This is a genomic window from Verrucomicrobium spinosum DSM 4136 = JCM 18804, assembly GCF_000172155.1.
GTDB lineage: Bacteria > Verrucomicrobiota > Verrucomicrobiia > Verrucomicrobiales > Verrucomicrobiaceae > Verrucomicrobium > Verrucomicrobium spinosum.
The window spans coordinates 1,902,796-1,960,466 of the sequence record NZ_ABIZ01000001.1; the positions used below are offsets into that span (position 1 = coordinate 1,902,796).

Below are 57,671 nucleotides of genomic sequence, written 5' to 3' on the forward strand. Positions count from 1 at the left end.
AGCAACTCTCCTGCCACCCCCTTCCACGGTACGACCCCGCCCGACAGGTGTTGGACGACCACTGTCACGACTACCAGACAGTACAGTGAGGGGATGATCTTGAACGAACGGCGGACCATGAAGCGCACGACCCTGACCGACCCTGTTTTGTGCCATTCTGCAAATATTAATCCAGACACTAGAAAACCACTCAGCACAAAGAAAAGATCCACCCCCACCCATCCGCCCGTGCGCAGCATCTGCGTCACGTGATGCACGGGGCGGCTCGTCTCCTCCGGACACACAGGGAAGTGGGAGCCCAGCACGAGCACCACGGCCAGGCAGCGCAAGATGTCCAGACCCGGCTGACGCTGCCCTTGCATTCGTCGTGGCGGCACCGGTCCAGTCTCTGGCGAGAAGGGAGCGCACGCGGCAGGTGCGGGGCTGACGGCTTCAGTCATGATCACCGCTGATAGCTGCTTTTTTGCAAGGGTGCAGCAGCAACCCTTCTCCCCGGTGCTTTTTTGACGCGGGGGGTTTAGTACGTGTACTTGGTCTTCAGGCCGGCCCTGCCAAGCATGCGGCTCATGACCTTGGCGATTCGAGACCGCAGATAGTAAAAATAAAGTCTCCAGTCAATGCGACCAAACACTCTGGGCCGGTTGCCCTGGTTGAGCTCTCGCGCCAGTCTGGGCAGATCATTGCGCCGGTCGTGGATGATCTTCACTTTGGAGAAGCCACCGATCGCGACGGGATGCCAGACGCGCAGGTTGTACTCCGGCGGGAGAATGAGCACCCGGGCGCTGCTCAGGTACACAGCTTCTCTCAGGGAAGGCTGATTCTGGCGTGTGCCGGAGGCAAACTTGTCTTTGTGGATACGGGGCCAGCTTTCCAGGAGAGCCCGTACGGAAGGAGTGATCCGGTAAGCAATCACGCCCCCATTGATGGTCGGCAGACTTTGCGGGAGGGTCTCGATGGCGAGATCACTGCGCCAGGGGTCGTGAACCACAGCAATCTCGAAGTGGTCGAGTGCCTCAAAAACCTCAAAGCACTCGTCGCAGACATAGGTGTCTGTGTCCAGGTGCAGCGTCTTCTCAAAGGGGCTGCGCAGCAGTGGTTCCACCACATCGTGGAAGGAGTGTTCTGCTTTTACCACCGGAAACACAAAATCAAACTCCTTGGTCAGGGGGTGATCCACCAGATCAGTGAAAACGGCCGCCAGCAGTGAAGGCATCTGTAGCTTGGCACTTCTCCTGGAGGCCACAGCTTCCTGTAGGTGTCGCAAGCCGGTCGCGACGTAGTGCAAACCTACCTCGCTCATATTTCAAAGGGGCCAGCGATAGCGTTTTGCATTCAATAGGAGTGGGGAAATCTCCCGAGACCGGGAATGATAGGCAATCAAGCTCCAGTCCGAGGGGGATATAGGGCGATACTTTAGAGCATAAGAACTCTATCATGATTGAAATGCAAGTATGAATTTTAATGGAGACGGCAAAAGTCGAAAAGCTACAGTGATATACCCCTATGGGTGTACGTAGCTCCCGTCTTCAGCTCCAGTTCACTGCCGGACTATTGCCGGGCCGTGCTTGTTTCCGTGCTGCTGGTATTCCATCCAGGGGGCTTCCGGCCGAAGACACGCTTGATGGTGCCGGCCAGTCCCAGGCTCAGGGCCCGCATTGCCAAGGTCTTGAGGCGAATACGGCACCAAGTGAGGAAAAACCTCAGGTGCACCGGGCCATAGTAGAGGGGAGGGTGGCTCGTGTCGTGACCTAGCAGTTGAGCCAGCTCTTCGAGGCAGGGGCTCCGGTCATGCAGAATTTTGACCGAGGCAAAACCTCCGAGTACGACCGGATAATTGGTCCGGAAATTGTACTCGTTGGGGAGGACGTAGAAGTTTACCTTGGAGTGAAACAAGGTGTGGCGGAACGCAGGTTGATCCGCCTTGCGCTTCTTTGAGAACACCTTTTCGTAGCTTTCCTCCCAGTCCGCGAGGAACTTAGACGCCAAAGGACTCTTGTTGAAGACCACGACACCGGTGTTGAAGGAGGGGAAAGTGCCCGGAAATTCTTCGAACTTGTACTCGTTCCGATACACCTCATGGGCCACTGCCAGATCGAACCGGTCCAGCACCCAGAAGATATCCTCACAGGGCTGGCAGATGTAGGTGTCGGTGTCCAGATAGAGGGTCTGCTCGTAGGGGCTCTCCATCATGGCCCGGATCTTTGCCCGCCGCCCCATCTCTCCCGTCGCAGCGGGAAAGACGTGATCAAACAATCCTGCGGGAACGCTCTGGTCGGTGAAGATCGAGAGCGAAAGGCCAGGCATCAACTTCGCCGCTTGTCGTGCCGAGATGAGCGCTTCTTGAAGGTGCTTCTCACCTGTAGCCACATAGATGATACCCCGGTGCAGTGAACGGTGTGGCATGGAGGCGGAGGGGGCGAGCATGAAGAAAAGCGCAACAAAGGAGCGCTTTGAAAGAATAGCAATGCTACAGCTAAAACAAGTGCAAAGCGAGAATGTTCTTGGTTTGTTGTCGCAATGTCAATTGTCAGAATTGAGACGAGTCGCCTCGATCTTCATCTTGATATGATCGGTTTGACCCTTCCTGAAGCACTCGCTTTCCGCAGCAGACACGACGGCCTCAAAACTGGCGCGGCATCCTGGGACCTTGCGATCGTGAAACTCGATGGCGAACTGGCGCACCTTTCTGATCCACGGTGCCGCAGCTGAGAAGATGGCTTTCTCGGCTCCTTCCACGTCCACTTTCAGGATGTCGATGTGTGGCATCTCATGTTGTTCCATCAACTCCGGTACGGTCACCGTCTGGACGGTGCCTGCACCGGTGGTTTCACTGCAGAAGAAGGAGACGCTGGCATCGGACGGGTTCGCGATGTTGACCCTCGTCTTGGTGGGCCAGAGGGCCGCGAGCGCAGGTTTGATCTTGGGATAGGCGCTGGCGTTGCGCTGGAGCAGGTCCCAGTTCTCGTCTGCTGGCTCGATGGCGATGATGGTGGCCTCGGGAAAGGTGATGGCGTAGAAGATGGCGGTGAGGCCGATGTTGGCTCCTGCATCGATGATGTACTCTGGGGCGGCGGCGGTGGGAGCCGCATACTCTCTGGAAATGAACACTTCATCCCACACTCCCACGTCCACGGTTCCTCTGCGGACGGTTGCTGGGTACCGTCCCCCAGGGGGCTTCACGCTCACGAGCCGGCCTTTCTGTCCTAGGCGTAGTCTGAAATAGGCCCAAAAGCCGTAAGGTCCGCCGTAGGCAGCAAGATAGCTCCTGAGATTCGCAAGCTGCCTGTGGAAGGGAAGGGGCATCAGTGTGTGGTGACTCCGCGAAAGTAAGAGGGCGGGATCTGGACAACGGGGCAGAGGTTGCTGCCAACATGTCCCCGAGCATTACGCATGAGACGAGCCCTTGCTACCGACAGTTTCCAGTTGAGCAAGCACTGCCTTCAGCACCACCTCAGGGGTGATATTGCGAAGGCATGCCCGGTCGTAAGGGCAGGCGGAGCACAGCCAGCAGGGTGAACAGGAGATGTCTGTGTGCAACTGGATGGCCCGTGGGTAAGGGTACACAGGCGCTTCGTATCCGCCGACGATGATAACAGACGGAACCCCATAGGCATGGGCAACATGCATGCCGCTTGAAGGAGGGCCCAAGAAGACCGTGGCATGGGATATGGCTGCGAGGTAGGCGGGCACGGACGTTGAGCCCGCGATGGAAACAAAGCGCGGATGCCGGGGTGGAGCGGGGAAGAAGGAGCTCTGCCCGAGTTCCACCACGGTGGCATCTGGAGGGAGGGATTCCACCAGCGTTGTCCAATACGCCAGGGGCCACTGTTTATTAGGTGTCCAGGCGCTCGCCACTGGTTGGATGACGATGATCCTGCCAGTACTTGGGTACTTGCCTCCGGGAGCGTCACGTGGGAAGCTGGGCAGGGGGATGGGGTACTCGTCGGGAACCAGCCCCAGTCGCGAGGCCATCTGTTCGTTGATGGACAACTGGGTCTTGCCAACGTAGCCAAGCCCCTTGGAATCCTTGGGGAGGCTTCCTGAGTCGTAGGGAATAACGTGAATGGTGCTGGGGACCTGCTTGAGCACTTCCGCGAACCGACTGTGGAAGGTGACTCTGGCAGAAGGCCTTTGGGCGGCGAAGCTCTGCAGCACCCCCCAGATCATGAGCTCGTCCCCCAATCCACCTGCCACGGAGTACGTGCTCAGGTTGCGAGGCAGGAAGCGGGCTCGCAATCGCATGCAGGCCAGGACGGTGCGAGGTATCGTCCGCATGCACCGCACGAAGAGATGCCGTTGCAGCTTCGCAACGACTCGAGGCGCTAATGTTGATAATTTGCCGGCCACTGATCCGGAGAGGGCATTTCTGATCTGGCGGGTTGGGCACCCGCCTGCTAGGGATCCATGAGGATGTTCGACAGCCGGTTGGCCGGGAACTTCAACTTCAAAGTCTCCGCCTTGTCCTTGTGGGCGGCGAAGAGGTTCACATGTTCACTGAACAGGTAGCGCTGGACGGTGCGGATCTGTACCAGAGCCAGGCGTTTCGTTTTTTCGACGCCTTGTCTGCCTGGTGCATGGAACTCCTGCGTGAGGTGGGTCATCCCCGGTTCACTGGAGTCAATCCATGCGGGGATGTAAAGCTGGTACCCAGCGTCTTCCAGCCAATGGAGGGGGGAAAGGGTGTTGGTCGGCTTCTCCCGCCAGTTCTCAAGGATGATCCAGGGTTTGGCTGCCGCAATGGTGGCAGCTGCCCCTTTCAGGACAGAGAGTTCGTGGCCTTCCACGTCCATCTTGATCAATGAAGGAGGGGGAAGAGGAAGGCTGTCGGCAGTGGCGCAGGCCATCCGGGCACCGCCGCTGGATTCATCCACCATGCCCAGTCCGCTGTGGAGGTTGTCGGCGAGTTTCATCCCCACCTGTCCAGACTTGTCAGACAGGGCAATTTCATGACAGGTGACCACCTTCTGGAGCCCTGCTTGTTCCACGGCACGGGCGAGATCCCGGTGCGACCGCGGAAAGGGTTCAAAGGCGTGAATCGCACCTGAAAATTCCGGATGGGCCGCGAGATGAAGGCTGAAGTAGCCCCAGTTGGCTCCAATATCCCAGAAGTGGGAGGTCTCGGAGGCAAAGGTGTCAATGAGCATGCCGGTCTCCACCTCATAGCCAGACCGGTACTTGGGCAGGTAGATCGCGTGAAACTGGGTGTTGTGAGCGTCAAAGGCGATGGATTTGCCCCCCTTGGGCAAAGCCAGCTCAAAGCGGCCTGTGGACGGGAGCCGGAGCCGTCGCGAGAACCGGTAGGCCCTGCGGGCCAGCGCCGCGGCCAGATTTCCGCTGCGGGTGCGACGTCCCCCATGGTAGGCAAAAGCGTAGAGCCGCGCCTGCCAGGGCAAAGATGCGATCTTGAAGGGATTCCTGGGCACGACCTGGCGGCTGGGATATTCCTGCTGATCGCTCAAAAATGATTTTACGGAGACTAACACAATGTTGGACGGCTGACTGATGGGGGTGCCTGCCCCAACGGGACATCGTGGCCCGCATGCACTTCTACGATACGCGGCGGCCATTCTGCATGAAAATCTTTCAGAAGTTCTGACACAATTGTTTCATAGTCCCTCCGCAGACCTGCTGGGAAGGCGAACAAGGAGGACACCCTTTCCCAGAACAGGGCGCGGTCCTGCTGCCAGGTGTTCATCAGCCGGCGTGGAAAGAGGTGGGCGTTTCTGCGCAGGTTCATGCGCAGGAGGCCGGAGTACTCCACGGCAGCCCATGACCTGGGGCCGAGCACGCGCTTGCGCCAGTCAGGCACCTGCTTCCAGTGGTCGGGCACGCCACTCTGGGGATCATCCAGCACTCTCTCCAGGGCCCTGCGAAAAATGAGAGACTGCCCCAGATCGAATTTCCTCGATGCCTGGCCAGGCCGGATGCGCCAGGTGGCGACCCGGTCTGGAAGGGCGATGATATCTGAGGCGAGCGCGGCCCTCAGGGCCCACTCTGCATCACCCAGATAGGAGAGATCTGTGGGGTAGAGGCCAGTCTTTTCCAGCAGTCGGCGGCGGATGAGCACGCCTGTGATGCTGCCGATTCCCAACGGAAAGCCTGCCAGGAGCAGGGCGAAGGTTTCGCGGGAGATTCTGCCCGGGCGACCTTGCAGGACCGCGCCCAGGTACTTCCAGATGCGGGGTTGCGGACGGGGCAGGATCTGGTCATGGACGTCAATTTCATCGACCTCCGTCACGACCATGTCCACGTCTGGGTTGGCCAGCAGAGGCGCGGCCAGAATCTCCAGGCAGCGTGGGTACATTGTATCGTCCGCCGTCGCCACATAGACAAATTCTCCTCGAACCCGCCGCAGGCACTCGTTCCAGCCGGCGTAGAGGCCCTCCTTGGGGACCCGGTAGAGACGCACTCTCGCATCCGTTGCCAGTTCAGAGAGGTGTTCCCAGGTGCCATCGTCCGAGTAGCTGTCACAAACGATCAATTCCCAGTCGCTCAGCGTCTGGGAAAGGATGGAATCTGTCCGCTGTCGCAGGAACTCAATGGCGTTCAGCGTGGGCAGGCAGATGGATACAAGGGGACGCTCTGAGGTGTTCAATGCTTGATTTGGCTGGTGGATGGGGCGTGTCAAAGTGGAACAAGACACCGTGGCGGCTGAGAAAGGAAGCAAGGAACGAGCCGGGTTCGAGACTATGCCTGCGGTGGCTGCTCCAGATGCTGGAGGGTGGCCGCCAGAACGTCACGAGGATGTATTTCCTGAAGACATTTTCTGCCGTAGCTGCACGCATCCCGCAGCCAGCACGGGGCGCAGGGCTCCGCCCGGTAGAACTGCTTCGAAAGAGGGTAGGGGTGAGGCAACTCGTATCCGCCGATGACGATGGATGACGGCACCCCGTAGCCGTGGGCGAGGTGCATTCCCGCCGAGACAGGGCCGATGAACACGTGGCTGGCCTGAATGGCGGCGGCGTACTGTGCGAGAGAGGTTCGCCCCAACAACTCCCGGTAGCCGGGATGGGCGGGCGGGGTGGTGAAGATGCTGCGGGCTCCCAGTTCCAGAATGGTGCAGGAGGCGGGCAGGCCCTCCAGCAGAGTCCTCCAGTGGGCCTCCGGCCACTGTTTGTTCGGCGTCCAGTTGCTGGCCGTGGTCTGGATGGTGATGAGGGGGCCGGGGTGGTGGCATTCGGCGGGCACTTCGGATGCGGGGCGCCGAGGCAGGTCGATGCGGAAGTCTGGGAGCGGCATTCCCAGGTACTGTGCCATCTGGGCCATCACAGGGGCATCCTGCCTGGCTGCGTAGGTCAGGCCCAGGGCGCTTTTCGGCGTGGTCCCCGGCACCATCCTTTGCACGTCGGAGAAGCCCGCCATGCCTTGAAACAGTTCTGGATGCCGGGTGTGAAAAATCAGCCGCAGCCCGGGGTTCGCCCGGGACGCTGCCTGGGCCACGCCTGCTGCCATCACCTCATCGCCCAGGCCACTGGGGATGGCGTACACCTCCAGCTTGCGCCTCTTCCAGGGGGCGCTGACGTTCGTCCGCCAGGTTCGCTGAAATGCGAGCTGCAGCATGGTTGCCCGGCGTTTCCACCCGGGACTGGCCAGATACTTCAGCATGGAGGGCTGGCTTGTGGCATATCGGTCATGATCGGCTGCCGGATCAGGCCACGGCGTTCACCGTGGTGCCGGGGGGGCTGGCCTTTTCCGCAGCGGCGGAGAGTCGCACATGTTCCCGCTCATACAAGAGGCGGAGCGGGATGGCTTTGAGCGCTTCTGACCAGGCCTTGCCACCCCGCAGGCGCATCAGGGCGGGGAGGTGGCCTATTTCCGCAAGCAGGAGCGTGAGCCACCTGGCCTCGGCCTCAGAGCGGGTTTTCTTGAGCAGCTGGGTAAAGGGCAGTTTCATCTCCCGCCGCACATGTCGATGCAGCATGCGGGTGAGGCGCAGCCGGCTCAGGCGGGCCAGGCGGTTTCCTTTCAAACCATCATTGCGCTCCTTGCGGGGCGTCTGATTTTTGCAGATGAAGCGGCTGAACACGGAGTGCGGATCCGGCTCATACCAGCAGGATTCGCGGAAACTGATGGCCCGGCAGCCCTCGGCGATGGCACCGTTGTGCAGCTCGTACTTGATGGACAGGTCCACTTTGCTGTTCAGGTCCCAGAAATAACTCATGGTCCCCAGTGTGTAGCTGAAGAAAGCCTCGATCACCCGGTCATCAAAGGTGATCTCGCGGGGGGAATCGCCCCAGATCTCGCGCATGGGCTGACGGTCGGTTTCCGTGATGGTGCCATCTTCGTGGATGTCCACCACGCCGTAGTTTCTCACCAGCACTGGCAGGCTGGTGGCCTGCTGCATGCTGGCGACATTGCGCTCAATCAGCTCCGGTCCAAACAAGTTGTCATCCTCCAGGACGCAGGCATAGCGGGATTCCGGGAAATACTTCACGGGAGCAAAGGCCTTGCTCAAGTTGCCCACCATGCCCAGGTTCTGCGGGTTCGGGCGGTATTCGATGCGCGGATCTGCCATGGACTCCACCACCTGGCGGCCCTCCTGGCCAGCGGAGTCGTCGAACACGGCTGCCTTCCAGTGGGTGTAGGTCTGGGTGAGCAGGCAGCGCAGCGCCCTGACCAGGAGTTCCGGGCGCTTGTAGGTGATGACGCGGACTTCGACGAGGGGGCTGGCGCTAGGGGACATCGGAGGGCAGGATGAAACAAAGATCAATCAGGGAGGTGTCGCAGTCAGGAAGGGCGCTCGGAGGAGATCGGGACGGGGGGCCAGTCACAAGGGAACGTGGCCAGCAAATGATTGGCATGCTCTTCCCATGAAGAGGTCGGCATGGGTGGGAAGGCAAACAGCCGGAAAAGCTGGCGAAAAAACATCCCGGGATCCTGCTTTCCGACTCTAAGACACTGGGTGAGAAACTTCCGGGGGTTCGCGCGGGCCACAAACCGGAAGAGTTCAGAGAGCTCCTCGTAGCTCCACTCGCGCTTGAGCATCAACTGCTCGCTCCACGCGGGGACTGTCTTCCATGCTTCTGGGAGCCCGGCCCGGGGATCGTTCAGCAGATCCCTCATGCTGTCCCGGCAGAGGCGGGCATCATCCATGCCCCAATTCCGGCTGGCCTGGGCCTCATGGAGTCGCCAGGTGGCCAGGCGTCCTGGAATGAATGCGACCAGCGGGCTGACCAGCAAGGTTCGGAGAGCCCACTCACAATCGGCATTCATCCCCATGTCCGTGCGAAAGAGGCCAGTCTTGTCCAGGAGGGCGCGTTGGAAGGCAAACCCCGTCACGCTCCCCCAATTGTGATCGAATGCGCAGGTGATGAGGAACAGGGCCCGTCCATCCACATCATGGCGTGCACTCATCCACGGTTCGATGAACTTCTGGAAGGTGGAGCGGCGCACGGTCAGTTCCTGCCCCCGGCCATCGATCTCCCGATACCCACAGTAGGCCACGGCGATATTCTCGTTCCCATCCATGGGTTCGGCCAGCCGTTCCAGCAGTTCAGGGGCACAAGTGTCGTCTGCCGTGGCGATGTACACATACTTCCCGGTGGCCCGCTTTAGGCACTCGTTCCAGCCGGCGTAGAGCCCCTCTTTGGGCACCTGATGCAGGTGCACGCGGGGGTCGTGAGCCCACTGGGAGAGGTATTCCCAGGTCCCGTCCGTGGAGTGGCTGTCGCAGACGATCAGTTCCCAGTCCGTCAGGGTTTGGGAGAGGATGGTCTCCAGCCGCTCCTCCAGGAATGCGCGGGCATTCAGCGTGGGGAGGCAGATGGAAAACTTGGGCGTTGATAGCTGGGGGGGGCAGGATGCCACGAACAAGGGATGAGCAGGAAAGGGGGTAGGCAGGTTTGAACCGGCGCACTCAGCGCGGCTCAGGACGCCTGCGTGTTTTTTGGGTATAGCACGAAGTTCTCCCGACCCTGAGAGGAAAGGTGTTCCAGATGCTCCGGGTGTTCAATGGCGGCCATGGTGGTCATGTCACAGAGGAAATAGCCGGTGGTCCGGGCAAAATCGAGGATCCAGCGCAGCGGGGTGCCGTAGGCCTGGAGATTGAGGGGGTTCCATTCCAGCACTACGGTGGGACGGCAGGTGGTGAGCAATTTCCTGGCTCCTTCAAGCACCTCTGTCTCCGCGCCCTCCACATCGATCTTGATCAGAGAAACCGGCGGGGAGCCGACGGATTCCCAGATGGCATCGAGCGGGGCGGTTTCCACCTGCACCTTGCGCTTCATGGAGACCCGTCCTGTGTCGCGCATCCCTTCGAAGGCGGCGTGTGATTCATCGGCCAGAACGAAGTCCACGGTGCCCGTGGTGCGGCTCACGGCCTTGCTCAGAGTCTGCCACCGGTCGGCATAGGGTGAATGGTCCCGTGTTTGCTTGAGATAGGGGTGGGAGTTGGGAGACGGTTCGATGGAAAGAACCTTCACGCCGGGCTTTTGGGCCAGGACCGGGGCCGACATCAGCCCCAAGTTGGCTCCTACATCCAGAAACCAGGTGCCCTCCCGGGCGGCCTTTACCAGATAGTGGCAGGTCTCCCTCTCGAACACACCCTCATGGCGCAGTCGGGTGTAGAGGACACATCCCTTGGGGGCGTACACCTGGGTGCCAAAGTAGGGAAAGTAGCCGCGGGAGTTGAACCGGAGGTGGCCAATTCGGTCGTTGATGTTTTTGGAGATATAGGACAGCATGACGGAGTCTCAGGAGATGGTGACGGGACGAGGTGGAGTTTATGCGGAGGCGGGCGAAGGGGCAGAGTCGGGCGTCTGCCAGCGGGTTTTAAAGTCGAGCAGGGCAAAGCCACGGTGTTCGGCCGGGTACGTGGGCACGCCCGGGGCGGAAGTCTCCAGGACAGTCATCTCCATGAGGTCTGTAAGATTGACGTTGGTCAGGCCGGAGTGAAAGTACAGGCCCAGGTTGTAAGTGCCGGGCACCAGATTGGCGGTGGCAATGTCAAACACCAGGTCGGTGCGGCCGGCTGCCAGCCTCATGGGGGCAAGACCTGTTTCCCGTCCATCTAAAATGGAGACTCGCGTGCCCTTGGCGTCATAGATGAGGATGCACGCATCTGTCATGCGGGTGGCGACGGAGGCCTCCAGGCTCACGGTAATCTCTGCGCGGGACCGGCTGGCCACCTGACCTGGTGAAACCCGCATCGTGTTCAGGGTGATCTCTGCGGAAAGACGTTTGGGAAAGTGGCTGTTGCCCCGTTGAGCGTTGCTCAGGTACAGATTGATTTCCGTCTGCGGGTCACGCGTGGCGGAGACCAGGGTGCCTTCCTGCATGCGGATCACCGAATTGCAGAGAGACTGCACGGCGCTGAGGTTGTGGCTTACAAAGATGACCGTTCGCCCGCTGGTGGCGGCCACATCCTTCATCTTGCCAATGCAGCGCTGCTGGAACTCTGCATCACCCACGGCGAGCACCTCGTCCACAATCAGGATGTCGGGATCGAGGTGGGCCGCGACGGCAAAGGCAAGCCGCACATACATGCCGGAGCTGTAGCGTTTCACCGGTGTGTCCACGTAGCGCTCACACCCGCTGAACTCGACGATTTCATCGAGCCGGCGCACGATCTCCGGCTTGCGCATGCCCAGGATGGCACCGTTCAGGAAGATGTTCTCCCTGCCGGTGAGCTCCGGATGGAAGCCCGTGCCAACCTCAAGCAGAGCCGCGATCCGGCCGCGGACTTTGATTTCTCCGCCGGTGGGGCTGGTGACCCGGGAGAGCAGCTTCAGCAGGGTGCTCTTCCCGGCACCGTTCTTTCCGATCACTCCGAGCACCTCACCGCGTCGCACGTCGAAGCTCGTGTCGCGAAGAGCCCACACGTAGTCGCTGTCGGCCTTGGAGGTGCGGTCGTTGACGGCACCCAGCCGGGTGTAGGGGTCCTCCTTGCCCCGGAACCGGTGCCACCAGCGGTTCAGATCGTGGGCCAGCACGCCGGTGCTGACCTCTCCCAGCCGGTAGAGTTTGGAGAGATTGCGGACGGAGATGACGGTGTCGCTCGGCATGGGTAGAAGGCTTCTCAAACGGTGTCCACGAAGGTCTTTTCCACCCGGTTGAAGATGATGATGCCTACCAGGAGGGTGGCAAGGGTGAACCCGGCACTGTAGGTGAGGGATCCCCAGTCAAAGGCCCCCACGCCCAGATAAACCGCACGATAGGCCTCAATGACCGGGGTCATGGGATTGAGTTCCATCCAGGTGCGGTAGCGCTCTGGCACGGAGGACAGGGGGTACACCACCGGCGTCGCATACATGGCGAGCTGGACGCCGAAGGTCACGAGGAAGGAGAGGTCGCGATACTTGGTGGTGAGGGCGGAGACAATGATGCCCACGCCGAGGCCCAGGGCAGCCATCATGGCAATGAGCAGCGGGCTCATCAGAGCGATGCCAGTCCAGTGTGGGGTGATGGGGGTGCCTTTCGCCAGATACCAGATCAACGTGCCCAGCAGGAGTGCGAACTGGATGGCAAACTGAATGAGGGTGGAGATGACAATGGAGATGGGCGTGACCAGCCGGGGGAAGTACACCTTTCCGAACAGGTTCGCGTTGGTCACGAAGGTGGTGGAGGTCTTGGTCACGCAGGTGGCGAAGTAGTTCCACGGAGCCGTCCCGGCAAGGTAGAAGAGCAGGGGTGGCAGGCCGTCTGTGGAGAGCTTCGCCACACCGCTGAAGATGATGGTGAACGTCAGCGTGGTGAGCAACGGCTGGATCAGAAACCAGAGGGGGCCTAGAATGGTCTGTTTGTATTGCGCCACGAAGTCGCGCCGGACGAACATCCAGAGCAGGTCGCGATAACGCCAGAGATCTTCCAGGTGCAGTTCCAGCCAGCCGGACTTGGGCCGGATGATGAGATCCCATGCATCGTCGTCGCCGGTTTCCAGCGGGGCGATGTCAGCCACAGGGGCTCGGGTTGGAGAGGGCGAATGTTCCATGATGACTGAAAGAGCTCGGGGCAGGGGGATCAGGACTGGGTGCTGGATTGCTGGGGAGCCCGGGTCAGGGTGCTGAGGGGCGGGAGGCCTGCCGCTCTGGCCACTTTCCGAAGGGCGAAGATCATGACGAGAAGGAGCGACTGGCCGGTGATGCCGGCGAGGACTCTCCCGAGCCGGACATTGTCCCGGCCCTCAGCATGGTCCCCGGCCCAGAAGCAATGATAGGCCAGTTTGTAGTGCAAGTTGCCTAAATAGAGCCGCACTCGCTGTCGGTCGGCTGGGGTCATCGCGGGCGCGTAGTGCTGCCAGGCATAGGTGACGTCGTGCACGCAGCGCCTGCCCGTTTCTTGGGACCAGAGGGACCGGTGGCTTCCGTCTTCATGTTTGGTCCATGAAGGGGTGGCGACGATGCCGGATTTGATTTCCGGGTCCATGAGCAGTCGGGCCATGAGGAGCCAGTCATCTGCCATCATGGCCTTTTCATACCAGCCCGGCCCCAGCTTATCTCGACGGTAGAGCAGGGCACTGTTGGAGAGGGGGGCCATCCTGCCCAGATAGAAGCGACATGCCTGATCGTAGGGCATGAGCCAGGATTTCTCTGTCTGGCGGGCAAAAAGTTTCCGCCGGGAGGGGCTGGTGGCGAGGCAGTCTGCCCGGTCGCGAATGCCAGAAATGCGGAAGTTCATCCAGATGGTGTCCGCGTGGTGATATTCAATCGCCTGGATGGCGCGTTCCAAGAAATCTGGGTCCCACTCATCATCGTGGTCCAGGGAGATGACATAGCGGCCTGTGCACAGGGCCAGACCGCGGTTGCGAGCGGCTCCCGGGCCCTGGCAGTTCTGGGGCGTGTAGCTGGTGACAGCGTATCGCGCCACCAGGGGTCTCAGGTCCTCGTTGCCAGAGTCATCCACCACATGCAGCTCAAAGTCCCGATACGACTGGTTGACCACGCTTTGGAGCGCCCGGGCCAGAGTCGCCGCTTTCCGATAAGCGGGAATGACAATCGAGACTGTAGGAGCAGCGGCGGGCACAATCAGATTTCGTCACGCTGCCGCCATTGGTCGCAGAGAGTTGCGGCCATGCCAGGAATGGGGTGGAGAGCAGTCCTCAGAGGGCTCCTGTTGCGGTGAGTTGAACGGGTCAGGAATCAAAGAAACCGGGCGAGCAGCTTGCTCCCCAGCACCTTGTCCAGACGTTGATGGAGCTGCTGCGCCGAACGCAGCCGCCGCCGAATTTCCGCCTGGTCGGCGGGGGGCATCTCTTCGTTTGCCGGTGTCGCTGGCGTTTTCTGGGTGGAGCTTTGCAGTGTCTTCTCGATCTGGGTGCCGGCCGTCTGTAGCTTCTTCCGGACTCCCGGCATCAGCCCTTCCTTCAAGATGACCGAAAAATCTGTCTCCGCCTCGTAGTAGTCCTTGCGATCCCCCGCCACCCAGATCTGGCGGACCGCCTGCCAGGAGGCGAGCTGGCGGAGCACGGTGCTCGCGCTGGCCTTGCTGACCCTGAGCGTCGCGGCAATTTCGTCCAGCGACATCGGGCTGGTCGCGAGGTAGAGCATGGCATAGGCTCTGCCGATCATCCGGCCCAATCCGAAGGCGTGGGAGGTGTTTCCTCCTGCTTCAATAAAACGATGTCGTTCTGCCGCCCATGATAGGCCCTGGTGGGACGAGGAGTTGGAGAACATTGTTCAGAAAATTTTGAACGTTCCCAACGAATTGCAACAGACATTTGTCCCCATTGCTTCGTTATTTGCCGGGCAGCTCGTGTCGCAGCCGCGCTATGACCCGGGTCTTGGTCACCCCCATTGCCCATTTTAAGAAGGGGAGCAGCCCCAGATGCCGGCGGATGAGGCGGCCGTGATCGCGGTTGAATGCCGGGTCTCCGTGAGAACTGAGTCCGCCCTGCTCGAAATCCGCCACCACGGTCTCGATGTAGCGCTTGGGGATGCGGGAGTCGCCGTAGCAGCGCATGTTGAACTCCCAGTCTGCGCATGCCGGGTAGGAAAGGGAGAAACGTCCCAATAGCTGGAAGATGTCCCGTCCATAAAAGGCGGCTTGGTGACAGATGTTCCGATGGCAGAGCCGCCAGGCGTCGAAAGGGCCATCATAGATCTGTGCCCCCCTCATGACATTCCCGTACACCAAGCTGGAGTCGTTTGTGGGCAGTTGATCCCGCACCGCCGCGAGCGCATGGGGGCGCAGGGTATCGCCGGCTCCGATGAAGTAGATGTACCTGCCTGACGCCAGATCGAGAGCCTCATTCATGGCATCGTAGATGCCCTGGTCGGGTTTTCCCACGTAGCGCAGGCCGCCTCCCTCGTTCAACGAGCTCCGCTGCACGAGCCGTTCTGTGGATGGAGAAGCGCCGCCGTCCATCACCAGGACCTCCAGATCCTCAAAGGCCTGGCTGGCCACGGAGTCGAGAGTCTCCCCCAGCTTGCCATCGGCATGCAGGACAGGGAGAATGACGGAGAAGAGCAGTGGCATTGAGCGGGGTGTGCATCCTTCTCACTTTCGGCAGGGGGTGCACACCGAAATCTTAAAACCTGCAATGCAGGTGCTCGTCAATCTGCGTGTCATGGTCGACAAGGATCCTCCATCTTGTTGCAGACACTGGCACCCTCTGGCATATCGTTCTTTGGAAAATCTGGACATCCCATGACCTCTGACACTCCCACTGCTCCAAGCGCCATCCTTCCCGGGGTGTCGATTGTGATACCAGTGTACAATTATGAGAGGTTTATTGGGCAGGCGATCCGCACCGCTCTGGCTCAGGCGTATGCCGGGGAGTTGGAGGTCCTGGTAGTGGATGATGGCTCTACCGATGGTACGCCTGGAATTGTGGAGGCTTTCTCGCCCAAGGTCAGTTACCACCGCAAGGTCAACGCCGGGTTGTCTGCGGCCAGAAACACCGGGATGGAACTCGCCCGGCACGAGTGGGTGTTGTTCCTGGATGCCGATGACGAACTGGAGCCGCAGGCGGTGGCGGAACTGGTGCGGGCACTGCTTAACAGCGGGCGAAAAGCTGTGGTGGTGGGCTCGCTGGGGCGCATGATTGACGCCAACGGCGACTGGCTGTCGCCCGCCTCCACACAGGCGGGCGGGGAGGTGGGAAGCTTCACGGCTCATGACTTTGTGTTGAGAAACCGCTTTGCGCCGATTGTCCTGGCGAATCGGAAGGTTTTGCTCTCGCTTGGAGGATTTGATCCCGCACTGAAGGCTTCCGAGGATCGCGACATGTGGATACGTGCCGCCACGGCAGGCCCCGTGCTCATGTTGAAGAGCGTGCTTCACCGAAAGCGTGACCATGGGACGAACATGTCCCGGCACGCGGTCCGCCAGACGGATTCCATTCTACAGGTGCTGGGCAAGGCTGCGGCCAATCCCGCAGTGGGACTGACCAGCGACTTGTGCCGGGAGGCAGAGGCCATCTGTCTCTATCAGTCTGCCCGCATGCATCTGGCAGCGGGGGATCGTGCTGCGGCCATGCGGCAGTGTTTCCGCTCGGTGGGCCGGCGTTTTTGGGTGCAGCACGCTGCCGCCTGCGGCTATCCCCGGGGCTTCCGCTTCCGCTTTCTGGCCCTCGGCCTTCTCTCGCCTTTTCGGGGATCGACGAATCCTCCTGGCCAGCCGGATGCTACTGCCTCATCAACTTTGGAAAAACGTCCTGCCGACTACACCACCACTTCATGAAAGACCTTGTACAGAATCGCCGGCGAATGACCCTGGGTCAGAAACTCAATCTGGCAGGCCTTGCCGTGCGTGAGAATGGATTTGCCTGGACCCTGCTTCTGGGCGTTTACGGAGCCGCCAGTGCGGTGGCCAACAAGGCATTTGGGGGCATGCAGGTCCTGCGGGAAAAGCGCGGTATTCCGGGTATGAACAGCCGGGCGATGAACCGGGCGATCTGGGAAAGCTGGAACTGGGACGGCGGTGGCGACGAGTGGACGCCCAATGAGGAGTGGAAGGCCAGCCTCATGAAGCACATCCTCACTCCTGCGGTGCCGGCTGGTGCCGTGGTGGTGGAGATCGGGCCCGGTGCCGGGCGGTGGACGGGGGAGCTGCTCAAGCATTGCTCCTCCTACCAAGGGTTGGACATCTCGGCCACCTGTGTGGAGGTCTGTCAGGAGAAGTTTGGCAAGGATCCAAAGTTCCGCATCGGGCTCACTGATGGAAACTCCCTACCTGGAGTCGCGGACCAGTCTGTGGATCTGGTCTGGTCTTTTGACGTTTTCGTTCACATCAATGATACGGATGTGGAGGCCTATCTTCGGGAGATTGCCCGGGTGCTCAAGCCGGGCGGGAGGACCGTCTTGCACCATGGGTCTGCTGGCGGGGCGCACGGCGGTTGGCGCAGCAACCTGACGACTGCCAAGATGAACGAGCTTGCCGCCAAACAGGGTCTGGTGGTGAAGAGCCAGATCGATGGCTGGCAGGATGGGGGTACCTTCCATGCCGCCGGCCTTTACGAGGACATCATCACAACTCTGGAGAAGCCCGGGCATGGCTGATCGACTGCGGATCCTTCAGGTGGTGGACAGTCTGGAGCCGGGGGGCATGGAAAATGTCCTCACCCAGATGGTCTCCCGCATGGATCCGGAAAAATTTGAGTTTGAGGTCTGCTGCCTGACAAGGGGCGGACCCTTCGAAGCGCGCCTGCCAGCAGGCATGCCGGTGCATGTGCTCGGCAAGTCACCAGGTTTCTCCTGGGGTACCGTCACGGCCCTGCGGCAACTGGTAAGAGCTCGGGGTTATGACGTCGTGCACACCCGTCACCTGGGGGGGCTTATTTACACTGCGCTCGCCTGTCCCCGGCGCGGTGTGCCGCATCTCGTGCACTCCGAGCACACCATCTGGGATGGGGCCGAGCTTTCGTCGAAACGCCGCTGGCAGCGTCGTTTCCTCTATCCGAGGGCATCGGCGGTCTTTTCGGTCTCACAGCAGCAGATGGATCAAATGATTGCCATCGGACCCGGGCATCGGCGGCTTTCCCGTATATTGAATGGCGTGGACTGCGTCCGTTTTGCTCCTGCGCCTGATAAAGAAGAGGTGCGTCGTCGCCTTGGCCTTGCTCCTTCGGGGAGATGGCTGGGGATTGTGGCGAGGTTTGGTGCCCAAAAGCGGCACATGGATCTCCTGGAGGCTTTTGACCTCATCGCGGCGGATCATCCGGATGTCCACCTGCTCATGGTGGGGGACGGGGGGCCAGAAAAGTCCCGGGTCTTGCAGCGGATGGAGCGCAGCCCCTTCAAAGACCGTGTGGTGTGGGCTGGGTTCCAACAGGATCCGGCATCCTGGTACCAGGCGCTGGATGTGCTGGTGGTGTCTTCTGCCAACGAAGGGCTGCCGAATGCAGTGCTGGAGGCGATGGCCACCGGGCTGCCGGTGGTGGCCAATGATGTCTGCGGGGTGCTTGAGATCGTTCGTACACCCGATCACGGGTGGGTTGGTGCCTATGGCACCATTCCTGCACTGGCTCAAGGATTGACGATTGCTGCCCAAGCCTCGCCCCTCGAGCTCCAGGAGCTTGGAAGGAACGCGCGGAAGCATGTGGAGAAATTTTTCTCGCTTGATGCCATGGTAAATGCTTATGATGCGCTTTATTCGTCGCTTTCTGGGTCAGGGGGATAACATTTCACCTGATGGGCTTTATTTTCGCTCGACAGAATGCCTATCTGCCGGACATGAGGTGACAACCACCTGATCTCTTCGGGTGCCAGCATTACCATTTTCGCCTTTATGACCAACCGATCTCATAGCAAGGACATATGGCTTGCAGTGAGGACGCATTTCATGTTGGACGGGCTCATCCTCATGCTGGGGGTGGCGTTGGGGTCGGCGCTGCGGTTCAATGACCCGCTGCCGGAGCGGCTTTCGGATTACCTGCCAGCCCTTTTGGCGGCAGGGTTTGCCCTCCCGTGCATGATCTATGGTGCCGGGCTGTACTCCAATCGTATTCACATCCGGCATCGTTACCGGCTGGTGGTGTTGGCTCTCTGTTATGGAGGGGCTCTGATCCTCATGCTCTCGCTGGGGTCACTCATTCTGGATGCCCGTCTGGGCCGTGGGGTGTTGTTGATCTCTATGCCTCTCACCTACCTGATGCTGGTGCTGCATCACGGGCTGCTGATTCGACGCAGCCTTGGCGTGCGTGACCGGGTGGTGATGCTGGTTTCCAGCGATGCGGACATGCTGGTCTGGCAGCGGCTCAAGAAAGTGGGGGCTCCCTTCTATCAGCTCACTGGTCTGGTGGACACCCGGCAGGAATTCACCGAGGGAGGTGCCTCCGTTGATCCGGGACACTCTGTCTTGGAAGATTTGCCCGAATTGGTGAACAACCTGCGTATTGACAGTGTGTTGTGCACCAAATCCCAGCTCCGGGATCCCCGGCTGGCAAATGTGCTTCGCAATGTTTCCTTTTCCGGGGTGCGTCTGGTGACCTTGGCCGACATCATGGAGGATGCCTACCGGTTGGTGCCGCTGTCTCTGGTGGACCTGGAGTGGCTGCTCCATGCCAGCACTCTGCCGCACCGCTCCTATGTGCGGAAGTGGAAGCGTCTGTTCGATGTGGTGATCTCCTTGGTGGTGGGATTGCTGTCCTTCCCCATCTTGCTGGCGGGCATGATTTGGGTGCGCCTTGCTTCGCCAGGCGGGCCGGTCTTCTTCAAACAGGTCCGCAGTGGCCGGCTGGGCAAAACCTTTCAGGTGTTGAAACTGCGGACCATGCGGGTGGATGCTGAGGCGAATGGCCCGCAGTGGGCGAAGAAGAACGACAACCGCACCTTCCCTGGGGGTGGACTGCTTCGGAAATTCCGCGTGGATGAGATCCCTCAACTGTTGAACATTCTCCGCGGGGAAATGAGCTTCGTGGGGCCACGTCCTGAACGTCCGGAATTTGAAGATCAGCTTGCTCTGGAGATTCCTTATTTTCGTGAGCGGCTCCTGGTGGCTCCGGGGCTCACGGGCTGGGCGCAGGTCAACTATCCCTATGGGGCGACGGTGGAAGATGCCCGCCGGAAGCTGGAGTATGACCTCTACTACATGAAGCACATGACGATCACGCTGGATCTCTTCATCCTGCTGGATACCGCCCGCATTGTGATCGGGGGCGGAGTCAATCAGCGCGCGGAACTTGAATCGGTCGTGCGGGATCTTGCTGGCGTGGCCTCCAGAGTGGATGCAACGGCCAACACTCTTGGTTGATCTGGACGATAAATGCTGCTGACTGTCTGCCTGTGGAACGTTCTCCTGAATCCCTACGTCATCATTTTGAAGTTGAACGCGAACTGGCCAACCGGCTGAGGGCGAGCACGCGGGAAGAGCGGCCTGTCTTGGTGCCCCGTTTGTATGCGGAGCTTTACAAGCGGGTGCCGGATCACCCTCGGACGGATCGTGCCAAAAGTCCCGAGGCTGCCGCTGCGGCGGTTCGCAGCCAGCTGCGTCTGCTGAGTTCCTTTTTGGGGGCCAGGTGCCAGTTTGTCGAATTTGGTGCGGGAAGCGGAGAGCTTTCTCGTGCCATCCGCGGCAAGGCGGGGCGTGTGGTGGCCGTGGAGGTCTGTGAGCAGGGGGAGCGTCAGCCCGCCAGTGAAGAGGGGGTGGAGTGGGTTTACCATGATGGCTTGTCTATCCCGTTGCCTGATCGCACCTTCGACCTGGCATTCAGCTACCAAGTCCTGGAGCATGTTCACCCTGATGATGTGCCGGTGCATCTGGCTGAGGCTGCCAGAATCCTCAAACCGGGCGGGACTTACGTGCTCAGCACCCCCCACGAGTTCTCCGGGCCGCATGACATCTCGCGGTACTTCACCTCCGGGTTGGAGACCTTTCATCTCAAAGAATGGACCTACGCGGGCCTTAGCGCAGAATTGCGCAAGGCCGGTTTTGACTGGGTGGGGGCATTTGTGCGGGGCCAGCACGAGGAGAAGCGGGGCCTTTGGCTCTGGCTGATCATAGAAACCACTCTGCGCTTTCTTCCTCAAAAGCTCCGCACGGTTGCAGCCCGCAAGATCCTCAATAATGTGGTGGTGAGTGCGACGCGTGGGGCGGAGCGCTGAGCGTGAAACCCCGTCCATGGATTTCGTTACCGTCGTTCTCGTCCTGCTGGTTTACTACATCCGTCCTCAGGACTGGGTGGCAGGACTCATCGGCGTCGGCATTGTCACCCCGATCATGGCGGTGGCGATATTTGCCATGGTCTCCCGGGCGAAGGAGGAGGGCAGGAAGCTGCAGCTCTTCCTCACCCCTTTGGATTGGTGGGTGCTGGCGCTCTACATCTTCATCGGCGTCACGCACCCCTATCCGTATGGGGCTTTTAAGGACTCGCTTCCACTCTTCGCCTTCTATTTTGTGACGGTGCAGGCTCTGCGCTCCGTGGAGCGGCTGCGCAAGTACCTGATCTACTGGCTGATTGCGCTCACGGTACTGGCGATGTTTGGCCTGCTCAGCAAGGTGGGGATCGACCCCACTGGTGCCCAGGCCCTTACCGCCTCCAACAAAGGCCGACTGGCTCTGGGGACCTGGATGCACAACAACCCCAACTCGCTGGCACACTCCGTCGTGGTCATCGTCCCGCTGGCGTATTTCCTGTTTTTCTGGAAGGGCGGGGTCATGAAGAAGACGGTGGCGATCATCCTTTGGGTCATCGCCTATGAGTGCGTGTATTTGACGGAGTCGAAAGGTGCCGTGCTCGCAGGATTCGCCACCCTCGTGCTGGCCTGGGTGTTCGGGAAGTCCAAGATCGTTCAAGTGCTGGCCATCACCGCAGCGCTCGCGGGGGGTGGGGCCGCCATCAGCGTCATGCCGCGCATGAGTGAAATGGGGAATCTGCGTGCGGACGAAGGGGTGCAAGGTCGCCTGCTGGCTTGGGAGCAGGCTCGAACTGCCAGTCGCAACCATTTCACGGGTCAGGGGTGGAAGACATTTCGTGCCACGATCCAATGGCAGAAGATGTGGCTTAACAAGGCTACCCACAGCGGCTACGTACAGGTGGGCGCGGAGCTGGGGCCCATGGGGCTCGCCTTGTATGTGGGCCTCTTCTGGCTCGGACTTCGTTCCCTCGTTTTGTGCAAGACCAAGAACCAGATGGAAGAGTCGTGTCGACGATGTCTTTTTGCCTTGCTCGTCGGTTTTGCCATCTCGAACTGGATGATTGACCGCGCCTATCACACGGAGCTATTCCTGTTCTTTGCCGGGATCTCGGCGTTTCACCGGATCATGCTCTTTGACAAGGCCAAGGAGACCGCAGCTGGCCTTAAGGCAGGGGGGGCGGCGTTGCCTGAACCGCTTTCGAACATTGTGCCATGGCCTCCTCAGCCAATGCCCGTGCTGGCCATGGCTGGCGGCGCTCCAGCCGGACCTGATTATTCAGGATCCCTGGCCATGAGTGGTTCTGGGCCAGTGGTTGATGCTGATGCTGATGCTGATGCTGAGACGAATGGCGGAGGTGCGTCTGGTCGGGCTGCAGGCATCTGGCAGGTCTCTGAGGAGGTGCTTAAGACCCTGCCAAGGTGGCTGGTAAGGCCGACCTTGATTGATATTGGTCTGGCGGCTCTCGGGGCCTGGTTGGTCTTCTTTCTCTGGGACTACATCCTCAAGAACCTCTAGACTCGGCAGGCTGGGAAGCTTGGCACATGAGCGGCTCGCACAACGTCTTGAACTTGTTGGAGGCGGCCTGCCAGGAAAAACTCTCCTCCACCAACTGACGTCCTGACAAGCCAAGTTTCCGGGCTCGTTGAGGCTCTCTAAGCAGGGACAGTGTGGCGTCCGCGAAATCGGGCAGGGTGTCGGCTATCAGGGCGTGTTCGTCATGCTTTACTGGCAAACCCTCGACTCCCACGGAGGTGGATACCACCGCAAGACCGGCTGCCAGAGCTTCGAACACCTTGATGCGAGTGCCGCCTCCCACTTGTAGCGGAAGGATCATGACTGAAGCCTGGGCGAGATAGGGGCGCACATCGGGTACTGTGCCGGTGACAACAATGCCAGGATCTTGCGCGGCGAGTTCTTTGAGATCAGCGGGGGGATTTCTCCCAATAATGAGAAACCTGGCGTCTGAAAATTCTGCGCGGATTACCGGGAAACACTCTCTGAGAAAGCTCCGGACGGCCTGGCGATTGGCCTCCCAATCCATTGAACCCAAGAACGCCACGGTATGCGGCTCAGGATTTGCAGAGGGGTTGAAATAGACCGCATCCACCCCTGTGGGGACGTCGCCCAGGACGTTGGGCATGCCGCGTTCCACCCTGAAGTAGTGGGATTCGTCAGGAGAGACAGTGATCTGGCCAGCGACTGAAGAAGCGCAGTCGGTTTCCATGGTGGCAGTGAGCTGCGCTTCCCGGTGGAAGATCCAGCGTTTGAGAGGGTTCTTGACCGAAGCGGCATGCCGACGCCAGATGAGGGACTCGACGTTGTGCTGAAAGGCCACCACTGGGGCCTGGGGAGGGGAGGGCAGATGCTTAAGATGCACCCACGATACCAAGTAGTCTGACACAATCAGGTCAAACGAATTGCCGCCAGCGTGTTGGTTAATCCAGGAAGAGATGCCAGGAGATGCATAGCGTCGGGCCATGTAGGGCAGTTTCCCCCAGAGGCTGTTATTGAGGGCACCCAAGACGAATTCCAAACTGCCCCGGCGGGAGAAGCGGTGGGGGAAGGCGATCAGGTGGTCGCAGTACTCGCCCGCCTTCATGGCGGCATCCGGGGCATCATCGGCCGTGGTTGGGCAAAGATAGGTGATCTCAAAATCCTGCTTCAGGAGCCGCAACATGTGATAGGTGCGGAGGCGGTCGCCGCCAATCAGGGGGTGCAGCAGACGGCAATTGATCCACAGGAGTTTCGGTCGGATGTGACCGGGAGTGGTTGGCGAGGCGGGGAAGGTCTTTTGGATGGGGCCCATCGGCGGGTGATATTGCGGATCCGCGATCAGCGTCCGGCCTTGCCGAATTCGGCGAAGAGGGCGCGGTGTTGCGAGGTTCGGCCTGGCTCGGCCTCATGACGCAGGGTTGTCCAGGCGCCCTTTGAGTGGAGGGCGTAGTCGATGCGCAGCCAGGGGCGAAAGAGTGCCAGAGGATTGTTGGTTTGCCCAGGGAAAGTGTAGCCGTAGCCATGACCAGCCTCGCTGTGGCCATCCACGAGGTGTTCACAAAGGGTGCGGTGGAACGGCCCGAAGGGCGGATTGTTCATATCTCCCACGAGGATGACGGGAATCGTCTCCTTGCCAACCAGGTCGGAAACTTGGCGGATCTGGCGGAGGGTGACCTCCCAGTAAGCTTCGCGGTTGTGGCGCTTCTGCGCCAGTGGGGTGCCGGGGATGCCGAGCACTCCGGAGAGAAACCCGCCGTTGCGTTCAGACTGGAGCATGCCCCGGTGAGTGGGGAAGTGCATGTTGTACACGGCAACCCGGGTGCCCGCCCAATCGATCTCAAACCGCGCCCCCAGCTCGGAGCGTTGTATCTGGCCCTGCTTGTTGGGTTGGTGGGTGAAAACTATCGGTTGGGTATTGAGGATGGGGAATTTACTGAGGAGCAGAAACTCACCGGAACTGGCACCGTGGGAGAACTCTTTATAGCCATCTGCCTCCAGGTAGGCTTGGGCCCGACCGCCAGAATCCTGTAGGGCGAGCAAGTCCGGTTGATTCCGGTTCTTGAACGGCTGTAGACTGGTGCCCTGGCTTTGACCCCGGTTGTAGGTCATGACTTTCAGGGTATGCGCACCTTGAGGTGAAGAGGTGCCAAAAGAGAACTCATAGCCCAATCCAGGCCCCAGGAAGCAGAGGGTGGCCAGAAACAGGGGTGCCCCCGACCGGAGGAAGTCAAAAAGCAGGGCAGGGGCGAGCATGGCGAGAGCCGGAGCACACCAGAGCCAGCCAGGGAGGAATAACAAAAAGGCGGGAGTGGGGTTGTGATGTCCCACCCCATGGATCGCCAACGCTGCGAGGAGCAGCCAAGCCAGGCTCAGCCATGAAAGAAAGCGGATGGCACCGCGGACCAGGCTGAGAAGCCATCGACACCCCTGCATGGGGGTGATGGATGCGTTTTCGACGGAGGGGGCGTCTGAGCCAGACATCGGGCACCAAGCTTAGAGAACCGCGTCGGTTGCCTATTGGCGGGAGGGTAGAGGTGTGTCCACGGGATCGCGCAAAGTGGGTGTCTCCGTGGGGGACAGATTCCTGGGACGGGTTGGCATCTCGACCGGCGTGGGTTCAGGGGTGGCCGGGGCGCTTGTGTGGTGCTTGTAGATGGAGGCCACCAACATGGTCAGGGTGAGCAACACCGCGAGGGCAACCAGCGTTTCAAGCAGGCTGAAGCCATGCGGGCACCGCCGGGGCGAGGCGGAAGGAGTGGCGGTGGAGGAGGAAGAGGGGAAATGCATAGAGTCGGGGCGGGCAGAGCTTCAAACCCAGCCGTCGGAGAAGGCGGGAACGTTGAAGCGCTTCAGGCATTTGAAGGACTAGAGGCCGCGGCTCACGCCAGATCCGCGTGGCGGCACGCTAGCATTGGTGCCGCCGCCGAAGTAGGGGTACTTGTAGTCCCTCCTAGAGACGCACCCGCTCAGCACACAGGCGATCAGAAGAAGAAGGACAATCCGTGGCTTGGTAATATTGCTCATGGCTGCTGGCGGATATAAACAGGGTCCCCTTACCGCTGGCTTGGCAAAAACCAAGAAGAGAAAATGAGAAAATACAGTTAAGGCAACTGGGAGGAGGGTGCAAGTGGCTTGGAAACTGCTTGCATACGATGTGCTGTTTATGCCTCAAATTGTCGTTTTGTTAGCAAAACTAAGGCTTGTCAGGTGTCAAAATCTGCTTTTTATCAATGGGTTGCCGTTTATTATTTGAAGTAACCCCATATGCGAGAAGCCGCTCTGAATTTTCTTCAGCTTAAGGTGCAGAACCTGATCGATCCCCTTTATTGGGCGATTGTCTTCGCCTGGCTGGGGTTGGTGGTGACCAGTTTGGCCAGCATTTGGGGGCGTGCTCAGAACAGCGCCCTGAAGCTGTTATGGTCCGCGATCATTTTGTTTCTTCCATTAGTAGGCCTTTACATTTATTTGTTCTATTGCTTATTTGCTGCCGATTATTCGGCCTTTGAACGGTTTGGGTTTTTCAGGAGGAAGCTTCAGGACTGACTGCGTTATGGGACCTATTCGCCCGCACTATTTTGCCCGCACTCAGCTGGCCATCCTGCTGTCCTCCACTGCTTTTGTTGCTGCACCGCTTAGCGCCCAGCAAGGTGGGAATACTGTGGCCGTGAACTTGCTCCTTCCCCCAGCTTTCCAGGCTGCGGAAGGGGCTCCTGCTATGGGGGACGCGCCTCCGAATCTGCGCCCGCCTGAGTTCGAGACCATCCAGCCTTTGTCGCCTGCGGCACAGCCTGCTGCGCCCGCACCTGCTCCGGTGTCGTCCGTACCTGTGACGCCGGTTCCTGCACCTGTGCAGGGGGTCCCGACTCAGACTCCAGCCCCCTTGGCCCCGCCGACTTTCACCCCGGCTCCGGCTCCCGAGGTGGTGCCCGCAGTACCTGCGACTTCCGTGGCTCCGTTGGATCCCCAAGTGCCGCCTGCGATGTCGGTGCAGAGTGCCACCAAGGATCCCGCTCCCTATCAAGCCAGAAAGGCTCCCCCAGAGGTTCCTGCTGAAGTCAACACCGCCCGTGAGACCATGGTCAACACGCAGGCGGATTCCTATTATGAGACGGCTCCGGCAGTGCAAGCCCGTCCAATGGGCCGCCGTTCCTCAGGAGCGGGCCGCGTGATCGGCCAGCGCTATGAAGTGCCTCAAGCCCTGAGCCAGTCCCGGGTGGACAGCCCGCTGCGGCCCATTCCCGAAAACTCTGCCCCGCCTTCGCAGGGTGGTTATTTCCCCACCCAGGCCGAGTCTCCGATTCTCGCTGGTGGGAATGCGGACTATCCCCGCGCCAAGGGTGACCGTGGCTACTGGGCCTATTCCGGCCTCTGGCCGGTGCGTTCGGCTCCAGACAACTATTATCAGCGCAACGGGGCGTTCTACGACCGTTTGGAGCGTGGTCTTCGCACGGTGATGCCCGGCAATAACGCGCTCTATCATTCACCGGATCCTGATTTCCTGACGGTGGATCTGGACTATGGCTTTGGGATCTTCTCCGAAGACATTGCTGCCGACCGGGTGATGTTGAAGCTTGGTCCCTTGTACCTCGATTTCTTGGGGGTGTCCGCGTCCATTTTGTACACAGACTACTCCGGTGATGTCGCGCTGCCGGCGGGAGTGGACGATGATGGCTGGATCAGCATCATCGGTATTCCCATTCGTGCTGCCCTGCGGATCACGGACCAGATTTACATCACTTCCTCCATGTTCTTCTACTTCCTGCCCGGGGAAGGGGAGGTTGGGTTTTCCACAGGGATCGGTTCTGGCTGGGCCCTGGGTACGAATGCCCGGCTTAACGTGGAGTGGGAAAATGGGCCTTGGATGTTCCGTTTGTATGACTACTTCGGTGTCTCCAACTCCCTTGCTGATTTCTATGAAGGTTGGGAAGTGGGCGAGGTGGATGCGGTTGGACGCTATCGCTTCGGCTCTGAGATCCTCGACAGCACGTCCCGAAGCGAATCCTTCTGGGATCCGCGGTTTGGCGGCTACCGCAACGACATTGGATTTGAGTTCCAGCGTCCCTTCCAGAACGAGTGGTGGCTCTTGGGCAACGTGATTCATTCGGACTACTGGGCGCAAGCCGATCTGGATGACCATAACGACGCAGATCAGTTCAGCCTCATGTACAGCTACATGGGTGACGACTGGATGTTCGCCCCGAGCTTTGGTTATCAAGGGGTGACCCCGGATCACTTTGACACCATGTCCCATCAGGTTTTTGCCCGTGTCACAGGACGCGTTACTGAGTACCTTTCCATGTACGGTCAGGTCGGTTACTTCTGGCAGAACGGGGAAAATGCCAGCGAGGATGGTTCCTTCACTTGGGATGTGGGGGTGAGCCACGACCTTACGCAATACACCCGCCACTCTCTGTCTGGTGGGCAGGTTTACACCCTTTCCGAGCAGCTCGACGAGTACCTTGGCCAATACGTCCGGTACACCATCAACCATTCGGTCAACGAACGCCTCCGTCTCGGAGCCTACGGCCAGTATCAAGACTCCCGTCGCCTTGGAGATGGAGCTGAATTCCAGGGTTGGACCCTCGGAGCTCAGGCTGGCTACAGCCTGGGTGATGACACGGGGATCACGGCCGGGATCACCTATCAAAACAACGAAGCTGCCAAGGAAGGCACTACGGATGAGGAAATCTGGATCTACTACGCTACAATCCAGCGTCCTCTACTGGCTCGCTTGAACGGTAATGTCACCTACCAGTATTTGGATCAGCGGGGTGCGAAGGGCAGTAATGTGAAAGAACATTTGTTAATCATGGGCGTGAACTACGTGTACTGATCCGGCTCCCACATCCTTGGATTCAATCCTCCTCCGAAGCTTAACCACCTCTGCCATGAAACTATCAACCAAGGCCATTTGCTCCTTCGCGGCCCTGACCGTCACGATCTCCACTCTGCTGAGTGGCGAGCCTCAAAGTGGTGGTGGGATCTCGAACCGGAACAAAGGAACGGAAACCAAGCAGGATCTTCCCGGCGACTTCCATTCCTACTACGGTCAGAAGCTCAACCGTTATCGTGACCTGAATCGCCGCATTGCCCGCATCGACCTCGACGCGGACCTCAATTACGATGGGTCCATCCGCCAGGGGGATCCTCAAGATTCGGGTGGTTTCGAACAGACACCTCCAGGGCTTATTCTCGGGGAAGGGGAGATGTCGAAGATCGTCATCGAAGTGAAACCCTATCGCATTGACTTTGAGGGTGATGTGGTGGTGGGCCTCGAAGTTTGCGGCATCAATCGTGCGGCTGAGTCGGGCGAGTTTGGTTCCTTCGAAGAAGAGCAGCAGTCTGTGGGTCGCATTCGCGTCTGGCGCGATGCTGCCCGCACGGAGCTTCTGCTGGACTCGGCCAATCCTCAAATGCGTCTCATCGAGTTTGCAATCAGCGCCGAGCGCTATCCTGCCAACCTGCCGAGCATCATTCCCCGGTATGTGTATGTAGAGGGTGTGAAGCCCTCCGGCGCTTATCTTGGTGACGTCCGGATTTTGGGAACGGTGGCCCACCGTGGAAAAGGAGATCCCACCCGTGGCGTGGATACTCCCAGCCCGCCGCTCAAACTCTTCCGCACTGCCTTCGATCACATCCTGATCACTGTGCAAGAAGAGCCGGTTCGCAAAGATTTCGTCAACAACAACGCCGAAGGGGTTTGGGTCAGCCCAGCCTCGCGTTCGACCAAGTAATCTTCGCACTGGAGTTAGAATTTCCAGATTTAATGCCCAACGGTTAGTTAGTGCAAGTGTTGCATTCTTGATCCGGAGGGCCACTTTTGCGACCGCCAGGTTATTGGCGGTCGCTTCAAATTTAGGCCATGTGATTGTTTTGACAGCCCTCCTATGACTGGCATCAAGATTTCACTCCAAGGTTCCCAGGCCCCAGAAATTCAATGTTGAAAACCGTTCTGATGCTCCGCCCCCAGTCCAACCTCTCTTCTGCCGGAAAGCCCGCTGATAGCAGAGCAACACGATGCACCGCCGGTCTGCTGGCGCTCCTGATCGCGGGCTTGGCCTCTTGCAAGACCAAGTCGGCTCTTGACACTCCTCCGTTTGATCCCTACTCGGCACCCAAAGCCCAAGCTCCTACCGATCCCAAGAAAATCCCGATCCGTCCTGGCGAGTCCTTGGACATCTATGTCTTGGAGGATGCGACGCTCAATGGTGGCTACACGGTGCGTGCCGAGGGGCACATCATCTTTCCCACGATGGGGAGAATTCAACTGGCTGGGTTGACGCCCTCCCAGGCAGAGGCGCGGATGAAGGAGCTTCTGGAGAGTCAGAAACTGCGGGTGGCCACCGTCATCCTTGACCGGACTTCCATGGTGGGTGGCAGCCAGTCCAGCTCGACGACGCAACAGATGCTGGTGTACATCACCGGCAAGGTGGCGCGTCCTGGCCAGCACAACCTCACGGTGGAAATCGGCAAAACCATGGGGGTCTATGAAGCCATCCTGATTTCCGGTGGGTTCGCCCGTTTCTCCAACGAGGCCAAGGCTTACGTTTTGCGCCAGGCGGCTCCGTCCCAGCCCAAGCAGAAGATGCCCATTGACCTGAAGGCCGTGGCAGATGGCAGGCTTCCAGACATTCCCATTCGGACCGGGGATATTGTAGTAGTGCCAGAAAAAGTATTCGGATTCTAGAGACCCAAGCCGCTTCTTGGATCTCCCTTTCCAAGTCGGCCAATCCATCCTTTCAGCGACGCGACATGCAGACCAGCAACCAGAAAGCCCTGCCGGTGGGGCTGAATATTCTCACTCAGGTTCTAGGCTATCTCAAATACGGCCGCCTGATGGTGTTGCTGATGATTTTGGGGTGCTTGCTTGGGGTCAGCTATTTCATGTTCACCCCCTCGGTTTACTACTCCCGGGGATTGATCGACATGAAGTTCTTCGCGCTGCCCATCACCTCGGACAGCATTGAGGCCATCAGCCAGGCCCGTGCGCAGCGCAATGTCGCGGGGCAGCTCAGCTCCCGCCAGATGCTGGCGTGGACGGCTCACCGTCTCGGCATCGGTGAGTCCACAGACAGCTATGAGAAGCTGCGTGATGGTCCGCTTCGCAAGGTGTCAGTGGGTATTCTCGACTTTGCCACTCTACAGGTGGATGTGTATTCGCCCCATCCTTGGGTGGTACGAGAGTTCCCTAAGGCGCTGGTGGACCAATATGAGTCCTACTACCGGGAGCAGCGTCTCGCATGGATGGATGTGGCGGTGAAGAAGTACCAAGATGAGCTGGTGCTGCTCAAACAGAAGATTGACGCCAAGCTCAAGGGTCAGGTGGACTTCGAGCGGACGAATGCCATCACGGAGTTGATGATCGAACAGAACGCCCTGGCCCAGGTGCCGGTGGACCTGCTTCGTGCTCAGCACAAGCTCCGCAAATATGATGATGTGCGAAGCGTCATCACGGCCCGCCGGTCGGTCGGGCTCGATCCTTTGGAAGAGCTTTCCATCCTTGAGAACTCCAAAAGCATCGCCACGGAAAAGAGCACGGTGGGCCAGGTGCTGCCCGCCACGGGCGATATGAAGGATGCCCTGACACATCCCGCGCTGGCATTTGGCCTGCCGCCGACGCAACAGGTGGTGGTGCAGCCCTCCATGATGGAAGGCCTCCGTCCCTGGCAGCAGCTTGAGCGCGACAAGCGCACGGTGGAAAAGGAAATCGAAGAGGCTTCCCGGACCTACCTGGACGATCACGATGTGATGAAGAAACTGCGGGAGAGGCTCCGTCTCATCAATGAGAGTCTCACTGCTGAACTGGACGTAGAGCGCAAGCGTTTCGACGTGGACTACCGCCGGGTACAGCAGGAGATTGTGCAACTGGAGACCAAGATCCCCGAGTACGCCAAGTCCACGGAGAAGCTGAACAAACTTCGTCAGGAGTACACGCTGGGTCAGGAAGGGGATCTCGCCTGGAACAAGGCCTATACCGACCTTTCCAAGCTGGTGACCACGATGGAGTTTGGTGTGGACAAGGAGCGCGTTGACATCCGGTTCAGAGAATTCACCACGCTGCGTGATGACAACCCGGTAAGTCCGACCAAGTCAAAGCTGGCCATGATGGCGCTGGTGCTTGCTGTGGGTCTGGGCCTGGGCGTACCCTTCGCCCTGGAGCAGTTGAACGACCAGTTCACAAGTCTTGAGGCCTTTGAAAAGGCGACAGGGATCAAAGGCATCGGCGTGGTGCCCAAATCCACCCGGGAAATCCTGGAGAACATCACCCGATCAGTGGAAGATGAATCCAAGAAGCCCAACAACGTTCTGGAGTGTTACCGCGTGATCCGGGCTCACCTCGCGTTGCAGGCGGGCGACAAAGAGGGGGCCAAGGTGATCATGCTCACCAGTTCCCGGCCGAGCGAGGGCAAGACCACGACGTGCGCCAACCTGGCCTGGGCCTTCCAGTCTTCTGGATCGCGGGTGCTCCTGGTGGACCTCGACTTCCGCCGGGGTCGTGTGCACCGTCTCTTCAGAGAAACGCGTGGCCCCGGACTTTGCCAGGCGCTGACGGGTGAGATGACGTTGGAAGAAGTGAAGCGTCGCACCCCGCTTCCTCTTCTGGACTACTATTCTCGTGGTGACACCGTGGCGGGCTCGTCGGAGTTGCTCTGTCGTCTTGGGCTTGAGCAGGCGATCGAGGAGTGGAAGCGTGACTATGACTGGATCTTGCTGGATACCCCTCCCGTCTTGGGGCTGAGCGAGACCACCTCCCTGCAACGAGTGGCTGATGGGGTCGTCCTGGTGGTGAAATCAGAGATCACCCATCGTCGCGACGTGATCGAGGCCATCGGTCACATCCAGAAAGCCGGTGCCAAGCTCTATGGCGTCGTGCTCAACAGTGTGGACCTTTCCAAGATCTCAAACTACTACAACTACTACTACTCGTCGGCGCACTACTACCAGATGTTCGATGACGAAGAAGAGGGGCTCTCGCAACCCCAGGCTCGCAACGCTGGCAAGCCCAAGGTGCGAATCTCCAGCACTTCGTTGAAGTAGAGTTTCCTGATTCACCTCCCCCTCCAGATGTGGAGGGGCGGATTGGGTGCAGATTCTTCCAGGCCCCTGTCACCTCACGGTGCAGGGGCTTTGTACAGGTAGCCGCGGTAGTGCTCAGGGTCTCCTTCGCACCCGTCCTCCGCAGCGTGCAGCATGTTGATCATCTCCCGGCTGGTCACATGGTGAAGCTGGACTTTGCTTCCGTTGGGCAACTGACGTTTGGAGGCAGAGTGGAAGGCTTCGGCAGGTGATCCCAGTAGCGTATGGTAGTTGCGGGGGATGCCGCCATGGGTGTGCAGCTTGACGAAGATCCAAGGGGCTCCTTCTGCGACGCTGGGGCATAGCTCCAGCCAGAGGGGCCAGCGACCTGCGGTCCAGGGGTTGGCACCGGAGATCTCCGCATTCTCCACGCGGGGGATGAGGTGCCACTTCCGTCGGTCCCAGTTGAGCCCCAGCGGCCCCTGCACCAGCAGCAGATGATCTTCCCGATCTCGCAGCGGTGCGGTGGTGCCTTTCTTCACCGGTGTGCCGGTGTCATGCGAGTTCGGTGCCGGGGTGTCTTGAGCGTAGTAGATGGAGTTGATGGTGCGCGTCTGCGTGAAGTGCGGCGCGGAAGGCATCGTGAAATCGGCGTAGCAGCCCTTGCGCCTGAGGATGCCCAGTTCGTCGGAAACGCCGCAGTTGCGTCCGTCTGCGTCGCCGCTGTTGTCGAGCGCCCAGTTGCCGTGGATGAATCCAAAGCGGACCCGACCGTCTCGATCTGTTCCCAAACAACCCATCCGGCGGAGGTCGGCGATGCCGGCATCGAGTTTTTCCTCGAGTCCTGCCGCCGTGTCGTGGTGATGGTGCAGGTGCACCTCCACTTCGCTCCCCGTGCGGCGACAAAGGGCGGCCAGGTTCCCGACAATCTCCTCGTGATGCTGCTCCACGGGGTAGAAGAAGGTGTGCTTGTAGCCGACTCCCGCAGCATCGCGGTAGCGCTCGGCCAGATCTGGCAGGCGGGTGTTCCATTCCTGCATGGCACGGCGGGCTCCTTCCAGATCGGTGTCATGAAACGGCTCAAAGTGATCGCAGACTGCAAGCATCACGTGCCACGTCTCATGCTCCGACCAGCGACGACGGGTGCGATTGAGATAGGGGATGAGCCAGCGGTCGAATGCTCTGAGCATGGAACAGGGTCAGGGGTTGGGTGGAGGGGAACGGCGGGCGGGAGGCTGCTGCCAGAGCCGATTGGGGTCCTTCAGGGAGGCAAGCCAGGCAAACAGGGCGCGAAGATTGGCGGTCTGGAGGAGGATGAAACCAGCGGGTATGGAGAACGCCTTGTGTTTGATGCCCGGGAAAAGCATGCCTGTAGCAGCGAGGGTATAACACGAGACCTGGGCAGCAAAGGCTGCGAGAAACAGCGGATGGTGAATGAGGATGGCCGTGACCACGAGCAGCAATCCCAGCATCCAGGGTACGGCGAGGCGGAGGTATTTGTGCGAGATGACCTGCCACCAGATGGGGCATCGTCCGGGGAGCATCCAAGCGGGGTGACGCACCAGCATCTGGTAGTTGCCCGCCAACGTGCGAAGCTTGCGGCGGCTCTCCACTTCAGGATCGAGGGTTTGCGGATCGAATGCCCGGGCGGCCGGATTGAACAACACCCTTTTGCCCTGCATCACGGCCTGCATGGGGAGCACCACATCATCGAGGAGCGTGTCCGCAGGCAGGGGGAGATAGAGCTCCCTGCGCAAAGCATAGATGGCTCCAGTGCAGCCCACCACGGAGCTGTACAGCCCCTCCCATTCGCGGAGCTTCTTCTCCAGTCTCCAATACAGATCCACGCCCTGGCCGCCTCCTGCCTCGGAGCCCGCGATTTGCAGGGAGCCTGACACTGCGCCGATTTCCGGATCTGAAAAAGGAGCGGCGAGATGTTGAATGGCATCGTGGGCAAAGGTCTGGCGGGCGTCGCAGAATACGAGAAGGTCGCCCGTGGCCACACTCACGGCAGCATTGAGCCCGGCCGGTTTTCCGGACTTCATCGGCTGCTCCAGCACTTTGACCAGAGGGCTGACTCTGCGGGCCACCTCCGCCGTCACGTCTGTGCAGCCGTCGCACACCACGATGAATTCCACCGGACCCGGCCAGGACAGGGTAGTGAGATTCTGCAGACGCGACTCGATGCGGGCAGCCTCATTGTGCACGCAGAGCAGCACGGAAAATGTGGGAGGCGATCCCGAGGGGGCCAATTTAGGAGGGCGGGGAAACTTCCGGCCCAAAATGGCCATGAGCACCGGATAGCCCACGTGGACATAGGCCAGCATGAGCACGAGTCCGGCAAAGACAACCATGGCCAGCAGTTCGCTCATGGACGGCAGGAGTTGGACTTAAGGCTTCTGAAACACCAGCAGATACTGGCCGCCCAGCGGCAGACCGGAGAGGGCGGGTTCGGTGGGGCGCAGGAAGGCCAGGGACGAGGGGTAGATGAAGTAGTAGGTCCGGTCGAGGAACGTGAGCCCGCCTGTGGAAACCAGCTTTTTGGCCTCCAGAGGCCACAGCATGATGGCATCCCGGTCAAAGGGGACCAGGTGCATTAGCAGGCGCACGATGGGGTTCCACGGGTTGTTTTCCCAAAACGCAAACACCCCGCCGGGCTTGAGAATGCGGACAATCTCCTGGACGCATCCGGCGCGTTCCGCGGGCGGAATGTGGTGAAACACCCCGTTGCAGAAGGCCATGTCCACGGAGCTGGACGGGATGCCAGCCAGATCGTGGGTGAAGGAGATGCGGGCAGAGTCCTTGCCTCCGTCCTGCCCGTGTGTACGGGTCGCCTCAGTGACCGACTCGGTGGAGGGGTCAAAGCCGAGGTACTCGTTGATCCCTAGAACTGAAGTGAGCTGGGGGGCGGAGGTGCCGGTGCCGCAGCCGTAGTCCAGGCAGATCTTGGGCAGACCGAGCTTGAGGTGGGCCAGACGCTGTTGCAGCCACCGAACGCGTCCTTCCGCATAGTACTCCTTTTTCTCACCGGTGAACTTCAGCCCCTTGTTGAGGGCGGCATCATAGTCACCGGCAAACTCGTCGAACTCCTCCTGGCGGGCTTTGGCTGGGGACGGTTCGGGAGGCATGGGGAAAGGGGACTCAGTTGGGTCGCGGGCTGGCCTAGCTGTACGGCGGAACGGACTGGTTCACAAGTTGTCCCAATACCACTCCAGCGCCTCTCCCAGACCGTCTGCGACGGAGTGGGTGGGCTCGTAGCCCAGCAGTCGCTGGGCCTTGGAGATGTCCGCCATGGAGTGCTGGATGTCGCCGGGGCGGAAGTCGCGATAAGTCGGGGTGAGGCCGGACAACTCCGGGGCGCGGTGGGCCACAGCGTCTCTCAGCGCGTTAAAGAGTTCGGTCAGGGTGGTGCGCCCGCCCAGTCCGACGTTGAAGGCTTCGCACCGCAGGTCGGGATGTTCTGCCGTCGCGGCCAGGATGTTGGCCTGCACCACGTTTGCCACATAACAAAAGTCGCGGGTGGTGCTGCCGTCGCCATTGATGAAGACCGGCTCCTGTTTGCGCAGCAGGGAAATCCAAAGGGGGATCACCGCCGCGTAGGCTCCGTGGGGATCCTGACGGGGGCCGAAGATATTGAAATAACGCAGCCCTACGCTTTCCAGGCCATGGCATTTTTGAAACGTCGCGGCGTACACTTCGTCCATGTACTTGCTCGCCGCATACGGGGAAAGAGGCGTGCCAATGCTGTCTTCCCGTTTGGGCAACACGGGGTCATCACCGTACACGGAGCTGCTGGAGGCATACACCACACGTTTCAGGCTGTGCTGGCGGGCGCTGATGAGCAGGTTCAGGAAACCAGTCACGTTGGCGTCATGAACCTCGCGCGGCTTTTCGATCGAGAGCGGCACCGAGCCGATGCCCGCCTGGTGCAGCACGTGATCGGCCCCTTCCAGGATGTGGAGGCAGTCATCCAGCAGCCGCACGTCGCGTTCGGCGAACGTGAAGCGGCTCCAGGCCCTCTCCCCCACCGCCTGCTGCACCTGTTCCAGGTTGTGAAGTTTGCCCGTGGCCAGATTGTCAACCCCCACGACAGTCTGGCCGGTGCGGAGGAGTTTTTCGACAAGATGCGAGCCGATGAATCCGGCGGCTCCGGTCACGACCCAGCGACGAGGCTTGGCTTCGAGGGATGAGAGAACGCTCTGATACCGGCTCATTTGCTTGATTGGACTAGGGGTTGCAGCGCGCCCTGCTTCGACTTTTGCCGAGTCGCTTGCAAGGATAAATTTGCACATTCGAAATTCTCGCGGCATGCATGGCGCGCTTCGCATCTGTTCGCACCATGAGTCATCCTGGACCTGAACCTGTTTCCTCGCTGCAGACTTTCCCTGAGCCGACCATCGGGCGGGGGTGGGGAGTCTGGGCCATGACTTGGGCTGCGCTCTTCTGCATGGCTCTGGGGCTCCAGTGGCGGGGCGGAGCGCAAGGCAGTGACCTGGGAGGGGATCCTGACGAGGCGGCTCATGCCGTCACCAGTCTCATGGTGCGGGACTATCTCTTTCAGGCACCTGGGCAGCATCCTCTCCGGTTCGCGGAGAAATATTACGACCGGTTGCCCCGGGTGGCTTTGGGGCACTATCCGCCGGGGTTCTACGGGCTGGCGGGGCTGTGGCTCGGGTTCAAGCCCACACAAGGAGCGTTGCTGATGTTGCAGGCGGTGCTTCTGGCGGCTCTGGGGACGGCAACCGCCCGTGTGGGGGCGAAGCTGGTGGTGCCGTGGGTGGCGGTGGGAGCTGGTTTGCTGGTGATTCTGGCTCCGCCCATCCAGCAGCTCGTGCTGCTGGTGATGTCAGATTTGTTTCTTGCACTGGCCTGTCTGGTGGCGACCTGGGCTATGGCAGCCTATTTGGAGCGTCCGTCAAAACGGCTCGCTCTCGGCTTCGGCTTTGTTGCGGCCCTGGCCATCTTGATCAAGGGTTCCGGTCTCATGCTCGCCTTGGTGCCTCCTCTGGCGATTGCCATTTCAGGCCAGTGGCGGTTGGTGCTCCGGCCCTCGCTGTGGCTGGCCCCATTGCCGGTCGTGGTTTTTGCGATGCCGTGGCAGCTCTTTTCTTACAAGTTCACGAAGGAAGGCATGAGTGGACTGCCTGTGACTGAGCACTTTCGGCGGGCATTCGGCTACTATGGCGATGCGGCCTCGCACTATCTCGGATACCCAGTACTCGTCCTGCTGGGCTTGGCCGCATTGGTCATGGTGATCGGTTGGGTGAGAGGCCGACGCCCCTCGGCCTATGAATCGGCGCTGTGGGCGTTGCTCTTTGCCGCATGGGTCCTGATCTTCACCGTGCCTGCGGGCATGTCGGCTCGCTATCTTGTGCCTCTCGTGGCTCCGGTATTCCTGCTGTTGGCGCACAGCTTGTGCGTGTGGAGCAGGGCGGCGGCAGGGCGGCCCGTTTGGATCGGCGGAGTGATCGGGCTTGGGGTCTTGCTCACTTCATTGGTGACGACAGGTCAATGGATGCCGAGGGACAAAAACGTGCACGGCTACAGTGCCGCAGTGAATGCCATGGTCGCCACACTGCCGGCGCAGCCGGACGTCGCAAATGACGCCTGGCTGGTCTGCTCGGACGCCAGAGGGGAAGGTGCACTCATTGCCGCCGCCGCGTTTGATGCCCAGGTGCGTCAGCGCCCCAGCTTGCGGGTGCTGCGTTCCACCAAGGAGCTTGCCAGCATGGACTGGCTGGGGCGTGACTACACGCCCGCGTTCGACACCGAGACCGCCTTGCTGGAGCATCTGACGAAGAAGTCCGTCAGCTATGTAGTGATTGATGAAGGTGTGCCCGAGGCGGGACGCATGCCGTACTATGCCCAGCTAAAACGGGCACTGGAACAATCTGGCTCCGGCTGGCTGCTCTCTCATTCTCTGCCCGTGGTTCGTGGTCGCGAGCAGGGCAAGCTTCTGGTATATCATCGTGAGCATTATCCTTAGTGGAGATGTGTCTAAAGTTTAGCCCTGTGTTGCATGCGTCCCCGGTTGCTTTTTGTCTCCAATCTTTTTCCCGATACGAAAGAGCCGTATCGTGGTCTGGACAATGTGACGCTGCTGCACCATCTGAAGGATCGCTGGGACATCCGGGTGGTGGCTCTGCGGCCCACGCTGGGTGCCTGGCGGGGGGCGGGATTGAAGTTGTTGCCACGATCCCAGGATGAGATCTTTCGGCCGCACTACGTTCCGGTGCCCTACATTCCCAGGGTGGGCGATGCATGGAACCCCGGGCTCATGCATCGGGCTCTGCAGCGGGAGCTGGTGAGGGTGAAGGCGGAGGGGGCCTGGGACGTGTTGCTGGCAAGTTGGTTGTATCCCGACGGTGGGGCCGCCACCCGGGCCGCAGCCGCAGCCGGTACGCCATCCGTGCTGATTGCCCAGGGTTCAGATGTGCACAAGTATTTGAGGGTGCCCCGGCGCAAGCAGGCCATTCTGGAAGCTGTGAAGGCGAGCCGCGGCGTCATCACCCGGAGCCGCTCCCTGGCGACACTGCTGGGAGAGGCAGGAGCGGAGAAGTCCAAACTTCATCCGGTGCACAATGGCGTGGATGTCTCGTTGTTTCATGGCGGTCCCCGGGAAGAAGAGCGGGGCAGGCTTGGGCTCAAGGACAAGGCCACGGTGATCCTCTATGTGGGGAATCTTCTGCCGGTGAAGAATCCCGAGCTGCTCCTGCGGGCGTTTGCCCGGTTGCGGGCAGGATGGCAGGGGGCACCACTCCAGCTCCGTATGGCGGGCAAGGGGCCCATGAGAGAGGGGCTGGAGAAGCTGGCGGGTGAGCTGGGAATTTCAGGCAGTGTTTATTTCCTTGGCCCCCAGGATGCCGGGCAGATCGCCTCCTGGATGCGGGCGGCGGATGTGCTCTGCATGAGCAGCCACAATGAAGGCCTGCCGAACGTGGTCCTGGAGGCCATGGCGAGCGGCCTGCCGGTGGTGGCGACCGATGTGGGCGGCATTCATGAAGTCGTGGACGCCCCGTGGAAGGGCGCGCTGGTGCCGCCAGCGAAGGAGGAGGAGCTGACCGCAGGGCTCCAGCGTGTGCTGGAGCAGGCCCCCGACCGGCAGCGCATCGCGACCTATGGCTCGGGATTGTCCTGGGATGCCACGGCGGATGCATGCGACCGAATTCTGAGAGATGCGTTGGAAAAGTGAAGGGGGCCGCAGCCGTGAACTGAGCTAAAGCTCCGCACTACTTTCAGCATCCAACGCGGGCGTAGTCCGGTTGTCCCAACCGGTTGGTGAGCGAAGTGATTGATAGGCAGCTTCTCTGCTTTCGCCAGCTTCAGTCGCTTGACGATGCTTCGCGAAACTCTCACAATCGGCCAATGTCTGAAAAGCTGGCACCCTTACCCGAAAATGGGCAGACCTCGATCGAAGCAGAAAGGAAACGTCTGCAGGAATTCTACTCGAACCACCCGGCCGTGATGTGGGCTGGAATGGCATCAATGCTCCTCTTGATCATCGCGTTTGGGGTGATGCTCTGGCACAATTTTGTGACCAGGATGCCCTTTGTGACCGTGCAGAGCTCGCTCGTAGCCTGCGGCATGGCGGGAGCATTCTTCGCCGCCCTTTCCCGCAAACTGTGCCCGATGGAGATGGAGCAGCATCGGCGAAGGGTGAAGAGGGACATGAACACCCACCTGCTTCTGGCGGGTCTGAATCTGGCGCTGTTGATTTGGGGGCTCTGGAAACGAGGGGCGCTGGGCTGAATCTGTTTAGAGGCGGCCATCGTGCCGGGGGCGCGACACAAAATGAATTTTTCCCGTATCTCTTTCTATCGGAATACGTTTAACCTCACGTATGCTCCGACTTCGAGTCACCGGCAACGGCTGTGCAAGCCGCCGGTGGAGCGTCCTCTGGTGGGGAATGGTGGCGGGGGGATTCCTTGCCTCATCCGCTTGGCTCCCGGCGCAGACGCTGGATTTGAAGCGGGTTTTTGACGAGCGGAATCTGCCTCCGGTGCGGGTGCTCATCCAGGAGGGCGAGTACCAGCAGGTCGCACGATTGAGCGAGCTGTATATCCAAAACGGCGCACCCTCCCCCGAGTGGTGGGTCCTGAGGCTGGAGGCGCTCAGAGCCTTGGGACGGAAGGACGATGTGCTGCGTGTCGCCAAGGAGGCGGCCCTTGCCCATGGCAATGACTTGAAGACGCTCATGGCCTGCCATGATGCCGTGTTGGCCTACGGGCAAAAGGATGCCGCTACAGGGTATCTCCAGCAGGTGAATGCCGCGGCTAAAAAGCAGACAGCCAGCCAGCGCACCGCCCTGGATCTGGTGGTGCTGGGGCGAGCGGCACTTGCGGCCGGGGCGGACCCGCAGAAGGTGGTGGCGCAGTTCTATGCGCCTGCCAAAAAGAAGGACCGTACGCTGTTGGAAGCCTATCTGGCGGGTGGGGAGCTGGCGCTCCAGAAATCCGACTTTGCCAAGGCCGCCGATGAATTTCGGGCAGGGCTCAAAGAGCACAGCCAGAACAATGACCTTCGCTACGGTCTGGCGCGCGCCTTCCAGTCCTCCGACCGGAAGCAGAGTCTGACGCTGGCCCAGCAGGTGGTGGAGAGCAATCCCTCTCACGCTGGGGCGCTCTTGCTGCTGGCGGAGCACTCCATCGGAGCCGAGCAGTTCGCGGAGGCGGACAAGGCTCTGGACGCTGTGACATCGGTGAATGAAGATCACCCCGAGGCGTGGGCGATGCGATCCGTGCTGGCCACTCTGGTATCGAACCGGGAGAAGGAAGCCGCGAGCGCGAGGAAGCAGGCACTGGAAGCCTGGGCGCAAAACCCGGAGGTGGATTATGTCATCGGTCGCTGCCTGTCTCGTGCCTATCGGTTTCAGGAGGCCAGCGATCATTTGCGCGAGGCGGTGAAGATGGACCCCGGTCATCTGGAGGCCAAGCTGCAGCTCTGCCACGCTCTCTTCCGCCTCGGTCGTGAGGATGAGGCCTGGAAGCTGGGAGAGGAGATCCGCAAGGCGGATGCCTACAACGTGCAGGCCTACAACATCGGCCTGCTGGAGGCGGAGATGAAAGGGTTCGCGGTAAGGACAGAGCCGGACTTTGTGCTCAAGATGCCGACGCGCGATTCAGCTATCTACGGCGACCGGGCCCTGCAACTGCTGCGTGAGGCGAAGGAAGTGCTATGTGCCCGCTATGGACTCGTGCTGGACCATCCGGTGCTGGTGGAGTTCTTCCCCTCCCAGCAGGATTTCGCCATTCGCACCTTTGGCAATCTGGGTGGGCAGGGCATCCTGGGGGCGTGTTTCGGCACGGTGGTGACGATGAACAGCCCGGGCAGTGTGGCCGCCAACCGCAGCAACTGGGAGAGCACGCTGTGGCATGAGTTCTGCCATGTGGTGACCCTCACGGTGACGCGGAATCGCATGCCCCGCTGGCTCAGTGAAGGCATTTCTGTGTACGAAGAGCAGCGGCGGGATCCTGCCTGGGGCATGCGGATGTCGGGAACCTACCGGAAGATGGTGCTGGATGACAAAACCTTTACGCCGCTGAGCAAGATGAGCGGCGCTTTCCTGAACCCGGAGAGCAGTGACCACCTCATGTTTGCCTACTTTGAGGCGGCGCAGGCGGTGGACTGGATGATCGCCACGTATGGCGAGACCAAGTTCCAGGGGGTACTGAAGGATCTGGCTGAGGGGCGGCGGATCAACGAAGCGCTGGATCGCAATATGGCGTCTGTCCAAAAGCTGGACGCCACCTTTGCCGTTCACCTCAAAGGAAAGGCCCAGCAGTTGGCACCCAGGGCTGACTGGACGGAGCCGGAGAAGGATGCGCTGGATGTGCGGGATGCCTCGGCCGTGGGGGCATGGCTCAAAGATCGGCCCAACAACCTGTGGGGACTGCGCCAGGCCACGCGAAGGTTGCTCGCTGGTGAGCGCTGGACCGAGGCGCTGGAGGTTGCGAGAAAGTTGATCACCCTGTTCCCCGAAGATCCAGAGCCTACGAACGGCTATCAATTGGCTGCCCAGGCCTACCGGGGGCTCAAGCAGCCCCAAGAAGAGGCCGCCATGCTGCGGGAGTGGATGGGGCGCACGGCGGATGCCTCGCAGGCGAGCCTTCGCCTGATCGAGCTGGAGACCGAGGCCCGCCAGTGGCCCGGGGTGCTCTTGGCCGTGAAGCGGTTGCTCGCCATCGATCCCTTCCTGAAACGTCCGCACGAGGCGATGGCGGCGGCTTGTGAAGCGCAGGGGGATCGCGAAGGCGCGGTGGTGGCGCTGAAGCATCTCATGACCTTGGGGCCGGACAATCCTGTGCAGGTGAACTTCGCGCTGGCACGGCTCTTGCAGCCCACGGATGCCAGGGCCGCGCGTCTGCACGTGCTGGATGCTCTGGCGGAGGCACCGCGTTTCCGCGCCGGTCATGAGCTGCTTCTGAAACTCCAGTCTCCCGCGCCTGTTTCTACACCTGTTCCCACCCCGCCTCCAGCCGGGGCCGGAACCCCGCCCCCCGCGCCATGACGAAACGACGTTGTTTCATCTATCTCTGTGCCGGCCTTCTGGCCGGGCTGGGGGTGTTCTATGCCCAGGAGCCAGGCAAGCCCAAGAACTTCGGCATCACCGATGGCTCCGTGCCGGAAGATCCGCGGGATGCCATGCGGGGTGACTTTCCCATGTGGCCGGTGAGCAAGGAACTGCCCAACGACACCTTCACCTTCGCCCGGGTGCGGTACAATTCCTACAGCCACTGGGGCCGTCATGACAAGTGGACCACGGACTATCCCGATGCGGACCTCAACTTTGGCTACCGTTTGCAACAGCTCACCGCCTTGCAGGTGGATCCGAAGGGGGCGATCGTGGATATCAAGGCGGAGCAGTTGCGCCATTACCCCTTCATCTACATGGTGGAGCCCGGGGATATTTCCCTCACGGCGGATGAGGCGCGTACCCTGCGGGAGTACCTGCTCAATGGGGGATTCCTCATGGTGGACGACTTCTGGGGCACCCAAGAGTGGGACACTTTCTATACGGCCTTCAAGCAGATCTTTCCCGAGCGGGAGCCGGTGGAACTGCCGGTCACCCATGAGGTCTTCCACATCGTGTTTGACCTGAAAGTGAAGCCGCAGATCCCCTCGGTAGGGGCGGCGATCGCTGGGCGCCGACGCGGCATCACCTATGAGTGGAACAAGCCCGGCTCGGAGGAGGTGCACTATCGCGGCGTGTTCGATGACAAGGGCCGCATGATGATGATCATCTGTCACAACACGGATCTCGGTGACGGCTGGGAGGAGGAGGGGACGGATCCCTGGTACTTCCGCGAGTTCTCCGAGAAGTACGCCTACCCGCTGGGCATCAACATTCTCTTTTACGTCCTCACCCATTGATATCCTCATGTCTGCTCTGCCGCCTCCCATTCCCGCTCCGGTAGCCGTCCCGGTCCCAGTCAATGAACAGGATCTGGAACGCAAGACCGTGGAACTGCTGCACAGCGCGCATGACCGCATCCTCAAGGAGGTGTCCAAGGTCATCGTGGGTCAGAAGGAGGTGATCGAGCAGATGCTCATCGCCCTGCTGGCGGGCGGGCATGGCCTGATCACCGGAGCCCCGGGTCTGGCCAAGACCCTGCTCATCAACTCGCTCGCCCAGGTTTTCAGCCTCAGCTTCCGCCGCATCCAGTTCACCCCGGATCTCATGCCTTCCGATATCACAGGCACGGAGATCCTTGAGGAAACAACCGAGGGTCGCGACCTCGTGTTCCACAAGGGCCCCATCTTTGCCAATATGATCCTGGCGGATGAGATCAACCGCACGCCGCCCAAGACGCAAGCCGCCTTGCTGGAGGCCATGCAGGAGCATCAGGTGACGGTGGCAGGGCAGACCTTCGTGCTGGAGGAGCCGTTCTTCGTGCTGGCGACGCAGAACCCGATCGAGATGGAGGGCACCTATCCTCTGCCGGAGGCGCAGCTGGATCGCTTCATGCTCAATGTCGTGATCGACTACCTGGCTGAAGACGAAGAAGTGGCGGTGGTGACCCAGACGACCTCCCGCAAGGCTGAGCCCATCCAGCCCATTTTCTCCGGCGAGGATCTTCTGCGTTGTCATGAGCTGGTGAAGAAGGTGCCGATCGCGGAGGAAGTGGTGCGCTACGCCGTGCGCCTGGCCTCTGCCACCCGTCCGCACCGGGAGCATGCGCCGGACTTTGTGAACGAATGGGTGAACTGGGGCGCAGGCACCCGGGCCAGTCAGTATTTGGTGCTGGGCGGCAAGACGCGCGCCGTGCTCCAGGGACGGGCTCATGTGAACTTCGATGACATCAAGGCGCTGGCGCGGCCCGTTCTGCGTCACCGCCTGCAGCTCAACTACCGCGCCGAGGCCGAAGGCGTGACGGTGGACAGTTTGATTGCCAAACTCATCCAGACCGTGCCGCTGCACCCTGTCGCGAAGTGATTCCGTTTTCATCTGTTGCTCTGACTCATGGCCTCCGCTCCTTCCAATGTTGATCTCGCCGCGCTCATGCGTGTCCGCTCCCTGGAACTGCGGGCGCGTCTGGTCATGGAGGGCTTCTGGAAGGGGATGCACCGGAGCCCGCTGCATGGATTCTCCGCGGAGTTCAGCGAGTATCGCCAGTACGTGGTGGGGGATGATCCCCGTTTCATTGACTGGAAGGTGATGGCGCGCAGCGACCGCTCCTATGTAAAGAAGTTCGAGGAGGAAACCAACCTGCGCTGCCAGCTCCTCCTGGATGCCAGCTCCTCCATGGCGTATGGCTCGGCCGGCTTCTCCAAGCTGGACTACGCCGCCACTCTGGGCGCGACGCTGGGACTCTTCCTCAAGGAGCAGGGCGATGCGGCGGGGCTGACAGTGTTTGATGAAAAGATCCGGGACCACCTGCCTGCCCAGGCTCGGTCTGGCCAGTGGCATGCCCTGCTGGTGAATCTGCAAAAGGCCGTCTCCTCCCCGGTGGCGGGTGGCCCCCGGCTGCCCCTGCGACCTCTCGGAGAAATGATCCGCCGTCGCGCGCTGCTGGTGCTGATGTCGGACTTTCTCATGCCGCTCAATGGGCTGGACCAGGACCTCGGCCTCCTGGGCGCCATGCAGCACGATGTGGTGGTGTTTCACCTCATGGATCCGGCTGAGCTGGACTTCCCCTTCACGGAGGGGGCGCAGTTCACGGATGCGGAGACGGGGCGGCAGTTGCTCCTCGAACCCATGACCGCACGGGCCTCGTACTTGAAGCGGCTCAACGCGCATCTGGAGCAGTTGCGGGGCATCTGTGCCCGGCAGGGGGCGGAGTACCGGCTGATTCGCACGGACACCCCGCTGGAGAAGGACCTCTTTGACTTCCTGCATGCCCGTCGCCATCTGGCGGCGCGCCACCGGGCCGCACCCCGAAGGGCCGCATGAACCTGTTGTTTCCATTCTTCCTGATCGGGATGGCAGCGGTGGCGGTGCCCATCCTGCTCCACTTTCGTCGGCAGCCTCCGCAGAAGTCGGTGCCCTTCAGCTCGCTGATGTTTCTGGAGCAGACGCCTGTGCCGCCGCGCACCCGGCGCAAGCTGGAGGACTGGCTCCTGCTCCTGCTGCGCTGTCTGGCATTGCTGCTGTTGGCGCTGATGTTCGCCCGGCCTTACTTCCGCACCCGGGGGGACATGGTGGCCACGACGGGCACCACCTGGTGTCTGCTGGTGGACACGAGTGCTTCCATGAACCGCCCGGGGGCGGTGGAGGAGATGAAGAAGCGTCTCAGCGAGGCGACGGCCATCCTGCGGGAGCAGGACCACGTCATGCTGGCCACCTTTGACAAGGAGCCCCGGGAGTTGCTGGGGTTTGAGACCTGGCAGAGTCTTCCGGAAGGCGGGCGCAAGGCTGAGCTGCAACGGCTGTTGGATGGCGTGAAGCCGGGCTGGCAGAGCACGGATCTGGGGCGGGCGCTGCGCTATGCCGCAGGCAGGTTCCAGGGGCAGGCGGTGGAGGGTTCCCGTAAACAACGGATCGTACTGGTGTCTGACCTTCAGGAGGGCTCGGCGCTGGAGGCACTCCATGCTGACAGCTGGCCGGATAAAGTCACCGTCACCCCGCTGGTGGTGAATGCACCTTGGAAAGACAACTTCGCCCTCTCCACCGCCTCGGTGATGATTGAGGAGGAAGCGGCTGCGGTGCCTGGGAAAGGGGCCGCTCCCACGGGTGGCGAGGGCGCGATTCGCGTACGGGTGACGAGTGGTCGCGAGGCCGCGCATGAAAAATTCACCCTGAAATGGGCAGAAGGAAGAGAGCTCGTTGAAGCGTCTGTGCCACCTGGGGGCTCCCGCATTGTCCGTGCGCCAGGCAGGCCCGATTCTACGGCGGCCGCAGATGGGGAGTTGCATCTGTCGGGGGATGCGGTGGATTTCGACAACCAACTGTATGTGGCCAAGACACGCGCCCGGGAGTTGCGGATTGTCTGTGTGGGAGATCGGCTGTCCCGTACGGATACGGCCTCCCCCTTGTTTTACCTGGTGCGGGCCTTCCAGCCAACGGCGACGCTGAAACCGGTGTTGGTGGAGAAGACCCACCAGGACCTGGGTCGCGTGGATCTGCCTGGTACGGCGGTGGTCTTTGCGTTCGGGGAGGGGACGGAGGGTTCTGCCGCCATGTTGAAGGACTGGGTACAGGCCGGTGGCGCGCTGGTGTATGTGGCTCAGGAGGGGGACAAGGGCGGTCTGCTGCGGGCGATCACGGGCGAGGTCGGATGGGGGTTCAAGGAATCAGCCTCCGGCGAGGCTTTGCTCCAGGATCTGGCGTTTGATCACATCACTCTGCGGGCGTTTGCAGAAGCAGGCGTGCGTGACTTCAACAAGGTCCGGTTTTGGAAACATCGCCAGTTGGTGCGTGGAGAGTCTGCCGATGCACCTGCAGGCAAAGGGCAGGTGCTGGCACGCTTTGATGACCGGGTGCCCGCTTGGATGGAGTGGACGGCTGCAAGCGGGCGCCTGCTCTACGTTGGAGCCAGCTGGACTGGGGCGGAGAGCCAGTTCGCCGTCTCCTCCAAGTTTGTGCCCTGGCTGTATGGCTTGCTGGACTGGGCATCGGGAGGCACTGCGCTGGGCACGGTGTACACCGTAGGGGATAGCATTCCCGCTGCCGCAGGCAACTGGCAGGGCACCGTGTCTGTGACCGGGCCGGACGGGAAAACCGCGCTGTGGGATGCAGCCGAGGAACCCACCTTCAGCAGGACCAGTGTGCCAGGGATCTATCGCTTCGGCACGGGGGAGGCGGCCCAGTCTATCGCGGTGAATCTGGCAGCCGCGGAAGGGCGTCTGGCCCCCCTGCCAGTGGAGCGCCTGACGGAGCTGGGCGTGACTTTGGAGCCCTCCCTAAGTGGTCGCGTGAGTGCCGATGCGGCCGCCGCGCTGGTGCGCCGGGAGGATGCGCTGGAGGAGCAGCGCCAAAAGCTCTGGAAGGCCGCCCTGCTGGCGGCCCTCATCGTATTGTTGATGGAGACCTGGCTGGCGGGCCGGCGTGAAGGGAAAGCCCGCAACCCTGAAATACAACCCGCATGATGCCCACGCCATGAAAACGCCCTCTGTCCCCCACTTGCTCGCCAGGCGGTTCGAACCTCTCATCGAGGCGGAGCGCACGGTTCGTGGGTACAAGTTTCTGGCTGCGATGTGTGCTGTCGCGGTGGCGGCCCTGGCGCTTTTCTGGCTGGGGTTGCTGCCCCTGCCGGAGCTGCGCGGCTCCAGCCGCGTGATGGTGCCGCTCGCCGTGTACGCGGGGTTTGTGCTCTGCGCCGCCGGCGGTTGGTGGTGGATTTCCCGCCGCCCCGTGGACTTGCTGGAACTGGCGCGGGGGATCGAGGAAGAACATCCCGAGCTGCAGGCCGCGCTGCTCACGGCGCTGGAGAAGCCGGACGATGTGGCGCTTTCCCGCTATCTGCATGAGAAGGTGGTGAAGGATGCAGTGCGGCATGGGATCGCGCACGACTGGATGGGCAAACGCCGCCGCCAGCAGGTGCTGTGGTGGAAGAGTCTGGGCATGATCTCCCTGCTGGTGCTGGTAGGGATGCAGGCATTGATGCTGCTGCCCGGACTGCGCCCCACCCCTGTGGTGGCGCTGGCGCCGCCTGAAGTTCCCGCCGGGACCCCGGCGGCCAAGTTCGAGGTGGAGGTGCGCCCGGGCGATGTGGAGGTGGAGCGTGGGACGCGCCTGGTGGTGGAAGCCCGCTTCAAGGGCGGCGTGCCTTTAAATGCGGCCGTCGTGGTGAGCACGGATGCCGCTGGCGAACAGGAACTCCAGCGTGTGCCGATGAAGGCGGGAGTTGAAGCCTCGGCCTTCGGTGGAGTGATCACCAAGGTGGAGAAGGACTGCTTCTACCGGGTGGCCTATGGAGAGCAGTCGTCCCCCGCGTTTCGCATCACCACCTATGTTCACCCCGAGCTGGTGCAGTCGGATGCGGTCATCACGCCGCCAGCCTACTCGGGCCAGCCGGTGAAGGATGTGAAAAAGACGCAAAACGTCACCGCACTGGAAGGCTCCCAGGTGAAGTTTCGCATCAAGGTGAACAAGCCTGTGGCCCAGGCAGAGCTCTATGGCGAAGACAAGAAGAGTGTGCCCTTGGTGCCTGCGAAGGATGATCCCCTGGTGCTGGAAGGCACGATGACGCCCGAAGCGACCCAGAAGTACCGGTTGCATCTGGTGGATGCTCAGGAACGCTCCAACAAGCAGCCGCCATGGTTCAAGGTAAATATTCTGTCCGACCAGCCGCCGAAGGTGGAGATCGTCTTCCCGAAGCGGGATCTGGCGGTTTCACCCATTCAGGAAATGCCGCTTGAGGTGAAGGTGTGGGACGATCTGGGCGTGCGTCGTGCCGGGGCAGTTTTCATGCTCGGGGACCAGGAGCGCGAGGTGCTGCTGGCGGGTGACAAGCTGGAGGGCAAGAAGCACCACGAGCTCAAGACCTTGATGGAGATGGAGGCGTTAAAGGCCGAGCCGCGGCAGTTGCTCTCCTACTATGTGTGGGCAGAAGACGCGGCCCCAGGCGGCCAGATACGGCGCACGCAGAGTGACATGTTCTTTGCCGAGGTACGGCACTTTGAAGACATCTTCCGTGAAGGGGAGCCTCCCCCAGGAGGAGAGGGGGGCGAAGGCGGCGGCTCGCCCGCCACCAAGCTGGGCAAGCTGCAGAAGGAGGTGCTCAATGCCACCTGGAAGGTGGTCCGGACCGCAGGCACGGGGAAGAAATTTGACCAGCTGGAGAAGGACATGGGCGTGCTCCATGAATCCCAGGATATTGCGCGTCAGCAGGCGGAGGAGGCCATTGGCGAGGCGGAGGACGAGGAAGTGAAGGCGGCTCTGACGGATGCCCACAAGGCCATGCAGGAGGCGGTGAAGACGCTGCACCAGGGCATTGAGAAGAAGGATCTCCAGGCCAATACGACGGCCCTGACTCCGGAGCGTCGGGCTCTGGAGGCTTTGAATCGCGCGCAGAGCCGGGAGCATCGCGTGATGCGCAATCAACAGCAGCAGTCCTCGGGTGCCTCCAGCCAGTCGGAGGAGCGCCAGTTGATGCAGCTTGAACTCAAGCAGCAGGAGAAGCGGTACGAGGAAGAAAAAGCAGCGGGTGAGGAGAAGACCGCAGCGCAGCAGGAAAATCTGCAAGTGCTGGCCCGTCTGAAGGAACTGGCCCGGCGGCAGGAGGCGCTGGCGGAGAAAATCAAGGAGGTGGAGAATCAACTCCAGCAGGCCAAGACCGAGGGGCAGAAGCAGGAACTGGAACAGCAGCTCAAGCGGTTGCAGGAAGAACAAGAACAGCTCCTCAAGGATCTGGATGACCTGAAGGAACGCATGGACCGCCCTGAGAACCAGGCCAACATGGCCCAGGAGCGGGAGCAACTGGACCAGGCCCGCGAACAGGTGCGGGAGGCGGCTGATCAACTGGCGCAACAACAGACTGGCAGTGCCGCCAGTGCGGCCACCAAGGCCCAGGAAAATCTTGAGAAGGTGCGCGATGAATTTCGTGAGCGCACGGCCCGCCGGTTCGCGGAGGAGATGAAACAACTCAAGCAGGAAACGGCGGACCTCGCCAGCCAGCAGGAAAAACTGGCGGAGCAGATTGCCGGGCAGGCTGCTCCCCAGGACCAGAACAAGGGGAAAGGCAGGGAGTCCAAAGATCAGGTGGATGAGCTCAAGGAACGTCTCCAGGCCAACCAGGTGTCGAGGCAGGCCGAGACCCAGCGGGAATCTCTGGAGAAGCTGATGGAGCAGATGCGCCAGTTGAGCGAGCAGGCGGAGCCTTCCGAGCCTCTCCTTTCCACCGCGTTACATGATGCCATGCGCAAGGCCCACTCAGCGGGCATTGAGGACGCCCTGGGCGAGGCCCGTGACCAGGTGCAGTATGGGCGCATGGCCGATGCTCAGGCTCAAGAGCGCAAGGCCGCCAAAGGCATCGAGGACCTGAAACAAAGCGTGGACAAGGCCGCTGAAAGCGTGCTGGGCAGTGAGACCGAATCCCTGAGGATGGCCCGCGCAGAACTGGACAAGCTGCTGGAAGAAGCCTCCCGTGATGCCAACCGGGGCGAACCGGCGCCACAGAAGGAAGGCCTGGCTCAGGGCGAAGCGAAGCAGGCGGAAGGAAATAACTCGAAGACAGCCCAGGCGGGGAAGGCCGGGGAGCAAGCCGGCCAGAAAGAAGGGGATGGCACCTCTACCGGCAAGGAGCAGGAGAAAGGTCAGCCCGGCCAGGGGAAGGGCCAGGAAGAATCCAAGGAGCCCTCGAAAGAAGGTGGCACGGCGCAGGCCCAGCCCGGTGAGCAGGGCAAGCAGCCAGGGGCTGGCCAACAACCTGGAGATCAGCCAGGGCAGGGGCAAGAGAAAGGTGGCCAGCCAGGGCAGGGGCAGCCGCAGGGTGAGGGTCAGGGCAAGGGGCAGCAAATGACGGCTAATGAGCAAGGAGAGGGGCAGGGCCAGGGCCAGCAGCCCGGCCAACGACCAAGTCAAACTCCCGGTCAAGGGCAACAACCAGGTCAGGGCAAGGGGCAGCAAGGTCAACAGGGGCAGAATCCCGGACAGGGACAAATGGCCGGAACTGAAGGCAGCCAGGGTCAAGGACAAGGGCAGGGCCAAGGCCAAGGTCAGCGTGCCGGTCAGCCCGGGCAGGTGGCGGAGGGATCGCCACGCGGTGGCAACCGCCGGGGAGGCGGTGCTGCGGGTGGCGGGGGAGGTGAGTCCACGGCTGGCGATTCCGGCGGTGGTGGTGACGAGTGGTTTTTTGACCAGCCGGAAGAACTGGCCAACGACAGCGCGATCACGGGTGCCAACTACGAAGGCTGGGCCGATCGTTTGCGCCGTGTCGAGGAGGCTCTTTCCTCCCAGGAGCTGCGCGAGCAGGCGGCCCGGGTGCAGGACAATGCCCGCAATTTGAGAGTGGACTCCCGCCGCAACGATCTGCCTCCGCAGAGCGATCAGGTGCGCATGCAGATTGTTCAGCCGCTGGCCGAGCTGCGGGACCGGGTGATGGAGGAGCTGGCCCGCAAGGAGTCCGCCAATCCGCTGGCTCCGCTGGACCGGGATCCGGTGCCGCACCGCTTTCGCGAGCAGGTGCGCCGTTATTACACTGAACTCGGGGGAGGCAATTGATTCACACGAGCATGGAGCACAAGGGCTGGGTCTGGCAGGGTTGGGAAGGCGTCTGGCCGTGGGTGGCCGGGGGCGTTGCGTTGGCGGCACTCGTGGCGCTGGTGTACAGCTACCGGCAGGCCACGACGCATCCGTCGCGGAAGCTGGCCGGCTGGATGTGCAAGCTCGCCGTCTTCGCTCTCCTGCTTCTGGCATTGCTGGAGCCCATGTCCGTGACCCAGACGGCCAAGAAGGGCGAGAACGATGTCCTGATTCTGGCGGACGACAGCGCGAGTCTGGCCTTGAAAGACCCGGCTACGGGGAGGCCCGTCGGCATGATTCCGGGAGTGGAGGCAGGGGCGGTCCCTCCTGCGGGATGGTGGAAACAACTTGAAGTTGTCTTTCGCGTGCAGGCGTTTTCATTCGACGACCGGCTGCATGACCGGGCAGATCTCTCGACCCGGAGCTTCGGAGCCACCCGATCTGCCCTGGTGACGAGTCTGGAGGCGCTGCTCAAGCGGTTTGAAAAACAACCCGTGGCCGCCGTCGTGGTCTTCACCGATGGCAATGCGACGGACGCAGCGAAGCTGGAGACGCTGCTGGCCTCCAAACCGGGAGTGCCGGTCTTTCCGGTGATGCAGGGCTTTAAAGAAGCCCCCCGTGATCTGGCCCTGCAGAGCGTGGATGTCACCCAGACGCCATTTGAAGACTCTCCGGTGGCCGTGAGCGCCCGTGTCTCGGCCCAGGGTTTCGACAAGGAGGAGCTCAGTCTGGTGATCCGTGATGAGGCGGGAAAGGTCGTGGTGACGGAAAAACACCAGCTTCCTGCCGGGGCGGTGGATCATGTCTTTCAGGCCCGGTTCCGTCCGGCTAAGACTGGGCTTTCCTTTTATACCGTGACCGTGGTTCGCTTGGCAGCGGCGGGTTCGCTGGATGACGAGGGCAAGCTTGCCACCGCGTCAGGGGAGACCACGCTGGAGAACAACCGTCGCACCATCGCCGTGGACCGGAAGACTGGCCCCTACCGGGTGCTCTATGTGGGCGGGCGCCCGAACTGGGAATACAAGTTCATGCGCCGGGCGCTGGAGCTGGACAATGAGGTGAAACTGGTGAGCCTCATTCGCATGGCCCGCCGGGAGCCCAAGTTCCAGTGGCGCGGCCGGGAGGGGGAGACGTCGAACCCGCTCTTCCGCGGCTTCAGTGGCGAGGGCCAGGAGGAGGCCCAGCGGTATGACCAGCCTGTGCTGGTCCGGCTGGGCATCAGCGACAAAAAGGAGCTGGCTGACGGGTTTCCGCGAACCCCGGAGGAGCTGTTCGGTTCTTTCCGTGCCGTCATCCTGGACGACGTGGAGGCAGATTTCTTCACCCAGGAGCAGATGGATCTGCTGGAGAAGTTTGTGAGTGTGCGCGGCGGCAGCCTGCTCATGCTCGGTGGGCAGGAAAGCTTCCGCCTGGGCAAGTATGATCACACCCCGGTGGGGCGGATGTTGCCGGTCTATCTGGATGCGGCGGGTGCCGGGCCGGCTGGACTGGTGCAGGATGCCGCGTTCAACCTCACCCGGGAAGGCTGGCTGGAGCCGTGGATGCGCCTGCGCAGTGTGGAGGGGGATGAGGAGAGCCGACTGGCCAACATGCCCGGCTTCTTCTCCGTGAACCAGACGACGGCGATCAAGCCTGGGGCCAGTGTGCTGGCGACGGTCACGGACGGTTCAAGGAAAACTCATCCCGCCTGGGTGGTGCAGCGCTACGGCAACGGCCGGGTGGCCGCGGTGATGGTGGGGGATGTGTGGCGGTGGGGCATGCGCGACCCCGAGTCTCACGCGGATATGGACAAGGCCTGGCGCCAGATGATGCGCTGGCTGGTGGTGGATGTGACGGACCGGGTGGATCTGGCAGTGCCAGTGACGGCGGGGGGCTCCCATGAACTGGTGACGCCTCAAGTGCGGGTGCGGGACAAGGCCTTCCGACCCCAGGATGATGCGAGCGTGAAGGTGGAGATCGTTGAACCGGACGGCACCAAACTCAATCTTGCGGCCGACCCTTCGAGCGCAGAGGCGGGGATGTTTGAAGCTGCCTCCCATGCCAGCCGGGCCGGGGCCTACCGGGTGAAGACGACCGTGCAGGACAGCACCGGTGCCGTGGTGGGCGAAACCACGACGGGATGGGCGCTCAATCCGGCGGCCGCAGAATTTGCCTCGCTCACCCCCAACCGTCCACTGCTGGAAAAAATCGCCCAATGGTCGGGCGGTCGCGTTTTGCAACCTGACGAACTCGCGGCGTGGGCTGCGGAACTGCCCCAGTCGGCCATGCCGATGATGGAGATTCGCAGTGAGCCCCTCTGGAATCAATGGTGGCTGCTCCTGCTGGTTGTGGCCCTGCTGGGCACCGAATGGTGGCTGCGCCGCCGCCAGGGCTGGAGATAACGATAGAGGTTTCTGAAAAGATCGATGAAACGACTTTTGCCATTTCTGATGACTGCTGCTGTGGGAACCCTCGTGGCTGCCGAACCTGTGCCTCCGCCGAGAGATCTGCGGGTGCTGGTGGTGATGGGGTCGGAAGGCGCGGCGGAATACAAGCCGAGATTTGAAAAAGAAGCCGAGTCCTGGCAGAAGGCCTGCGAGAAGGCCCGCGTGGCTTGTGAGGTGGTTGGCACAGCCTCAGAGAGCAAGGACAAGCCGGACTTGAGTTTGATGAAACAATGGGTGGAGGCCGCCGCCCAGCAACCGGAGCAGCCGGTCTGGGTGGTGCTGATCGGACACGGCACCTTTGACGGTCGCGAGGCGAAGTTCAACCTGCGGGGACCCGATCTCACCCCGCAGGAGCTGGCGACCTGGATGAAGCCGCTTGTGGGTGAGGTGGCCGTGATCCAGACCGCCTCCTCCAGCGCCCCCTTCTTGAAGTCCCTGGCGGGACCCAAGCGGGTGTTGATCAGCGCCACCAAGAGCGCGGACGAGGTGTTCTACACCCGCTTTGGCCAGTTCTTTGCCGAGGCTGTGAGTGGCTCTCGCGAGCCGGATCTTGACCAAGACGGGCAGGTGTCTCTGCTGGAGGCGTTCTTATGGGCTTCCAAGCAGGTGGACCGCTTCTTTGCGACTGAGGGAAGACTGGCCACAGAGCATGCGTTGCTGGAGGACAACGGTGACGGAGTCGGCAGCCGTGCCGATTCGTTTGACGGCCTGCGTGCCGCCAAGGCTCCACCGGAAGGCAAGACGGCTGATGGACAGGTGGCGAAGCAATGGAGCCTCCTCCTGAGTCCCGATGATGCGTTGATGACCGAGGAAGTGCGGAAACACCGGGACGAACTGGAGCGCAGCGTTGAAGCGTTGAGAGCAAAGAAAGGGACGATGGCCGCGGATGCTTATTATGCGGAATTGGAGAAGCTGCTGCTGGAGATCGCGAAGATCTATGAGACGGCGGGGGATAGTTGATGGGGGCGGACGTCGATGCTGCGGGATTTGATCGTTCAAACTTTATATTGCTCAGGCCGCGTTACGCCAGATCGACTGAGCAAACTAAAGTTTGTACTACGAACAGCTTCGCGCCAGCACACAGGCTGACGGCGGCAACAATGGCAGGATGAGTTATTTCATCTGCCGGTGCGGAGGGAGAGGCGGTTGTAGTTGTCGACGTAAGGAGAACAGACCAAATGGCGCGCATTTTGGGGGGGCACCAAGGAACCACCTTGAGGCGGCCGCCCCAGATCGAAGCTGATCCCCAGCGGGGATCTCTAACACAGCCCAACGTTGGACGAGCCCTAAGCGAGTCAACGTTGGGTACCCCCGCGGAGGACGATCAGGTGGGAAGGCCGACCGCATCTGCTTTCTCCCCACCGCCGTCAACACCCCCACGTCAGTCGGACCTGATGTCATGCGCTGACTGACGTTCGCGGCAAGATGCCGCAAACAGCACGCAGGATGCGTGCGCTCCCCGAGCTTCCCTGGCACAGGCCATCTGAAGCCTGTCAGTCTATGCTTCACCACCCCAGGTTCCTTGGCAGGCACTAACTGAAGCATCTGCCGTATAATCCCCTGATAAGTCGTCCGTCCGCCCAACATCCCGCTTCCAATCGTTCCAGCGAATGACCAATGGTTCTAGCCGTCACAAGGGGTGCCAAAGCGGCGGTTCCCGCGCACTCCAAAGATGCTTCGCATCCAGGTGGAAGGGTGCTTTTCGTCATGAGATGGCGGTTCAGCGTCTGATGTCGGAGGCCTGCCGGTATGGAAAAATTCCCAGAACTCTCAACGTCGGGCTTGTAGCCGCATCCTCTTCGAGGAAGAGCTTCACTCCGGCGTCGGTTCATTGTCGGTACTTAAATTCCCCAACAGCTCCCCGCACAACCACAGCATCCGCGGCAGATGAAACGGCCCTTTCCACAAATTCCCCTTCAGCCGCACTGACGGCGTGCCATCCCGGTGCAGGTAGCCATACCACTCACCATGCTCAGCATCGGGAAAGTTGGCGAAGCTCCAGTCATGCACCTTCTGGTGCCAGCGGGCGTATCTGGGCTCTCCTGTTGCCTGCCATGCCATCAGGGTGGCGATCATCGCCTCGCAATGGGGCCACCAGAATTTCATGTCGTGCCAGTACTCCTGCACCGGCAGTCTGCGCAGATCGCGGAAATAGAAGAGGCCGCCGTGTTCCTCGTCCCAACCGCGTTCCCACATGCAGTCCAAAATCTGGAGCCCCAGTTGCACGCGCGTTTGGTGATTTCGCAGGCGGCCTTCATGCAGGATAAACCAGGCGCACTCGATGGCATGACCGGGGTTCAGCGTGCGGCCGTCAAAGTGATCGATGATGCTGCCATCCGGAGCGACCGTTTCCATCAATACCGCAAGATCCGGCTTGAAGAACAGACTCTCAATCGTGCCAATGAAGTGATCGATCCATTCTGAAAGCGTACGGCCGGAGATTGACTGATCCCCCAGATTCGCCCGCAACTCCTGCGCGGTGGCGATGCCGATCATGAGCGGGCCGATGCCGATCATGGGACGAGTCTCGGGATTGACCTTGGGCGTGACCGCGCCGGGCTCAAAAGCATGGTGCAGGTAGCTGGCGAAGTCACTCTTTGCGGCGGAGGCCGAGGCGTCGCTGCCGGTGGCGCGGGCCAGAGCGGCGTGGGCGATGGCGGCGAACGACTCGCTGAAGGCGTAGCGGCGCATGCGGAGCGGTTGGCCATCCCGCGTGGTCGTGAAGTACATCTTGCCCCGGTCGCTGGCGCTGTAGCCGTAACGGTCCAGAAAGCCCACGCAGGAGATCGCCGCATCGAGCCATTCCTGACGAGGTTCGAGGGAATGATACAACGTCGCGAACATCCAGGCGGCCCGGCCCTGGAACCAGATGCTCTTGTCCGTGTCCAGGATGCTGCCGTCTCGATCCAGGGAGGTGATGATGCCTCCATGTTCATGATCGAGACCGTGGTTCAGCCAGAAAGGCAGAACATCTTGAGTCAAGGTCCGTCGATAGAGCTCGCGGAGGTGCACCCGATGAGCCGGGTCAGCCAGGGTGGGGGTGCTCATGGCGCGGGGGCTGCGGTGATCCAGCCCAACTCAAATCTCGCGAGCCGGATGAC

Annotated in this window: 48 protein-coding genes (2 of these 48 only partly in view); 22 read left to right on the forward strand and 26 right to left on the reverse strand. The window is 61.0% G+C overall.

Annotation, left to right across the window (positions count from 1 at the left end):
- The 16 genes from VSP_RS07410 to VSP_RS34365 form a co-directional block, all read right to left on the reverse strand.
- On the reverse strand, positions 1-440 hold the start of the coding sequence (locus VSP_RS07410) for an acyltransferase family protein (RefSeq protein WP_081452441.1). Its footprint begins 736 nt before the window's first position; the window shows 440 of its 1,176 coding nt (coding positions 1-440); it begins with the start codon at positions 438-440; its stop codon lies off the left edge, out of view.
- Positions 441-517: 77 nt separating this feature from the next.
- Positions 518-1,300, reverse strand: coding sequence for a hypothetical protein (locus VSP_RS07415; protein ID WP_157210779.1), 783 nt, complete (start codon positions 1,298-1,300; stop codon positions 518-520).
- A 248-nt stretch (positions 1,301-1,548) separates the two neighbouring features.
- Positions 1,549-2,403 (reverse strand): glycosyltransferase family protein, encoded by an 855-nt coding sequence (locus VSP_RS07420; RefSeq protein ID WP_157210780.1) that lies wholly within the window; start codon positions 2,401-2,403, stop codon positions 1,549-1,551.
- Between the two features lie 117 nt (positions 2,404-2,520).
- On the reverse strand, positions 2,521-3,303 hold the full coding sequence (locus VSP_RS07425; RefSeq protein ID WP_009959752.1) for an FkbM family methyltransferase: 783 nt from the start codon (positions 3,301-3,303) through the stop codon (positions 2,521-2,523).
- An 81-nt stretch (positions 3,304-3,384) separates the two neighbouring features.
- A complete protein-coding gene (locus VSP_RS07430) occupies positions 3,385-4,275 on the reverse strand; it encodes an ADP-heptose--LPS heptosyltransferase (protein WP_009959753.1) in 891 nt (296 codons plus the stop codon).
- Positions 4,276-4,394: 119 nt separating this feature from the next.
- The gene (locus VSP_RS07435; RefSeq protein WP_198141341.1) at positions 4,395-5,483 is read right to left on the reverse strand and encodes an FkbM family methyltransferase; all 1,089 of its coding nucleotides are present in this window, start codon (positions 5,481-5,483) and stop codon (positions 4,395-4,397) included.
- Positions 5,477-6,628 (reverse strand): glycosyltransferase, encoded by a 1,152-nt coding sequence (locus VSP_RS39035; RefSeq protein WP_157210782.1) that lies wholly within the window; start codon positions 6,626-6,628, stop codon positions 5,477-5,479. The genes VSP_RS07435 and VSP_RS39035 overlap by 7 nt, the downstream gene beginning before the upstream one ends.
- A gap of 59 nt (positions 6,629-6,687) precedes the next feature.
- Complete coding sequence (locus VSP_RS07445) at positions 6,688-7,605, reverse strand: ADP-heptose--LPS heptosyltransferase (protein ID WP_009959756.1); 918 nt, start codon at positions 7,603-7,605, stop codon at positions 6,688-6,690.
- Between the two features lie 43 nt (positions 7,606-7,648).
- A complete protein-coding gene (locus VSP_RS07450) occupies positions 7,649-8,683 on the reverse strand; it encodes a glycosyltransferase family 2 protein (protein ID WP_009959758.1) in 1,035 nt (344 codons plus the stop codon).
- Between the two features lie 44 nt (positions 8,684-8,727).
- Complete coding sequence (locus tag VSP_RS39040; RefSeq protein ID WP_157210783.1) at positions 8,728-9,807, reverse strand: glycosyltransferase family 2 protein; 1,080 nt, start codon at positions 9,805-9,807, stop codon at positions 8,728-8,730.
- A gap of 59 nt (positions 9,808-9,866) precedes the next feature.
- A complete protein-coding gene (locus VSP_RS07460) occupies positions 9,867-10,682 on the reverse strand; it encodes an FkbM family methyltransferase (protein WP_009959760.1) in 816 nt (271 codons plus the stop codon).
- A 39-nt stretch (positions 10,683-10,721) separates the two neighbouring features.
- Positions 10,722-12,002 carry an ABC transporter ATP-binding protein gene (locus VSP_RS07465; protein WP_009959762.1) on the reverse strand — a complete coding sequence of 427 codons (1,281 nt, stop codon included), beginning with the start codon at positions 12,000-12,002 and terminating at the stop codon, positions 10,722-10,724.
- A 14-nt stretch (positions 12,003-12,016) separates the two neighbouring features.
- Positions 12,017-12,928 carry an ABC transporter permease gene (locus VSP_RS07470; protein ID WP_009959763.1) on the reverse strand — a complete coding sequence of 304 codons (912 nt, stop codon included), beginning with the start codon at positions 12,926-12,928 and terminating at the stop codon, positions 12,017-12,019.
- Between the two features lie 29 nt (positions 12,929-12,957).
- On the reverse strand, positions 12,958-13,959 hold the full coding sequence (locus VSP_RS07475) for a glycosyltransferase family 2 protein (protein WP_157210784.1): 1,002 nt from the start codon (positions 13,957-13,959) through the stop codon (positions 12,958-12,960).
- Positions 13,960-14,075: 116 nt separating this feature from the next.
- Positions 14,076-14,609, reverse strand: a complete 534-nt coding sequence (locus tag VSP_RS39045; protein ID WP_053332317.1) for a GbsR/MarR family transcriptional regulator — start codon at positions 14,607-14,609, stop codon at positions 14,076-14,078.
- Positions 14,610-14,670: 61 nt separating this feature from the next.
- Complete coding sequence (locus VSP_RS34365) at positions 14,671-15,411, reverse strand: glycosyltransferase family 2 protein (RefSeq protein ID WP_009959768.1); 741 nt, start codon at positions 15,409-15,411, stop codon at positions 14,671-14,673.
- 171 nt (positions 15,412-15,582) lie between these two features.
- On the opposite strand from VSP_RS34365, the gene VSP_RS39050 reads away from it, so the two are divergent.
- From VSP_RS39050 to VSP_RS07515, 6 genes are all read left to right on the forward strand, one after another.
- The gene (locus VSP_RS39050) at positions 15,583-16,617 is read left to right on the forward strand and encodes a glycosyltransferase family 2 protein (RefSeq protein ID WP_053332318.1); all 1,035 of its coding nucleotides are present in this window, start codon (positions 15,583-15,585) and stop codon (positions 16,615-16,617) included.
- Positions 16,614-17,435 carry a class I SAM-dependent methyltransferase gene (locus VSP_RS39055; protein WP_081452446.1) on the forward strand — a complete coding sequence of 274 codons (822 nt, stop codon included), beginning with the start codon at positions 16,614-16,616 and terminating at the stop codon, positions 17,433-17,435. Before VSP_RS39050 ends, VSP_RS39055 begins: the two co-directional genes overlap by 4 nt.
- Positions 17,428-18,555 (forward strand): glycosyltransferase, encoded by a 1,128-nt coding sequence (locus VSP_RS07500; protein ID WP_009959771.1) that lies wholly within the window; start codon positions 17,428-17,430, stop codon positions 18,553-18,555. The genes VSP_RS39055 and VSP_RS07500 overlap by 8 nt, the downstream gene beginning before the upstream one ends.
- Positions 18,556-18,663: 108 nt before the next feature.
- Positions 18,664-20,127 carry a sugar transferase gene (locus VSP_RS39060; protein ID WP_081452448.1) on the forward strand — a complete coding sequence of 488 codons (1,464 nt, stop codon included), beginning with the start codon at positions 18,664-18,666 and terminating at the stop codon, positions 20,125-20,127.
- Between the two features lie 32 nt (positions 20,128-20,159).
- Complete coding sequence (locus tag VSP_RS34385; protein ID WP_053332319.1) at positions 20,160-20,978, forward strand: class I SAM-dependent methyltransferase; 819 nt, start codon at positions 20,160-20,162, stop codon at positions 20,976-20,978.
- Positions 20,979-20,994: 16 nt separating this feature from the next.
- Positions 20,995-22,527 (forward strand): O-antigen ligase family protein, encoded by a 1,533-nt coding sequence (locus VSP_RS07515; RefSeq protein ID WP_157210785.1) that lies wholly within the window; start codon positions 20,995-20,997, stop codon positions 22,525-22,527.
- On the opposite strand, the gene VSP_RS39065 is transcribed toward VSP_RS07515, so the two are convergent.
- The 4 genes from VSP_RS39065 to VSP_RS42025 form a co-directional block, all read right to left on the reverse strand.
- Complete coding sequence (locus VSP_RS39065) at positions 22,514-23,818, reverse strand: glycosyltransferase family 4 protein (RefSeq protein WP_009959776.1); 1,305 nt, start codon at positions 23,816-23,818, stop codon at positions 22,514-22,516. The two genes, VSP_RS07515 and VSP_RS39065, sit on opposite strands and share 14 nt — an antisense overlap.
- 26 nt (positions 23,819-23,844) lie before the next feature.
- Positions 23,845-24,987: an endonuclease/exonuclease/phosphatase family protein gene (locus VSP_RS07525; RefSeq protein WP_009959777.1), complete on the reverse strand. Its 1,143-nt coding sequence runs from the start codon at positions 24,985-24,987 to the stop codon at positions 23,845-23,847.
- A gap of 33 nt (positions 24,988-25,020) precedes the next feature.
- On the reverse strand, positions 25,021-25,293 hold the full coding sequence (locus VSP_RS07530) for a prepilin-type N-terminal cleavage/methylation domain-containing protein (RefSeq protein WP_009959779.1): 273 nt from the start codon (positions 25,291-25,293) through the stop codon (positions 25,021-25,023).
- A gap of 78 nt (positions 25,294-25,371) precedes the next feature.
- Positions 25,372-25,530, reverse strand: a complete 159-nt coding sequence (locus tag VSP_RS42025; protein WP_156345232.1) for a hypothetical protein — start codon at positions 25,528-25,530, stop codon at positions 25,372-25,374.
- Between the two features lie 240 nt (positions 25,531-25,770).
- Here VSP_RS42025 and VSP_RS07535 point away from each other — a divergent pair, with 240 nt between their 5' ends.
- From VSP_RS07535 to VSP_RS07555, 5 genes are all read left to right on the forward strand, one after another.
- On the forward strand, positions 25,771-26,049 hold the full coding sequence (locus VSP_RS07535; RefSeq protein WP_009959782.1) for a PLDc N-terminal domain-containing protein: 279 nt from the start codon (positions 25,771-25,773) through the stop codon (positions 26,047-26,049).
- A 7-nt stretch (positions 26,050-26,056) separates the two neighbouring features.
- Positions 26,057-28,339 (forward strand): hypothetical protein, encoded by a 2,283-nt coding sequence (locus VSP_RS07540; protein WP_009959783.1) that lies wholly within the window; start codon positions 26,057-26,059, stop codon positions 28,337-28,339.
- Between the two features lie 55 nt (positions 28,340-28,394).
- The gene (locus VSP_RS07545) at positions 28,395-29,240 is read left to right on the forward strand and encodes a hypothetical protein (protein ID WP_009959785.1); all 846 of its coding nucleotides are present in this window, start codon (positions 28,395-28,397) and stop codon (positions 29,238-29,240) included.
- A 203-nt stretch (positions 29,241-29,443) separates the two neighbouring features.
- The gene (locus VSP_RS07550; protein WP_009959786.1) at positions 29,444-30,193 is read left to right on the forward strand and encodes a polysaccharide biosynthesis/export family protein; all 750 of its coding nucleotides are present in this window, start codon (positions 29,444-29,446) and stop codon (positions 30,191-30,193) included.
- 65 nt (positions 30,194-30,258) lie between these two features.
- The gene (locus VSP_RS07555; protein ID WP_009959787.1) at positions 30,259-32,544 is read left to right on the forward strand and encodes a polysaccharide biosynthesis tyrosine autokinase; all 2,286 of its coding nucleotides are present in this window, start codon (positions 30,259-30,261) and stop codon (positions 32,542-32,544) included.
- A 74-nt stretch (positions 32,545-32,618) separates the two neighbouring features.
- On the opposite strand, the gene VSP_RS34395 is transcribed toward VSP_RS07555, so the two are convergent.
- Genes VSP_RS34395 through VSP_RS07575 form a run of 4 tightly spaced genes read right to left on the reverse strand, consistent with a single transcriptional unit; the run spans position 32,619 to position 36,737 of the window.
- On the reverse strand, positions 32,619-33,713 hold the full coding sequence (locus VSP_RS34395; RefSeq protein WP_009959789.1) for a hypothetical protein: 1,095 nt from the start codon (positions 33,711-33,713) through the stop codon (positions 32,619-32,621).
- Positions 33,714-33,722: 9 nt separating this feature from the next.
- On the reverse strand, positions 33,723-34,895 hold the full coding sequence (locus tag VSP_RS34400) for a glycosyltransferase family 2 protein (protein WP_009959790.1): 1,173 nt from the start codon (positions 34,893-34,895) through the stop codon (positions 33,723-33,725).
- An 18-nt stretch (positions 34,896-34,913) separates the two neighbouring features.
- Complete coding sequence (locus tag VSP_RS39070; protein ID WP_009959792.1) at positions 34,914-35,651, reverse strand: class I SAM-dependent methyltransferase; 738 nt, start codon at positions 35,649-35,651, stop codon at positions 34,914-34,916.
- A gap of 60 nt (positions 35,652-35,711) precedes the next feature.
- The gene (locus tag VSP_RS07575; protein ID WP_009959794.1) at positions 35,712-36,737 is read right to left on the reverse strand and encodes an SDR family oxidoreductase; all 1,026 of its coding nucleotides are present in this window, start codon (positions 36,735-36,737) and stop codon (positions 35,712-35,714) included.
- A 125-nt stretch (positions 36,738-36,862) separates the two neighbouring features.
- Between VSP_RS07575 and VSP_RS07580 the strand changes: the two genes are divergently transcribed.
- From VSP_RS07580 to VSP_RS07630, 11 genes are all read left to right on the forward strand, one after another.
- The gene (locus VSP_RS07580; protein ID WP_157210787.1) at positions 36,863-38,509 is read left to right on the forward strand and encodes an ArnT family glycosyltransferase; all 1,647 of its coding nucleotides are present in this window, start codon (positions 36,863-36,865) and stop codon (positions 38,507-38,509) included.
- A 33-nt stretch (positions 38,510-38,542) separates the two neighbouring features.
- Positions 38,543-39,715 carry a glycosyltransferase gene (locus tag VSP_RS34410; protein ID WP_009959798.1) on the forward strand — a complete coding sequence of 391 codons (1,173 nt, stop codon included), beginning with the start codon at positions 38,543-38,545 and terminating at the stop codon, positions 39,713-39,715.
- Between the two features lie 173 nt (positions 39,716-39,888).
- Positions 39,889-40,272, forward strand: coding sequence for a hypothetical protein (locus VSP_RS07590; RefSeq protein WP_009959799.1), 384 nt, complete (start codon positions 39,889-39,891; stop codon positions 40,270-40,272).
- Between the two features lie 91 nt (positions 40,273-40,363).
- Entirely contained in the window at positions 40,364-43,030 is a 2,667-nt protein-coding gene (locus VSP_RS34415; RefSeq protein ID WP_081452450.1) for a tetratricopeptide repeat protein, read from the forward strand.
- A complete protein-coding gene (locus VSP_RS07600; RefSeq protein ID WP_009959801.1) occupies positions 43,027-43,893 on the forward strand; it encodes a DUF4159 domain-containing protein in 867 nt (288 codons plus the stop codon). Before VSP_RS34415 ends, VSP_RS07600 begins: the two co-directional genes overlap by 4 nt.
- A 7-nt stretch (positions 43,894-43,900) precedes the next feature.
- Positions 43,901-44,956, forward strand: a complete 1,056-nt coding sequence (locus tag VSP_RS07605) for an AAA family ATPase (protein WP_009959803.1) — start codon at positions 43,901-43,903, stop codon at positions 44,954-44,956.
- Between the two features lie 27 nt (positions 44,957-44,983).
- Positions 44,984-45,913 (forward strand): DUF58 domain-containing protein, encoded by a 930-nt coding sequence (locus tag VSP_RS07610; protein WP_009959805.1) that lies wholly within the window; start codon positions 44,984-44,986, stop codon positions 45,911-45,913.
- The gene (locus VSP_RS07615; protein WP_009959806.1) at positions 45,910-48,048 is read left to right on the forward strand and encodes a BatA domain-containing protein; all 2,139 of its coding nucleotides are present in this window, start codon (positions 45,910-45,912) and stop codon (positions 48,046-48,048) included. Before VSP_RS07610 ends, VSP_RS07615 begins: the two co-directional genes overlap by 4 nt.
- A gap of 10 nt (positions 48,049-48,058) precedes the next feature.
- The gene (locus VSP_RS07620; RefSeq protein ID WP_009959807.1) at positions 48,059-52,123 is read left to right on the forward strand and encodes a DUF4175 family protein; all 4,065 of its coding nucleotides are present in this window, start codon (positions 48,059-48,061) and stop codon (positions 52,121-52,123) included.
- An 11-nt stretch (positions 52,124-52,134) separates the two neighbouring features.
- On the forward strand, positions 52,135-54,525 hold the full coding sequence (locus VSP_RS34420; RefSeq protein WP_009959808.1) for a hypothetical protein: 2,391 nt from the start codon (positions 52,135-52,137) through the stop codon (positions 54,523-54,525).
- Positions 54,526-54,573: 48 nt separating this feature from the next.
- On the forward strand, positions 54,574-55,530 hold the full coding sequence (locus VSP_RS07630; RefSeq protein ID WP_009959809.1) for a hypothetical protein: 957 nt from the start codon (positions 54,574-54,576) through the stop codon (positions 55,528-55,530).
- A gap of 852 nt (positions 55,531-56,382) precedes the next feature.
- Here the strand turns inward: VSP_RS07630 and VSP_RS07635 are convergent.
- The gene (locus VSP_RS07635; RefSeq protein WP_009959810.1) at positions 56,383-57,618 is read right to left on the reverse strand and encodes an AGE family epimerase/isomerase; all 1,236 of its coding nucleotides are present in this window, start codon (positions 57,616-57,618) and stop codon (positions 56,383-56,385) included.
- Positions 57,615-57,671: the 3' portion of a sialidase family protein gene (locus tag VSP_RS34425; protein WP_009959812.1), read on the reverse strand. It continues 1,059 nt past the right edge of the window; only the last 57 of its 1,116 coding nucleotides appear in the window; the start codon falls outside the window, past its right edge — the gene reads right to left on this strand; it ends in the stop codon at positions 57,615-57,617. Before VSP_RS34425 ends, VSP_RS07635 begins: the two co-directional genes overlap by 4 nt.

Bases quoted from the DNA above. Each gene is read 5' to 3' on its own strand.
- VSP_RS07555 (WP_009959787.1), top strand. From the start codon at position 30,259: ATGCAGACCAGCAACCAGAAAGCCCTGCCGGTGGGGCTGAATATTCTC.
- VSP_RS07515 (WP_157210785.1), top strand. From the start codon at position 20,995: ATGGATTTCGTTACCGTCGTTCTCGTCCTGCTGGTTTACTACATCCGT.
- VSP_RS42025 (WP_156345232.1), bottom strand. From the start codon at position 25,530: ATGAGCAATATTACCAAGCCACGGATTGTCCTTCTTCTTCTGATCGCC.
- VSP_RS34415 (WP_081452450.1), top strand. From the start codon at position 40,364: ATGCTCCGACTTCGAGTCACCGGCAACGGCTGTGCAAGCCGCCGGTGG.
- VSP_RS07470 (WP_009959763.1), bottom strand. From the start codon at position 12,928: ATGGAACATTCGCCCTCTCCAACCCGAGCCCCTGTGGCTGACATCGCC.
- VSP_RS07525 (WP_009959777.1), bottom strand. From the start codon at position 24,987: ATGTCTGGCTCAGACGCCCCCTCCGTCGAAAACGCATCCATCACCCCC.
- VSP_RS07540 (WP_009959783.1), top strand. From the start codon at position 26,057: ATGGGACCTATTCGCCCGCACTATTTTGCCCGCACTCAGCTGGCCATC.
- VSP_RS07535 (WP_009959782.1), top strand. From the start codon at position 25,771: ATGCGAGAAGCCGCTCTGAATTTTCTTCAGCTTAAGGTGCAGAACCTG.
- VSP_RS39045 (WP_053332317.1), bottom strand. From the start codon at position 14,609: ATGTTCTCCAACTCCTCGTCCCACCAGGGCCTATCATGGGCGGCAGAA.
- VSP_RS07545 (WP_009959785.1), top strand. From the start codon at position 28,395: ATGAAACTATCAACCAAGGCCATTTGCTCCTTCGCGGCCCTGACCGTC.
- VSP_RS34400 (WP_009959790.1), bottom strand. From the start codon at position 34,895: ATGAGCGAACTGCTGGCCATGGTTGTCTTTGCCGGACTCGTGCTCATG.
- VSP_RS07630 (WP_009959809.1), top strand. From the start codon at position 54,574: ATGACTGCTGCTGTGGGAACCCTCGTGGCTGCCGAACCTGTGCCTCCG.
- VSP_RS07425 (WP_009959752.1), bottom strand. From the start codon at position 3,303: ATGCCCCTTCCCTTCCACAGGCAGCTTGCGAATCTCAGGAGCTATCTT.
- VSP_RS07500 (WP_009959771.1), top strand. From the start codon at position 17,428: ATGGCTGATCGACTGCGGATCCTTCAGGTGGTGGACAGTCTGGAGCCG.
- VSP_RS07615 (WP_009959806.1), top strand. From the start codon at position 45,910: ATGAACCTGTTGTTTCCATTCTTCCTGATCGGGATGGCAGCGGTGGCG.
- VSP_RS07610 (WP_009959805.1), top strand. From the start codon at position 44,984: ATGGCCTCCGCTCCTTCCAATGTTGATCTCGCCGCGCTCATGCGTGTC.
- VSP_RS07530 (WP_009959779.1), bottom strand. From the start codon at position 25,293: ATGCATTTCCCCTCTTCCTCCTCCACCGCCACTCCTTCCGCCTCGCCC.
- VSP_RS39055 (WP_081452446.1), top strand. From the start codon at position 16,614: ATGAAAGACCTTGTACAGAATCGCCGGCGAATGACCCTGGGTCAGAAA.
- VSP_RS07590 (WP_009959799.1), top strand. From the start codon at position 39,889: ATGTCTGAAAAGCTGGCACCCTTACCCGAAAATGGGCAGACCTCGATC.
- VSP_RS39050 (WP_053332318.1), top strand. From the start codon at position 15,583: ATGACCTCTGACACTCCCACTGCTCCAAGCGCCATCCTTCCCGGGGTG.
- VSP_RS07580 (WP_157210787.1), top strand. From the start codon at position 36,863: ATGAGTCATCCTGGACCTGAACCTGTTTCCTCGCTGCAGACTTTCCCT.
- VSP_RS07430 (WP_009959753.1), bottom strand. From the start codon at position 4,275: ATGCGGACGATACCTCGCACCGTCCTGGCCTGCATGCGATTGCGAGCC.
- VSP_RS34395 (WP_009959789.1), bottom strand. From the start codon at position 33,713: ATGCTCAGAGCATTCGACCGCTGGCTCATCCCCTATCTCAATCGCACC.
- VSP_RS34365 (WP_009959768.1), bottom strand. From the start codon at position 15,411: ATGCCACTGCTCTTCTCCGTCATTCTCCCTGTCCTGCATGCCGATGGC.
- VSP_RS07605 (WP_009959803.1), top strand. From the start codon at position 43,901: ATGTCTGCTCTGCCGCCTCCCATTCCCGCTCCGGTAGCCGTCCCGGTC.
- VSP_RS07450 (WP_009959758.1), bottom strand. From the start codon at position 8,683: ATGTCCCCTAGCGCCAGCCCCCTCGTCGAAGTCCGCGTCATCACCTAC.
- VSP_RS34420 (WP_009959808.1), top strand. From the start codon at position 52,135: ATGGAGCACAAGGGCTGGGTCTGGCAGGGTTGGGAAGGCGTCTGGCCG.
- VSP_RS07460 (WP_009959760.1), bottom strand. From the start codon at position 10,682: ATGCTGTCCTATATCTCCAAAAACATCAACGACCGAATTGGCCACCTC.
- VSP_RS07445 (WP_009959756.1), bottom strand. From the start codon at position 7,605: ATGCTGAAGTATCTGGCCAGTCCCGGGTGGAAACGCCGGGCAACCATG.
- VSP_RS39070 (WP_009959792.1), bottom strand. From the start codon at position 35,651: ATGCCTCCCGAACCGTCCCCAGCCAAAGCCCGCCAGGAGGAGTTCGAC.
- VSP_RS07465 (WP_009959762.1), bottom strand. From the start codon at position 12,002: ATGCCGAGCGACACCGTCATCTCCGTCCGCAATCTCTCCAAACTCTAC.
- VSP_RS07600 (WP_009959801.1), top strand. From the start codon at position 43,027: ATGACGAAACGACGTTGTTTCATCTATCTCTGTGCCGGCCTTCTGGCC.
- VSP_RS07635 (WP_009959810.1), bottom strand. From the start codon at position 57,618: ATGAGCACCCCCACCCTGGCTGACCCGGCTCATCGGGTGCACCTCCGC.
- VSP_RS07575 (WP_009959794.1), bottom strand. From the start codon at position 36,737: ATGAGCCGGTATCAGAGCGTTCTCTCATCCCTCGAAGCCAAGCCTCGT.
- VSP_RS39060 (WP_081452448.1), top strand. From the start codon at position 18,664: ATGACCAACCGATCTCATAGCAAGGACATATGGCTTGCAGTGAGGACG.
- VSP_RS07620 (WP_009959807.1), top strand. From the start codon at position 48,059: ATGAAAACGCCCTCTGTCCCCCACTTGCTCGCCAGGCGGTTCGAACCT.
- VSP_RS07420 (WP_157210780.1), bottom strand. From the start codon at position 2,403: ATGCCACACCGTTCACTGCACCGGGGTATCATCTATGTGGCTACAGGT.
- VSP_RS39065 (WP_009959776.1), bottom strand. From the start codon at position 23,818: ATGGGCCCCATCCAAAAGACCTTCCCCGCCTCGCCAACCACTCCCGGT.
- VSP_RS07415 (WP_157210779.1), bottom strand. From the start codon at position 1,300: ATGAGCGAGGTAGGTTTGCACTACGTCGCGACCGGCTTGCGACACCTA.
- VSP_RS34410 (WP_009959798.1), top strand. From the start codon at position 38,543: ATGCGTCCCCGGTTGCTTTTTGTCTCCAATCTTTTTCCCGATACGAAA.
- VSP_RS07550 (WP_009959786.1), top strand. From the start codon at position 29,444: ATGTTGAAAACCGTTCTGATGCTCCGCCCCCAGTCCAACCTCTCTTCT.